Genomic DNA, 57,671 nt, shown 5'->3' on the forward strand with positions numbered 1-57,671 from the left:
AAATCATCTTCAATAACTTCAGAAAAGAGCGATTTCAAATCCCGGCGATCTGCATCAACCACCACTAGCCCTTCGTTTCCAAAGAGGTAATTGACATACGTTCTTCCGGCGTCTGCAAGCGTTTCTTTGGAGTATGCTTCTTTAAAAAATTCAGCACCCTTCGGAAGATTATCCGCAATGTCTTTTAATCCAGAGGGATCGAAATGACCTACGGCACCCGTCTGATCAGTTTCCCACTGATGTTTTTTTCCTTCAAAAAAGAAGTGATTGATTTCATCATAGTCATGGTCTTCGCTCGCCATCCAGTAGACGGGCACAAAATTGTAATCGGGATAGCTCTGCTTGAGCGTTTTGCAAGCATTGATTACGGTTACGATCTTGTAAATAAAATAGAGCGGACCAGTGAAAATATTTAGCTGATGACCCGTAGTGATGGTGAATGTCTTGGAATCGTCGAGGGAGTCTATATTGGTAGCAACCGCGGAATGAATCTCCAACCCCTCATACTGTTCTTTCAAGGACGCTACAAGAACGGCTCTTTTCGAATCTTTGAAATCCCTTTTTTCAATAACTTCCTTGAAATTGGCTACCGAAGGAAATGCATTATAATAAGAGCGTAGCTCCTTTTTTTGGTCGATGTAGTCTATGAAAAACTGCGAAAAACAGTCAGTCTCATCTAAAGGTAGGGTTTCAGGTCGCACGCTTTAGTAAAGTGGATTAAGGCTGAATTGGTTCACCGTACAGATCAAATGCTGTAGCGTCGGTAATTTTTACCTGGGCAAAATCGCCAATTCGCAAGTATGAGTGGTCAGCGGGAATAATTACCTCATTGTCTACTTCTGGGGAGTCATGCTCAGTCCTTCCAACAAATGTTCCGCTCTCCATTCGATCAATCAGCACTTTATATTCTTTGCCAATTTTTGCTTCATTTATGCTCATGGAAATTTCTTCCTGCAAATCCATTACGGCATTTGCGCGTTCTTGTTTTGTCTCATCCGGTACATCATCCTCAAAATTGTATGAGTGGGTATTTTCTTCATGTGAGTAGGTAAAGATGCCGAGGCGCTCAAACCTATTTTTCTCTACAAAGTCCAGCATTTCCTCAAAGTCTTCTTGTGTTTCACCCGGATGTCCTGCAATCAAGGTCGTTCTGATGGCGATATCCGGCACTTTTGAACGCATTTTATCGAGCAGTGCTTCAGTCTTCTCTCTGGTAGTGCCCCGGCGCATCATTTTGAGCATATTGGTGGAAGCGTGCTGCAATGGGATATCCAGGTAGTTACAAATGTTGGATCGATTGGCCATCACTTCTAGCACGTCTTCCGGAAAGCCTGTTGGGAATGCATAGTGAAGACGGATCCAGTCAAGCCCGTCGACATCAGCTAGGCGATCCATCAACTCTGCAAGATTTCTCTTCTTGTAAAGGTCCAATCCATAGTAGGTGGAATCCTGCGCGATCAATAAGATTTCCTTGGTTCCTTGACTGATCAGCGATTGGGCTTCTGCGACTACTTGTTCCATCGGCTTGGAAACGTGCTTTCCTCGCATCAGCGGAATGGCGCAAAAGCTGCATGGGCGATCACAGCCTTCAGCAATTTTCAAATACGCGTAGTGCTTGTTAGTGGTAATGATACGTTCGCCTAAGAGCTCTTTTTTATAATCAGCTTTGAATTTTTTGAGAAGTGCAGGCAAATCTCCTGTTCCAAACCAGGCATCAACATCAGGAATTTCATCTTTCAGCTCGTCCTTGTAGCGCTGAGAAAGACAGCCGGAAACGTAGACTTTCTCAACCAGACCTTCTTGTTTGGCATCTACATATCGCAAAATAGTGTCAATGGATTCTTGTTTTGCGTTGTCTATGAATCCGCATGTATTCACCACTACCACATTTGCGTCGTCTTTGGTGGATTCATGCGTGGCATCAATATTGTTTCCCCTCAACTGTGTCAGCATCACTTCCGAGTCCACCAAATTTTTGGAGCACCCGAGTGTGACGATATTGACTTTTGTTTTCTTTAAACCCTTCGTTTTCATGATATTAATAAAGCGTTATGATCTTTTTTTGTTCAATCCCGCTTGCTGGGGGCAAAGCTAATGGAAATATGAGGGTTGCATTAATCCTTGAGAAGGGTTTTGACATGAACAGAGGGATTACTTACTCACATACATTCAATCTTTTGATGCTTTTCGATGCAAACAAAGTGAGTAAAACCTTTAAAGCTTAATTTTGCCGCCTGTGAGAAAATTTGGAATCATACTTTTTGCACTTGCGATCCTTTCGTGTCAGGAAATTGAGAATTGTGGAACAGACAATAATCAGGATTTCATGATTGTTCGGTTCTATGACTTGGAGAGTGAGGCATCAAAAAAGATCGGCTTCACGATTACAGCAGAGAACTCGCCCTATTCTTTTACTCCGTTTACAGATTCTACTGGTGTGGGACTTCCGCTCAATCCCGATGACCCCACCACTACTTTTTTCTTCGATTCGGACACCTCTCACTTTGAAGTAGAGATCAGCTATACGGAAAAGCAGGTTTCCATATTTGATCCTGCGTGTGATCCTTCGTACATATTCGTGGGGCTTGATACAGTAAGGCAAACATTTGATTCTACCGTGGTGGTAGGAACCGTTACCAATAGACTCATTGATACCAATGTGGAAATCTACTTTTAGCATATTAACATTGGTTTTGGGGATGGCTGCTTTTGGACAACCAGCAGCTCCCAAGCAGCAAAAGGAACCCGTGGACTTTCGTCCATATGAGGTAAAAATCGGAGTAAATGCCATTCGAAGCATCCGTACTTTCGCTGGCTCGGATGACTTAACCACCCATGAGTTTCAGACTGCTTTAGCAATTCATAAATATAATTTGGTGGTTGACTTTGGTGTGGAAGAACACAAAAGGGGGGAGTCTTTTGCCTACCAAAACAAGGGCAGTTATTACCGAGTGGGATTTGATCGTAACTTTTCTAAAGATCGGTCTAGTGGCAATGTGCTATCTCTGGGGTTGAGGTATGCCAGAGCAAGTTTTGATGATCAGTTATTGTATACCGCGGATCAAGGCTTTGGACAGCAAGATTATCTCTTAGAAAATAATTCCCTTTCGGCTCGCTGGATGGAGGTAACTTTTAATCTAAGAGGGAAAATAGTTTCTAACCTATACATGGGGTTTACCATGCGCTGGCAGTTTCTTCATCAGATCAATGGTGAAGGTGAGCTAAAAACGTTTGACATCCCGGGCTTTGGAAAAACCAACCGGCAAAACTCCACCGCTTTTGATTATTATTTTATGTGGAGGATTCCGTTTAGGGAGTGATTATTTGGTGGGGTCGTACTTGTAAAATATATCAGAGGAAGTGTTTCCATCAAGGTAAAGGATGCCATTCATTTGAAACGGTATAAAAATTATCTGATCGCTTGGAATCGCAACTTCCGTGATGGTTAAGTCGATCGCATTAAGCTTGAAAAGCTGACTAACAAACTGATTTGATGACTGAAACGGAAATGACACCTTTGTGAAATAGATGTCACTGCCTACGGTCTGAATGGCTTCAATGTACCTCAACTCCGGGTCTGAATATAATAATGACCATGAATCTGACGCCACATCATAGGTCTGAAAAGCTCGACCGCCTCCCGATGGAACGTAACATGCCAAAGGGCTCCCATTTAAATCTGCTGTGTAAAATGAAAAACTAAAGAAGCTTTCAGGGATAGTGCTTCGTGTGTTCCATGAATCTGAACCGGTGTCATATTCATAAAAACCTTCCCTGGAAATAAGATAGGATCTTCCTTGTGAATGAAAACCCTTTATTTGATTGCCGCTTAGAGGACTGTCTCCTAGTTGAGTCCAGACATCAGTATTTGGATCATAAACCCAGAAATCATTTTGCTTAATGCCTGGACATATTAGGTTTGGATTTGTGCTACAACCGTCATTCGCGTTGAAACCCATTCCATAGTATATCTGACCATCTTTGATGAAACCAGTGCCTCGATGCCTTTTTCCATCTGTTCCCCTTATTCCAGGGAAGCGGGTCAATCGCATCCAGGTTTCGCTGTTGAAATCGAATTGATAAAGAGAAGCATTATCCAAAATAACGTAGCCCAGGTTGTCTAACATGAAGACCTCTTCAACCGCACCAAAATTTAGATTAGCACTTGCAGTAAATGGCCCAATAAAATCTAAAGTTAATTGCTGGCTAAAGTCTGATCCAATTGAGTTGTTTAAATTAATCGAGGCCTCAATTAACTCCGTTACAAGTTCATTTTCTAATACTCCTTTGTTAAGCTTAACCACAGCTTCTGATGAAGTGGATGAACTTATTTCTAATTCAACCCCATTATAAGTTATTGTATTTTTTTTAGTTATTGGATGAAAGTATTGACCGTTGATAGTAATTGAACTTTCAGGACTTGAAACATTTGTTGGAGTAATTGAATGGATTACTGGATCATTCAATGTAAAAAATGAAGTTGTCAGAGTGACACCATTAACTTCTATTTCAAAAGGAAAGCTTTTAGACGCTATGTTTTCCGGAATACTAAAGGTTAGTTCATGCTTCGAACTTGATAATACTATAACATTTACTCCGTCAATTACAACGAAATTCTCATCAGTAACTTCCGAGAAGTTATTCCCAGTAATTGTTATCACATCTCCCCAGGTTCCATTTAATGATGAAATCGACGTTAACTCAGGGCCTAAATAATAGAAATCAGATATACTTGTCTCAATTCCATTTATTATAACTTTGGTAACGATTGGATTATTCACACCTTCAGGCAAGGAGGTTGCAATCGACTCCTTTGAAAATTCATTAATGATTGCTTTTTGATTATTGAAATACACGTCAACAATTTCTTCGATGTAGCCAAAATTCTCACCAATAATTTCGATCTCATCTTCGTAGAACCCTTCGTCTGGTGTGATTTGGGTCAGGATGGGGTAGAGTGTCGTTAGCTCTTCACTGGTGCTTGTTTGGCCTACCGAGTTTGTGATGGAAATGGTGAAATTTTTGTTGGTTACTGGTAATGCAATTTTAATTCTAGTTGAATCGGTTTCTAACGCTTCAACGTCCTGCCCATTTATTTTAATGGAATTGAGCGCCTCGCGGTATCCAAAATGATGACCAAAAATCTCAATCGTATCACCATAGACGACATCCGTCTTTGATAAACCTGTGATTTGAGGAGCGATGAAATTAAACGAGTCCGAAGCTTCTGTGATATTACCTGCGACCGAGACACTAAAAGATGGACTAGACGAGTCAATATTCTCCGGAACAACGACGCGTAATAATGTATCGGAAGATGTTACAACGTGTCCCGGGAATTCATTAAACCGCGTACGATTGTTAGCCTTATCAAAGCTAAAGTTTTGACCTCTTACCGTAATGGTATCTAGATAGTAGATATTCAGGGGCGAAATGTTTTCAATAACTGGAGCAGCACTTCCAAGGCTTACAAATTCAGTAGATGTGCCGTATACAATGTAATCATTAGTAGTAACAAATGGCCGAACATTATAAGTAACACCCTCCTCCAATGCGGACTTTGCATCTAATGAGAAACCGGAATCTTTTAGGTTTTCATTTACTACAACCTTATCTGAACTTTCAATGACAGGGTTTTTAAAGCGAGACCAGGTAAATCCATAACTCGTGATTTCAAAATCTCCGCGAAAAGTGAATTCTGCGCTGAACGTAGCGCCAGCTTCCGTAATGTTAGAAACAGCTAACGTCTTAAGTCTCGGGTACTCTCTGCTACTTACTTCGTTTTCCTCGCAGTTTGACAATGCGAAGAATAGGAAGATCAATGTACTGATTTGCTTTACCTGTTTCATTTGCGAAATGCTTGAAGGTAACTAATTAAAACTCCGAAGGTCAATTGACTGTTTTCTGCTGACAGTCTATTTGAATTGCTCACTTCGGTATTGGAATAGTATCTAACAAAAACATCTCCCTTGAGAGATTGAAATTCTTTTGAAATACCCACTCCAAACCATGTACCAATGGTTTTATCTTTTACTTTGAAAGCTTCAGTTTCTGGTTCTGTCGTTACCACATTTCCATCTACAACTTCTGTTTGCACGATGGTATTGGATTTCAACTTCCTATAGTTGATGCCAATCTGAAAATATGGGTGAAGTCCGGAAACTTCGACTGGAGCGTATTTAACTGAGAAGGGCAGAGACAAGCTTTTCAAATCAATGTACGTATCATAAAAGTTGGTTTCATTTAGGTTTTCGACTACCACCAAATCAAAATAGGAGCTATTGGAAAATTGAATTTCCTGCTGAAAAGAAAGGCCTTCAACGGCTTTAGGCATTGAGACATTTATGCTTAGACCATAAAATGGATCCGCTGATTGATAATTTTGACTCAAGTATTCGAAACTGGAATTTTCTGAAAACTTTAGAGATGACTGAGAAATACCGGTAGTTATTCCATATTCCAGCTGAAGGTTAGCCTTTTTTTTAGCGAAGAGTGTATACTCTTCCTTTTTGCAATCATTAAAACTGATGACAAGTTCTTGAAGAGCAGGCTCCTTCATCTTAAGGCTTTTATCAACCTCAGATGACTCAAGGCATGACTCAAACACGTTTCGTGCACTTTCTACACCTTCTTTTCTCAGGTTATAAAGCTCATCAGCGTAGTGCAGATAAAAAGAGTTTTTGTATTTCCAAAGACTCAAAGAACCTTTGATGAGTACTTTGGCGAAAATACTATCCTCCTGTACCGAGTTATACAGATTGCCTCCGAGATATCCATATCCTTTGAGTTCTTGCGGAAAATATTCTCTGATTCTTCCATTCTTAGATTTTACCACGCAGGAGAAATGAGTTTTATCCTCAGTTCGATACGCCAAATCAGCAAAAACGACTTTGGAATCATTGGTGATGATATAGCCTTCAGTATAATTATCTTTTTGGGAGTAGGCTGTGAAACACGTAAGAATGGTTAGCAAGCCAACCAACAATCTTTTCATGCTACAAACATAGCGATCAACTACAAAAACCGAACATCGTCCACTTCTCCTTTACCAATCTCCTTTTCTATCAGATGTATAATCTGCGCTTTAGAATTTTGCATTTCGTTTTTTAGAGGTGCTGATGAAAGCTTTACGAAAAGTGTTTTCTTATTGAAAAAGACCTTGGTTGTTCTGGACGCAATGGTTTTGCCCATGATTTGCTCCCAATCTGCAATGACCTGCTTCTGCTTGAAGGTATGCTCCAGGTTCTCTTCTTTGAGGAACCCTTGAAAGGCATTGCGAAAACTTTTGATTGGATCTTCTTTCATCTTGAGGTTAAAGGTCTATAAAGTTTACGGCTTTCTCCTTCTTGAATAGCTCTTTACTTCGATCTTTCCGTGCATCGGTAATGAATATCTGCTGAAAACGATCACTGTCTAAGATCAATGACACCAGCAGTTGAATTCTGGAATCATCCAGCTTATCAAAAATATCGTCTAGTAGGAGCAATGGTTTTTTGCCAGTCTGTTCTTTTAGAAAATCATAAAGTGCTAGCTTCAATGCGATAATGAATGTTTTTTGCTGACCTTGTGAACCAAACTTCTTGATGAGCTCTCCATCAAGCACAAACTCAAAGTCATCTCTGTGGCTGCCGAGCAACGTGCGTTGCATTATTTGATCTTTCTGTACATTGGATTTGAATCGGGCTTCAAAAGAATCGTCCACATGCGTCTTGAAGTTTAAATCAGGAACCTCTCCACCTTCATGTAAATCGGAATAGTTCTTTTCCAAAAAGGGGAGAAAAACTTCCTTCATTTCCTTCCTTCTTTTGGAGATGGCAATGGCCAGTGGAATCAACTGCTCATCATAGGTTTCCAATAGCTGCGTATTGAGCTTTGTTCCATCAGCTTGTTTTAATAAACTGTTACGCTGTTTCAAAAGCTTGTTATACTTCAACAAGGCCTGAAGATATTCAGGGTCAAACTGGGACAAAGCGCCATCAAAAAACTTTCTACGTTCCTCACTCCCTTCCCTGATCATGGAAGTGTCGTCTGGCAATACTACGACGAGTGGCACTTTGCCGATGACGTCACTTATCTTGTCAGGTTCCTGCCCATCGATTTTCAGCGTTTTTACTTTTCCCTTTTCAAATTGAATCGCGATGGTCAAGTCCTGATACGTACCATGAAGGGTGAATGCGCGCTGGTCATGCGTTATCGTAAACCTGTCTTGCGACCCTAAAGCGCTTTTTGTAAAAGATAAATAATAGATCGCGTCAAGCAGATTAGTCTTACCTATTCCATTTTTTCCAAGCACGCAATTGACCCGATCCTCGAATTCAAAATGAGATTCTGAGTGGTTCTTGAAGTTTGTGAGCCGAAGACTTTTCAGGATCATGGTTTTTTGCTGTAATTTCGCTATCCGTTTTACAAAGTAAATCAAACAATTGGGTCCTATGGCGGCTAAAAAGACAACAAAAAAATCTAACGAGTTTTCAAAAGACCAGTACTTGGAGTGGTTTCGCTCCATGCAGCTGATGAGAAGGTTTGAAGAGAAAGCAGGTCAATTGTATGGCCAGCAGAAAATTCGAGGGTTTTGTCACTTATATATTGGTCAGGAAGCATGTGCCGCTGGTGCTGTTTCAGCATTAGATAAAGATGACAAGTGGATCACAGCTTATCGAGATCATGGACATCCATTGGCTTTGGGCACCGATCCAGGGAAAGTGATGGCAGAGCTTTTTGGAAAAGCGACAGGCGTTTCCAAGGGAAAAGGCGGCTCGATGCATATGTTTGATAAAGAAGTGAACTTCATGGGAGGTCACGGAATTGTGGGAGGTCAAATTCCGCTGGGTGCAGGAATCGGTTTTGCTGAGCAATACAAAGGCACTAAAAGCTTGTGTATTTGCTACATGGGAGATGGCGCGGTTCGTCAGGGTGCATTGCATGAGGCGTTCAACATGGCGATGACCATGAAGATGCCCGTGATTTTCGTTGTAGAAAACAATGGCTATGCCATGGGAACATCAGTGGAGCGAACTTCGAATGTTACGGAACTACATACGCTGGCAGAAGCCTACGATATGCCTTCAGCTCCTGTAGATGCCATGAAAGTGGAGGATGTTCATACTGCGGTAGCCGAGGCGGCAGACAGAGCAAGAAAGGGCAATGGACCGACATTTCTTGAGTTTAGAACCTACAGATACAAGGGGCATTCCATGTCTGATCCAGCAAAGTATAGAACCAAGGAAGAGCTGGAAGAGTACAAGTTGCAAGATCCAATCGAGCAGGTGAAGCAGACCATTCTTAAAAAGAAATGGGCTACAGAAGACGAGTTGAAAGAAATAGACAAAGGGATCAAAGATCGAGTTTTAGAGGCGGTTCAGTTTGCAGAAGACTCGCCATGGCCAGAGGCTTCAGAAGCTTATACGGACAATTATGTTGAAAGTGATTATCCGTTTGTCAACACATAATTAACTGATAACCTTACACATCTGGACAAAAAATATATCTTTGCGTCCGCAAACGCCAAACGGCGTAGAATTAATTGAAATAATCCGGCATTCTACCCTTAAAAAGAATGCCCAACATTCAAAGAAATGGCAAAAGGAAAAAACAAAGATGAAGGTGTAGAGATTCTGGAGGATCCGAATGCAATCGTTGAAAAAGCCAATGAGTTTTTTAGCAGTAAGAGAAACAAAGTAATGGTCTTTGGTATTGGAGGAATCCTTGCTTTGGCAATTGTTGGGTTTGCTGCTTACAATTACTACATAACGAACCAGAACCGTACGGCGCAAGAAGAGCTTTTTCAAGCTCAATTTTACTTTGATGCTGATAGCTTAGGCCTGGCGTTAAATGGAGATGGAAATAGCTACGGCTTTTTAGAGATCATGGATGAATTTCCAGGAACTAAGGCAGCTAATCTTTCCAGTTTCTACGCAGGTGCTTCTTATCTAAAGCTAGGTGATTTCGAAGGAGCGATAAGAAACCTGAAGAAATTCAGTAGTGATGATTACTTGCTTCAAGGCAGGGCATATTCTTTGATCGGAGATGCTTACATGGAGATGGATGATTTTACGAACGCAATTGATTTTTACAATCAAGCTGCGGACTATAAAGAGAACGAGTCGTTCACACCAATTTATTTGAAGAAGCTGGCAATAGCTCAGGAGCAGAACGCAAATCTTACTGGGGCTGTAGCGACATATGATAAAATTGTGAAAGAATATCCTGCTTCACCGCAAATTCACGATGCTAAAAAGCAGAAAGCAAGATTGGAAGCGCTGGCACAATAAAAAAATTAAATAATTAGGTATGATGTCATCCCATTTAGGGGTGACATTTTTTATTTGTAGAAACTTCATTCTATTTGTTTTATGGCATCATCAGAAAAAAACCTTAGCGACGTAAGCATCAACCAATCCCAGGACCTCAGTAGAAACAAATTTGGTATCGTGGTTGCCGAATGGAATGAGCAAGTAACAGAATCACTTTACTCGGGAGCTTATCAAACATTGACTAATGCCGGAGCTAGTCGTGATAATATTGAGCGAATGAATGTACCGGGTACGTTTGAGCTAAGCCTCGGGGGGCAATGGATGGCAGAGCGATCGGATATTGATGCGGTCATTTGTTTGGGGTGTGTTATCCAAGGTGAAACACGTCACTTCGACTTCATTTGTGAGGCGGTGGCAAATGGTATTACTAACGTAAGCTTGAAGTATAACAAGCCTGTAATCTTTGGTGTCCTTACAACGGACAATATGAAGCAAGCATTGGATCGGGCCGGAGGTAAGCATGGCAACAAAGGAGATGAGGCTGCGGCTACCGCGATAAAAATGTTGGAGGTAAAGTTCTAATTTACCGTAAGGGCAATCCTGAACTTTACCGTGTCCTTAAACATCATTTTCTGATAACCAGCGATGTGTAGTGAGTTTAGCACACCGTTTTCGAAGGCGAGTGCAATTTCACGATGATGGATGTACAGGTCTTTGTCTTCATGGAAAGTGGCATTGATTTGGAGAAAGTAGCTGGCGTCCTTTGAGAAGGTAGTTTTTTTCAATGCACCTTTTTCACCTTCTTTTAAGACGAGTGTTTGATTGAGCTGATCCTCTACTTTCTCAAAGGCACCTGCATACTCTGGTCGGTTTGGATTGATTTCTTTAAGAAAAGAAAGCTCTTTCATCCAGCTGGTAGAATCCATACTTAAGACCTGAATTTCACTTTTACCATCCAGCCACACTTCTTTTCGGATCTTTGTGTTTGCTAATAGCTCTACCTGATCTATCATCAATTCCTCGTAATCGGGATAATCGGAAATACTTACCGATTCAGGTTTCAGTTTCTGGCAGCTACTTGCCACTATCAGGATTATGAATATTTTTTTCACGAATTAACTATTAACTAAAATTTCTCCAGTCATTTCCGAAGGGATATCTACACCCATTAGTTTCAGAATAGTGGGGGCAAGATCTCCAAGCTTTCCACTTTCAAGCACTCCATTGAAGTCTTTATCAACCACAATAAAAGGCACAAGGTTCGTTGTGTGGGCAGTGTTTGGAGTGCCATCCGGATTGATCATCATATCGGAATTGCCATGATCTGCGATAATGATGGATAGGTAGTCGTTCTCAAGAGCAGTAGTTACTACCGCTTCAGTGCATTGATCTACTGTTTCGCATGCTTTCACTGCCGCTTCAAAAACCCCTGTGTGACCGACCATATCCGGGTTTGCAAAGTTGAGACAAATGAAGTCAGTCAATTTTTCTTTTAACTCGGGAATTATTTGATCTCTGATATCTTTTGCGCTCATTTCAGGCTGCAAGTCATACGTGGCTACTTTTGGCGATGGGCATAGAATTCGCTTCTCACCTTCAAAAGGCTCTTCTCTTCCTCCGGAGAAAAAGAACGTGACGTGAGGGTATTTTTCTGTTTCTGCAATGCGAATCTGTTTTTTTTGATTTTTTTCAAGCACTTCTCCAAGCGTCATTTCCAGATTGTCCTTGTCATACATCACATGTACTCCGGCAAACGAGTCGTCATACTTGGTCATGGTAACGTAGTGGAGATTCAGTTTTTTCATCTCCTGCTCAGCAAAGTCTTGCTGCGTCAGCGCTTGGGTGATTTGTCGACCCCTATCCGTTCTGAAATTGAAACAGAGAACCACATCTCCCTCTTGAATTTTAGCATCGGCACATACAATGGGTTTGATGAACTCATCAGTCACACCTTCCACGTATGACTCTTCCACTGCTCTTAAGGGGTTTTGCACCTTTTTGCCTGCACCGTGTACCATGGCATCATATGCCAGTTTTACTCGTTCCCACCGATTATCTCTGTCCATGGCATAGTACCTTCCAGTAATGGTGGCAAGTGTCCCGGTGGCATTTGCCATGTGATGTTGCAAGTCTCTCAGGTAATCCACGCCTCCTTTCGGATCTGTGTCTCTTCCGTCTGTAAAAGCATGCACAAATACATCTTGAAAATCTTCCTCAGAAAAAGTGGTAAGCAATCCTTTGATATGGTCGATGTGCGAGTGAACCCCTCCATCAGAAACAAGACCGATTAAGTGAATGGGTTTATGATTTTCTCGAGCATAGCCTATGGCTTTTTTCAAGGTTTCGTTTTTAGCAATTGAGCCGTCATTCACCGCATTGCTGATTTTTACCAAGTCTTGATACACCACCCTGCCGGCGCCAATATTCATGTGGCCAACTTCTGAGTTACCCATTTGACCATCCGGTAAACCAACGGCCAATCCTGATGCTTCCAATGTGCTATGAGGGTATTTTTCAAATAGACTGTCTACAAAGGGGGTTTTTGCTTTGTCTATTGCCGATACGTTTTTGTCTTTGGCAATGCCCCAACCATCAAGTATCAGAAGAATGACTTTCTTGTTCATGTAGCAAATATAGAGGGGTCTATTTTTTGAATGTACTTCCCTGATTGAATAAATTGGGCATGGTTTTTACTACATTGTGTACAAACATTTGAAATTGACATGAAAATGCTAATTCTTATTCTAACGCTTTTCTTCTCCCCTGTTCAGGAAGAGACGGTTAAGAATATTGGAACAGCGCTAAAAGCGGGGAGCTCAAAGGAGCTCATCAAGTTTTGCAACCAGACGGTAGAAATTAAAATAAACGGGGAGAGTTCAAATTATAGCAAAGCACAAGCAGAGGTTATTTTAAGGGATTTTTTTTCTAAGAATGCCCCGAAAAGCTTTGCCTACATTCATCAAGGGTCTTCTCAGGGTCTTAAATACACAATTGGCCGATATACACATGATAATGGAGTCTACCGCGTTGTTATGTTTATTAAAAAAATAGGAGACGAATACCGAATTGATACTTTGAATTTCAGTCAGGAGTAGCTTATTTCGCCTTTGCACGCCTGCACCACTAATTCCGCCACAAATGAACTTACCTTATTTAACTAGTAAAAACATCAATGCTTTCATCAAAGCAGCACTTGCAGAGGATATTGGCAGTGGCGATCATTCCTCATTGGGATCTATCCCGGAGAATGCCACCAGCGAGGCTCACTTGATCATAAAAGATGATGGGGTGATTGCGGGGTTGGAATTGGCTGAGAAAATCTTTCATCATATAGACTCGAACCTAGCAATTAAGTTTAACAAAAAAGATGGGGATCTCATTGAGCACGGTGAGATTGGATTTACAGTCAAAGGGAGCTCCAGATCTATCTTATCTGCAGAGCGCCTGGTTCTCAACTGCCTTCAGCGGATGAGCGCAGTGGCCACATATACCCATCACATGAACCAATTGATTAAAGGATCAAAAGCCAGATTGCTCGATACAAGAAAAACAACGCCGTTGTTTCGCTTAGCCGAAAAGTGGGCGGTAGTCATTGGTGGAGGTGTCAATCATCGATTTGGGTTGTATGATATGGTGATGCTCAAGGACAATCACATTGATTTTGCAGGAGGGGTCAAAAATGCCATTAATCAGACCGTGGCATATCTTGAAAAAAACAAGCTGAAATTAAATATAGAAATCGAGGTTCGAAGCTTGAAAGAGCTCGATGAAGTGCTAGAGGTTGGACAAGTACATAGAGTAATGCTGGACAACATGCTTCCCTCGGATATTCGTCAGGCGATCAAAATGATTGGTGGCCGTTTTGAAACTGAAGCGTCCGGAGGGATTACAGAAAAAACGATTGCTGAGATTGCCGAAACAGGTGTTGATTATATTTCAGTTGGTGCACTTACACACTCATACAGAAGCCTCGATATGAGTCTCAAAGCTATTTAAATTCTATATTCGCGGTATAATCATTGTAAGAAGTAGAAAAAGAGCGATTGAGCCATGATAGTAAGGACAAAAAAATATCAACTACCAACGAAAAAATATATCGGAATAGCCTTTAAAGCAGCGCTGAAGCAGCAATGGTGGGTATTCCTGATTTATGGAGCTATATGTTCGGGGTATTTTTTGATACCAAACCACTGGTGGATAACAGGAGCTTCGATTGCATTGTCATTGTATTTGCTTTTTTGGTTGATCCAATTTGCTGGTATTACCCAACTGGAGCAAGGCAAATTCATGTTTCAGAAGTTATCCTATGAGATTTCCTCACAGCAAATCTTAATCAAGATGAATGCCAAGCAGGGAATGCCAATGAAATGGGATCAAATCAAACGCGCAAAAAAAGGGAAAGACGCCTTTATCCTTTTTGCGAGCAAGGCCCAGTTGGTACATCTCCCTTTCAGGATATTCAACAATGAAAATGAAATTCGATTTCTCGAGACCGTGCTTAAGCGTAAGGGCTATATCGCTGAAAAATAATTTTTGATGGCTAATAAGCTGGGCATCAAAGAAGCAAAACAAAAAGCAGGGAGGTTCTGTGCTTTCAAAGAGCGTTCTCCAAGCGAATTGTTAGAGAAAATCCAGACCTGGGGGATCGCAGAGGAAGATGCATCTCAATTGGTTGCCGAGCTATTGAAAGAGGGATTCGTTGATGAGCAGCGGTTTGCAAATGCTTTTTGCAATGACAAGTTTGAGTTCAACTCCTGGGGCAAGCAAAAGATCAAAGCCCATATCTATTCACATAAGCTTTCTGAAACCGCAGTGCAAACCGCATTGGACAGAATAGATCCAGAAAAGTACTTCAGTCGGCTTTTGGAGTTGGCGAAAACCAAGTGGGATCGATTGGAAAAAGACGAGGACTTTAAGCGCAAGCAAAAAACCCTTGCGTACCTTGTATCCAAAGGGTTTGAATCAGATTTGATATGGAGCGCGATAAATTCTCTCTCCAAGGAAAGTCAATAGGAATACCTTTGATAAGATTTTCAAAATCTGAACCAGAGAAAATCCGTATGTTTATTTTTGCATTAATTGATACATATGCTACACACATCAGCAAAGGACCTTCTCTCACAGTTATCTCAAATCATCCACTCTTGCAGAGAAGATGATTTTTCCAGACCCTTGTCGGAATTGAGCGACTCTACGTTCGGTCAGCATATCAGGCACACACTGGAATTTTTTATCTGTCTTTTTGATGCAAAAAATGACGGAACTGTAAACTACGATCAACGGAAGCACGACACCTTAATAGAAACAGACAAGAAGCTAGCGCTGACGGTTATTGATAGCATCACAGATTTCTTGGATAAGCATCAGGAAGATTTTCAACTCACTTTTGAAGCAAATTATGCAATGAGCGATGATGCGAACGATAGCATGAAAAGCAGTTTCTACAGAGAACTGGCTTACAACATTGAGCACGCAATTCATCACATGGCTTTGTTGAAGGTGGCTGTGAAGCAATCTTTGACCTACATTTCACTGCCAGAATACTTCGGAGTGGCCAGCTCCACCGTCAGGTATCGTGCGGGCTTCAAAACGAACCAATAAGACCATTGAAAAAGCTGTTCATCAGACTGAGACACTGGGAATATTGGCCTTTCTCAGTGCTTTACTTTCCTGTATTCTTCTATTACGCTTGGTTGATACTAAAACATCGTTCCTTCTTTTTTTTCACAGCGTCCAATCCGAGTATCGAGTTTGGCGGAATGGTGGGTGAAAAAAAGTCGGATATTTTTGACCTGATCCCAGATCAGTATATGCCAAAAACCATACTGGTTGGAAAAGGAGGTTTGGAAAGGGCGGCATTAGAAGCTGAAAAGATAGGATTTCCGCTGATTGCGAAACCCGATGTAGGTGAGCGGGGCAATTGGGTAAGTAAGATTCAGACTCAAAACGCCCTTAAGGAATATGTAGAAACCTGCCCTGTAGACTTTCTTCTTCAAGAGATGGTCGATTTACCCATTGAGCTGGGTGTATTCTATGTGAAATATCCGGATAGACCAGGTGAAGTGACTTCCATCGTTCGAAAGGATTTTTTGACTGTAGTCGGTGACGGGGAGAGTACAATAAGAGATTTATTGAAAAAAAATACGCGCGCCCGGATGACTGCAGACTTGGCAAGTGACCACCTTCAGCTGATTGGGAATAATATTCCTAAAATTGGAGAGCAGCTAGTCATTGAACCAATCGGAAACCACTGTAGAGGAACAAAATTTTTGAGTGACAACCATGAGATTGATGAAGCATTGAATCAGGCATTCAATAAGCTTGCGGATCAGATTCCAGACTTCTATTTCGGGAGATTCGATATCAAATGCGAGTCTTATAACGATTTAAAATACCTCAAAAATTTTTCAATATTGGAGTTGAATGGAGCAGGGGCAGAACCCGCACATATTTACCAGCCGGGGTATCCACTTTGGAAAGCATACAAGGACATTCTTTGGCATTTATCGGTTTTGTCAGATATTAGTGCCCTAAATCGAAAAAAGGGGCATTCCTATTGGAGCTTTAAGCGAGGCTTCAAAAAGTGGAAAGCCCATCAACGGTATAATCGCCTACTTGCCATTTCATGATTTTACAGACACTAATCGTTGCTTTTGTGGTGAGCTATATTGGCTCAATTCCTCCTGGAACCATCAATGTATCCGTTATGCAGCTTGCCATTTTGCATAAAAGAAGGGCCGCAGTATTCTTTGCTTTTGCAGCTTCTGCCGTTGAGTTTATCTATGCAGGCGTAACGGTTCAGTTCCACATCTTTCTCAACAACAATGAAGTAATCGCTGACTATTTCAGGATCATTACCTCGATTGCGCTCATTGGACTTGGACTCTCCAATATTTTTTCAAAGTCTACCTCTTCATCGATCAAAGTGGATACGAAATTGACAGGAAGACATGGCTTCCTCAGAGGGTTACTACTGGGTTTTCTAAACCCCATGACTATTCCCTTTTGGCTGGCGATCACGACCTACCTCGAAAATGACCATTGGATCAATGTGGATGAATATGGATTTTGGATGTATTTAATAGGTCTCTCGACGGGGACATTTTGCCTGTTGCTGACAGTAAATGCTTTAGGTAAGCGCTTCACCAAGATTGCCGATAATCCTTTCCTTGTGCACAAGGTACCCGGATTTTTTCTATTTGGATTGGGCGTCTACTTCTTGATTAAGCTGGTGGTGTGAAAACAACGGTTATTATGAAAGGCCTAAACAGGAAAACCAACCCTGTATAGGTTGGTTAAAATCCACAGCTTGTCTATTAATAAACTGGAATTCTTAAGAAAATAGGTTTGTCGGGAATAACCCGTTCAATGATGCCTTGCTTGTCTTTTGTTCGATACTGTTTTATTTCTAATAGAAGCATGTTATTCTTTTCTTCTTCAGATCGCGATAAAAGATTCTTCACAATTACAGAGCCTTCAGTCTCCATAGTAGCAAGTCCCTGTCCTTCTGAAATAAGCGTGGTTTCCATCTTTGTGATTTGGAGCTCATCGGCTTCATTTCCATTGGGAACCAGTTTTACAAAAATGATTTTGGTAGAAAAAGGAATTCCCTTTTCCAAATCCACTTTACCATCCTTAGTAGTGACTATTACATTAGGTTCAGCACCCATTGATTCAGATGAAGTTGTGATTGTTCTGAACGATGAAATAGATACTGTTAGTGCCATTGCCACCAGAACTATTCCGGCCCGCATGTAGCTGTTTTTCAAATTAATTTTACTTTTTTCCATAATATTAAACCGTTGTTTTAAACTCAATTGATTACTTAAATAACTTACTGCCCTGTAGGAGACGCCAGTACGTTCCTTGAATAATAGGTCTTGATAGGCCAGTTTATCAAAACCCTTGTTGATTACAAATTCATCAGCGATGAATTCATGACTTGCTTTGATATCTTTTTTTAGAAGCCAAATAAATGGGTTACACCAGTAGAAAATGGATAGGGCTTCCATAAGAATCACATCAAGGGAATGGTATTGATCACGATGAACTTGCTCGTGAAGTACAATTGGCTCCAATCCTGATTTAGATGCATCCCCTTTGTGAATGAATAGGAAATTGAAAAATGAAAAGGGGGAAATTGGATCAGGCGTTTCAACAAGATTAAAACCCCAACTTTTCTTTTTAGTGGATTGGATGTATAGCTTGATAAGACCACTTACGCCTATCAAAAAGCGTAGACTAAAAAAGGCAACGCCTGTTAAGTAGATTACCATGAAAGTGCTGACGTGTTCTTCTGGCATGCTGATTGCCATTGTGGAATCAAGTGTGCTTGCTGTCTCAATCAACTTTTTTACACCGGGAGAGTAACTCGAAGAAGGACTCAACTGGAAAGATGGAATCATGAGAAAAAATGTGCAGAATAAGACGATCCCAATGCCCACCATTCTTTTAAATTGGTGACTGATCTTGTAGTAGACCACCAATTTGTAGAGTATATAAAAACTAGCGAGAGCCAAGTTTGACTTTAGTATATAGCTTTCCATTATTCAGGTTTTTTCTTTTCGATTTGCTCTTGGAAGTGCTCAATTAAATCTTCCATATCTTTCGTGCTCAACTCTTCATTCGTGCCAAAAGCGGAGACCATACTCTTAAATGAGTCTGAGAAATATCGCTTCACAAATGACTTCATATACTTCTTCGTATAATCTTCCTCCTCTATAAGAGGATAGTATTCAAACGTGTTGGCTATTGCTCTTCTTCCTATAAATCCTTTTTTTTCAAGTATTTTGAATATGGTAGCCACTGTAGTATATGCTGGTTTTGGTTCATTATATCTACTCACCACATCTCGGATCAACCCACCATCGATTGACCATAAAATCTTCATTGCTTTTTCTTCCGCTTTTGTCAATGTATCCATATGCTTTGTCTTGTACGACGCAATTCTACTAAAGGTTTAGTATATCTACTAATTTTTTAGTAGATATATTGAAATTCCCTTAAAAACTTATAGTAACAGCTTATTACCGCCTGTATACTTTCATTTGAACATTTAGTTTTTTTTTAGCTAGTATTAAATTCTCTTAAGAATGAATGAATATGAAAAAGCTTATCCTAATCCTAACCGTTATCCCTTTTTTCGGTATCGCTCAAAACAAAAAGGAACTTGACCACAGCGCTTACAACACCTGGCGTGATGTCGGTCGAGATCTCATTAGCAACGATGGATCTCATATTGCCTATACCGCAGAACCTAACGGATACGGAAACGAATCACTGATGCTGCATCAATTCAATGGTAACATGGTGATGGAGCATGACCGATCTTATAATCCTTCTTTCTCAAACAATTCACAATTTCTGATTTTCAAAGTATCACCTGACTATGATGAACTTAGGGATTTGAAAAGAAAAAAGACTAAAGCAAAGGACCTTCCCGGTGACACACTAGCCTTATATTCAATCGGGTCGAAAAGTATGACGAAGGTGGCTGGCTTAAAGTCATTTAAAGTGCCTGAGAAATGGGATGATTATGTTGTTTATCTCTATGAACCTGCCCCTGATACGGCCAAGAAGAAAGAGAAAAAAAGGAGCAAGAAAAATGGATATGATCTGGTTGTAAAGAATTTAAGTGACCAAACGGAATATACGTTTTCGTATGTGCTTGATTACGAAATTCCTGAGGAGGGTGCTGGCTTAGCATTAACAACTACTGGAAATGACAGCACCATCATGGAAGGAGTCTACACTTTTGATTTTGATAAAAAGAACTTCAAGCCAGTATTTAGATCGAAAGGAGAGTACCATCAACTTGAATGGGATAAAAAAGGGAATCAACTCTCTTTTATCTCAGATACGGACACCACCAAGGCGTTAAAAAGAGATTTTCACCTGCATTACTACAAAACAGCCTGGGATAGTAGCCAGACAATAGCTAAGAATGAGAGCCTTAATCAATTGATGGTAAATAAAGATTTTCGCTCGTACTTTTCTGAATCGGGCAAGCGACTGTTTTTTGAGGCGAAGGAGTTTCCTGTGCTGCAAGACACTGCGTTACTTGATGATGAAATAGTGAACGTTGAAGTATGGAACTACAAGGACCAAAGACTATTCACTCAACAGGAAAATCAGCGAAATAATGACTTAAAGTTTGGCTACTTGAGCTACTACGATACAGACAGGGATCAGGTGATTCAGCTGGGGGGTAATGATTATTCCAGAGTTTCAGTGAGCAATCAAGGAGATGGAAATACAGCGCTTGCGATGAGTGATTACAATTACAGAAAAATGGCTACTTGGGAAGGATATACCCTCAATGATGTATACACAGTAGATCTTAGCAATGGTAACAAAACCAAAATTATGGATGCTGAGCGGGGGTTCATCGCCCTTTCTCCCAATGGAAAGTATGCTTATTGGTATAATAACAGTGACTCTGCATGGTTTGCTTACTCATTTGCAGAGGAGGTTGCTGTTCAAATAACTAATAACATTCAAGTCCCATTTTACAATGAGATCCACGATACGCCTTCAGACCCATGGCCTTATGGAGTAATGAGTTGGACAGAGGATGATGAGCGTGTTTTGATTTATGATCGTTTTGATATCTGGGAAGTTGACCCTAAGGGAGAAAGCGCGGCTAAGCGAATTACCCCAAATGGGAGAAAAGATAAGCTTACTTACAGATACATCAGACTGGACAGAGAAGAGAGATTCATAAAAAAAGGGCAGAAACTTCTGCTTTCCGGATTTTATGAAACGGATAAAAGCGAAGCTCTTTTTTCATTCTCTTACGGTAAGAACAAGCCAGCAGAGCTCATTTCCGGGGACTACCAATATAACTCACTCAACAAGGCAAGAGATGCTGCGAATTTGATTTTTACAAAGGAAGACTTTAACACCTTCCCAGACATTCTTGCCACTAACCTTTCATTCAAATCAGTCAAAAAAATCAGTGATCTAAACCCTCAGCAAAAAAACTACACATGGGGTAGCATAGAGTTGGTTTATTGGAATTCGCTAGATGGACAAAAAATGGAAGGAATGCTGGTAAAACCAGAAGGGTTCGATCCAACAAAGAAGTATCCAATGATCGTCAACTTCTATGAAAAGAGTTCAAACAGACTGAATAGGTACAATGATCCAACTCCTGGTAGGTCGACGATAAACTATAGTTTTTATGCATCCAGAGGGTACCTTATTTTCAATCCGAATGTAAACTATAAGGAAGGATATCCAGGTGAAGATGCCTACAACTGTGTAATTCCCGGTGTTACTTCACTCATTGAAAAAGGGTTTGTAGATGAGGAAAATATAGGCGTGCAGGGACATAGTTGGGGAGGATATCAGATTGCTCATCTCATTAACGAGACCAATATTTTCAAATGTGCCGAATCAGGTGCACCAGTGGTGAATATGATCAGTGCATATGGTGGTATTCGCTGGGGATCAGGTCGTAGCAGAATGTTTCAATATGAGCATACACAAAGTAGAATCGGTGGTACTATTTGGGAATATCCGCTGAGATATATTGAAAACTCACCCATATTTTATGTAGACAAGGTTCAAACGCCCGTACTTATTCTGCACAACGATGAAGATGGAGCAGTGCCTTGGTATCAGGGCATCGAGTACTTTGGTGCTTTAAGAAGACTGAATAAACCAGCGTGGTTGTTAAACTACCGTGGAGAACCCCACTGGCCTGTGAAAGTTCAAAACCGTATTGATTTTAACATTCGAATGGCTCAGTTTTTTGATTATTATCTGAAAGGAGCACCAATGCCAAAGTGGATGCGAGATGGTGTGCCTGCTACTGAGCTAGGTATCAATCAAGGCTATGAATTGTTGAAAGATGAATAAAAATGCTAGTTGAGATAATCAGATTTTAGGATGGCATACCTGTGTTCATCTAAAATCTGATTGTTTTTAATGATCGCTTTTTTGCCGATTCCTTCTTTTTTATAACCACATTTCTCAAGCACGCGTTTTGAGGTGTCATTGGGGCTAAAGACGATGGCATATAAACGGATCACATCAAGCTGCGAAAAGGCGTATTCTGTTATTAAGCTCAGGGCTTGGGTCGCTATTCCATTGCCCCAATAGGGTTCACCAATCCAGTAGCCCACTTCTGCTGACATGCGATGGATGTCACTTTGAGGAATAATTGCGATCACCCCACAAATTTCATCATGTGAGAGAATCGCGAATGTAACGGTCGGATCTTGCTTAGTGCTAAATAGAATAAATTCTTCAGCGTCCTTTTTACTATATGGATATGGAATGTAATCCCTAAGATTATCGAGCACTTTTCTATTGTTGATGAGACTAGCGACCGTTTCAGCATCATCGCTTTGGAGTGCACGCAGCGATATTCCTTCGGAACGCAACATTGTGGATTAATTTTTTAATTCTCCACCACCAAACATGGTGAACCCTTTTATGTGGATAGTTGTGGAAGATCCATTGGTCACATTTTTGCGTGAGTCACTAAACCCGCCAAATATAGCTGTGGCGTCCATGTTTACTTTCCATTCTTCCGGAAGCATAAGTTCCACTCCACCAAACATGCAGAAAATCTCGATGACTGCTCCATCTTGAGCTTTAGATCCCCGAAGGTCAATTTCGGAACCTCCAAAAACACAGCTAATTTTTCCCCCTTGCAAATTATCGGAGATGAACTTGCGCTCCGTTCCGCCAAATATTGCCACTTCGTCAAAATAGTTTTCGCTGCTCTCGGAAATACTTCGAGGGCCTGATTTCTTTTTAAGAATAAAGGATAAACCAATGATGATCAGAATCAAAGGCCATATTTCTCCTATTCTTACCACATGATAGTAGTGGAGATAGAAGACCGTGGCTAGCCCGAAAAAAATCAATGCGGCTTTTCCATTTCCTGACAGCAGGTTTACAACTCCAAGAACCACAAAAACTGCTGGCCATGAAAATAGGTAGTATGGGATATCCATGTCGAATCCCAGATTATCCAAGAGGAAAATAGCGCCTATGAATACAAAGATAAATCCAATGATCGCGCGCTTGTGATTAGATGATGCCATGCGTTAAAATTTGAATATCAAAGGTACTGTCTTCTTAGCAAGACTGACAGCACCCTTGAAAATTAACGCATTTAGGTTCAATTAAACCAGCCAAACAGCAAGGAAATGCCAAATGTAGGCCCATCAAAGTCACCTGCGTCAAAGTAATCATTGTCAACACCAATGGTCTTTTGGTAGCCAACAGATGCATTGATTTTAAACCAATACGCAATATTCGTTTCGCCGAAGAATTGTGGGTTAAAAATGAAAACATCGTCTTCGTTAACCTGCGCATTCGTTGCTCTTGATTTGGTTGTAATGCTACCCCAACCCAACTTTGTATCCACGCCCATGTGCAGTAGATCATCTGGCTTGATCACATAGCCCAACCAAAAACCTCCATGTCCGAAGCTTGAGGTGAATTCTGTCCCATTTGAATTAAAGTCATGATTTCCGGTTAGTCCAAGTCCATAACCCCCGACGAAAAATGTATTATCGAATAGTACTGCGCCACCTCCGCCAGTTAAAGTGGATAAGTCACCGTCGATAGGCATGAATGAAAATAAGACACCACCAAATCCCGAAATATCTTCAGGGTCATTTCCAATGAGTGTTTTGGGACGCTCTTTTTGTGCAAAAGAAGCAAGCGATAGAACGGTTGCAAAAATGAATAAAGTCCTTTTCATGAGTTTTAGTCTTTTAATTTTTTAGAAAAATAGGAGATCAGATTACCTCAATGACAGAAAAAAAGATGGAATGTTTCCTTGGTAGGATGAATTGTTGAATGTCACAACCAGCCAGAATGGCCATTCCGAAATAAAAGAATCGGCCATACTGACACGTTTACTATTGAAGAAAGCCTTTTGGAATGGGTTTTGAAAGAGAGAGTGAGAATCAGCAGAAAGAAAATGAGAGTAGATAAAGAAATAAGCAAGCGGCTAGCTGAAACGGTCAATGTGGTGAACAATATCAATGGGGGTTCCATCTTTCCCACATTTATTAAGACAACAGAAAAAGATCACTACCGATTGGAGGTGAGTGTCCCTTCTGTAGCACCTGATGATATCAAAGTGGAAGTAAATGGTAGTGATCTTTTGATCTACCAAAACGTCCACGTCAATTCATACACCTTACCCAATGTGTTAGGGATGATCAAAATCTCAGCAGATGTTGAACTAGAGAGCATTTCTGCAGAGTTTGATGACGAACTTTTAGTGGTTATCCTGCCATTCAGTGAGCTTTCCGGAGGTTTTCGGAAAGAAATCGACATTTACAAGCACTAGCTCCTATTCATCATGTAAAGTATCTGCAGGATTCAACTTTGCAGTTTTAAACGTGTGAAACGCCACTGTTGAGATTGCGATTATTACTATTGCAATAGCGGGTATCAAGAAGATTCCCACGCCAAGCTCTATTCTGTTTTCAAAACCAGCCAGCCAGTTTTTCATAAGCCACCAGCTCAGTGGAGCCGCAATTATGATGGAGATGCCTACAAGTTTTACAAAATCCCAAGTGAGTAAGGTAAGTAGCTGCTTGATTGAGGCACCAAGTACTTTTCTAACCCCGACCTCTTTGGATCTAAGGCTTGTAATATAGGAGGCCAGTCCGAACAGTCCTAAACAGGCTACCAAAATAGCCAGGAGCGCAAATAGTCCAAAAATGGACCCAAATTTTACTTCTGCCTGATATTGCTCATTGTAGAAGTCGTCCAGGAAGAAAAAATCAAAGACTTTGTTTCCGAAAGCATCTTCCCAATTGGATTGCATATTACCTACAACCTCTTGCATGTTTGCTGAATTTACTTTTATCGAGTAAAAACCTGACGTATTTGGGAAGTAGCGAAAAATCATGGCGTCATACGCCTGCTTTGGGGATTCCTGTCGATAGTTTTTTACTACCCCCACGATATTGAAAGTATCTCCCCAGAAATTAATTTTTTGGTTAAGGGCTTCTTTTACATCTTGAAACCCAATCTGATGAATTGCCGCTTCGTTGAAAAGTACATTGGCTTCTTCTGTTCCAAATGACTCATCAAAATTTCGACCAGAGACGATTTCCAAATCGTAAAAGTCCAGGAAATTGGCATTGGCACCAATGACACGATATTGATTTGAAAGAGACTCGTCCTGAGTCAAAAGCCGTATTCCTCCGGCATTCCAATCAGGTGTCCTGCCGGGTACCGCGGAAGATGAGGTATAGCCAACAACCGATGGATCAGCATCAATTAGGTTTTTGAACACGGCATCTTTAATCGCCATTACTGAATCACTTCGATAGGATGGCGTTTTGATTACCATCGTCTGATCAATACTTACACCCAAATCCTGAGATTGAAGAAAATTCATTTGCTTATAAACCACGAAGGTTCCTGTGATGAGCACGACAGAGGCCAAGAACTGAAAGGTGACCAATCCCTTGCGCAGATTATTGCCACTGCTGCTGGAAGCAAATTTTCCTTTGAGGACAGCAATGGGTTTGAAACTAGAGAGAACAAAAGCGGGATAAAAACCAGATAGAATAAGCCCCAATACAAAGACTACTCCAAGCCCTAGCCAAAAGACAGGTGTATCAGGCCATGTATAGGATACACCCTTTCCTACAAAAGAATTGAACGATGGAAAAATGAGAAGGACCAATAGGGAAGCGATCAAGAAGGAAATAGCATTTAGAAAGAATGACTCGAACAAAAATTGGCCGATTAGTTGAGCCTTGTGGCTACCCATAACTTTTCTGATTCCTACCTCTCTGGCTCTGCTAAGCGCGCGTGCAGTTGTTAGATTGACATAGTTTATCCAAGCAATAAACAGTACGAAAAGCCCAATGATCAATAGGAAATAGGTGGTCTTCTCATCTCCAGTTGGCTTTATTTCCATTCGGTAGTTAGAAGTAAGATGAATTTTTGGAAGCGGCTGTAGTAAGAGCTCCATTCTGAAATTGCTTTGATCTTCCTCACCTCTCAGTTCCGTCATCCAAGGATCAAATTTTTCTGTAAGTTGGTTGGGGTCGGTACCGGGATATAGCTTCACATAATTCAAAAAACCATCCCAATTCCAGCTGGTTCTGGATTCTTCACTGGTGAAAGAAACATAGGATTCGAAGGAATATAACAAATCGAACTTCATGTGAGACCGCTCTGGAAAATCAGGAAAAACACCCGTTACTTTAAAATCCGTCGCATCATTCATTTTGATGATTTTGCCCATTGGGTCATCATCACCAAATATTTTCTTACTTAAAGTTTCACTTAAAACAACCGTCATTGGATCTTTTAAAGCTGTGCTGTCCTCTCCTCTTAGTAGAGGAATGGAGAAAAACTCAAAGAAATTTGCCCCCGCGTAGTAAGGATGAGTAAGTTCAAAGTACTTCTGATCGTATGATATCTGCGCTCTGCTGGATGTTAAATTGACATATTCTTCAACTTCCGGGAAATCCCGATTTACGAGGTTGCCAGCTCCTGCTGCTCCGGCCGCCCATTGAGTTGAAAGTTCTCCTTGATTGTACCGATTGGTCTGTACGCGATAGATATTCTCTTTGTTTTCAATGAAAGAATCATACGTGAGCTCATGATAGACGTATTGGAGGATCATAAACCCTGCGGCCATTCCAATGGCTAGACCGAAGATGTTTACGGTAGCGTAAAATTTGTTTTTACTTAAATTCCTTATGGTGGCAGTTAGATAATTACGTAGCATAGCTTCAATATTTGAGTGTTTTGATCTTTGTCTAAATCTGGGTCGTAAGAAGCCAATCACCTGAAAAAGATGAATAGCTTTAGCCCTAAATGACCCTTTTTGTTTCTTATTTTCAAAAAATGCTTCTTCCAGGTCGCCAATGATACCTTCCACAATGGAAGGCTTGCAAAAACGTTCAAGCAGATTGCTTGTGGAGGAAAGAAGTTTTGGTTTCTTATCCATTTGCAAGAGCTATGTCAGGAATTGCGTCCCACATACTTTGTCGCATATCGCGCATTTTCACAATGGTAGCCTGACCAGCGGTGGTTAATCGGAAGAGCCGCTTTCTTCTTCCACCTCTTTCTGGAGTAGCGCCATCGTATCGTGCACCTAGGTATCCCTTTTCTTCCAGGCGACTTGTTACGGAGTGGACGGTGCTAATGGTAATTGAACGCCTGCACCGTTCTTTTATCTCTTTTTGTATTGCCAATCCGTAGGCATCATCGTATAGAATGCCTACAGAGAGCAAAACCACTTCTTCTAATTCACCAATATTTGATCCTTTCACAACGCCGTTAGTTTATTAATTTACGATAGATATTTATTTCTTTCGATTTTGTCGAAAACGAAAAAATAGAAAACTAGTTTCGGTTTTGGTAACATTTCTTTCGATTTTGTCGGATTTGATCCAATGGCTATGAGCATTCAAGACTTTAATAACTACTTTGGTGATATGGACCTCTTCCTGATGGATTTGATTCTGAAGGGACACATAAAGCGTGATGCTGAAGTATTAGACATTGGCTGTGGCGAAGGTAGAAATGGAATTTATTTCATTCGGGAAGCATACACCTATCATGGCTGGGATACGGATGCTTCCAAACTGAAACTACTGGAGTACTTAGCAAAATCCATTGCTCATGCCAAGGCAACTTTTGAAACCCACGATATTCGCGAAGCTGCGGAAGAGAAAAAGTTTGATCTGGTGATTTGCAGTAGACTTCTTCATTTTGCTACAACAAAAGATGATTTTCTACTCATGTGGAATAAGATAGCTGATCGGTTAGATAAGGATGGTATTCTGTATGCAAGCATGGATTCTGCGGTTGATACAGGCATAGCTTCCAGGCGCAACAATGGAACGGTGGAGTTTCCCGATGGCAGAGTCAGTTTTGCCTTGACAAACGATCTCTATGATGAAATAAGAAAAGGGTTCGAAGAAGTCGAACCCTTGAGAACTTTGGTGCATCACAATGAGCGAGCACAGAGTTTTGTCTGTCTAAGGAAGCTTTAAACGACTCCTTGAGCTAACATGGCATCAGCCACCTTCACAAATCCGGCAATATTGGCTCCTTTTACATAATCGACATAGTCTTTGCTCTCCTGGCCATGATTCACACAGTTTTCGTGAATATCTTTCATGATGCCTCTGAGTCTCTCGTCTACCTCTTCTCTTGTCCAGGACAGTCGCAGTGAGTTTTGAGACATCTCCAGACCGGATGTAGCTACACCACCGGCATTCGATGCTTTTCCAGGGCTAAACATTAATTTTTTGGATTTAATAAGTTCTACAGCATCTGCTGTCGTAGGCATATTAGCTCCTTCGAAAACGCCAATACAACCATTGGAGATCAATGTTTTAGCGTCCTCCAAAGGGAGTTCATTTTGAGTGGCACAAGGGTAAGCCAGGTCACACTTTATCGTCCATGGAGTTTCGTCTGCTCTGAATTTGGCACTGCTGTATTTATCAGCGTATTCGCTGATTCTACCTCTTTTTACATTTTTTAGCTCTTTGATATAAGCCAGTTTCTCTTCATCTATACCGTCATGATCATAAATGGATCCTCCGGAATCCGAAACACTTACTACTTTGGCTCCATTTTGAAGGAGTTTTTCAATAGCAAATTGGGCAACATTGCCTGACCCAGATACTGTACACACTTTGCCATCGAGATCATTTCCAAGATGATTGAGCATCTCTTTGCTGAAATAGACGCAACCATACCCTGTAGCCTCGGGACGAATCAATGATCCTCCGTACTGGAGTCCCTTTCCGGTTAATACGCCAGTGAATTCGCCCTGCACTCTTTTATACTGACCGAATAAGTAGCCAATCTCACGCCCACCAACACCGATATCACCAGCTGGCACGTCAGTGAATTGTCCGATGTACTTGCTAAGCTCAGTCATGAAGCTTTGACAAAACTTCATCACCTCATTGTCGCTTTTCCCCTTAGGGTTGAAATCTGACCCGCCTTTACCACCACCCATGGGCAGAGTTGTGAGGCTGTTTTTAAAAACCTGCTCAAACGCTAAAAACTTGAGAATACTCAAGTTAACAGAAGGATGAAACCGCAAACCTCCTTTATAAGGTCCTATCGCTGAATTCATTTGAACGCGATATCCTCTATTGACTTGTATTTCACCTTTATCATTGAGCCAAGGTACGCGAAACATGAACACACGCTCTGGTTCGCACATAGTCTCTAAAATGTTTGAGTCTTTATACTGTGGTTTGTCCGCGATAAAGGGGATAATAGTTTCCGCTACCTCTTGTACCGCTTGGAGAAATTCAGACTCATGTTGATTTTTTTGCGCAATCTTCTCGAGGAATTGCGAGATTTCATTGGAGTGACTGGACATGGTATAGTTGTTTTGACGAATTGAATTTAGGTGTTTTTTATGTATTAGACTTCTGTAAAATCGTGGAATATTACCAAAGTTTAATATTTAGTCTGGATGTGTTCATCGAAATACAATATTAGCCTAAAACCTGACTAACACTTGGATCGTAAATTAGTTTAGATATAAACCACACGTATTATGAATTATTTAGGATTGGAAACGGAGATTATCTCATCTGTACAAAACTTGAATGGTCATCAAAAAAACGATGTTCTTGATTATATCAGAAACATCGAACCTACGAGTCACAATACGAGACTGTACAGAAGAAGAGCGATGAAAGAAATAAGGGCGGCGCTTAAGAATAGTTAATCTTCGGATAAAACGATTACCATATCGTTTTCTTCCAGCGTAAACTCGTCTGATTTCTTAGGATTCAATACAACTCCGTATTGTTCATCAGCAAACTTTGCTTTACTAATTACACGGTATCCTATCGCTACCTCATTCTTTCGAGCAGCAGATTCCAAGATTGTGTAGAAATTCATAGACATTCCAGTCTGCACATATTCCCTAGCCGGCTTGATGTAAATCTCCGAACCATCCGCATCGAATAGATCCTCAAATACACGCATCAAATCTTTATTCTCCGAAACCTGACTCATCAATAAACTGATCAGCTTATCACTTACAATGAAGTCATCTGCACTTGTGATATCAGCAAGCTGCCTGTTTCTTATATCAAGCATCTCACTTACGATTTTGTACTTGCTGCCTTTTATCTCGGTGAAATTTCTTAAGTGAAGGAGTGTAATGAGCGTTTGTGCATCTGCCTCCTGTATTGGAAAATAGTTTTGGTAGCAGAGCAAAATGATGTAATCGTATTGTTCAAGACCCATGGAATCCAAGGTTTCTCTACCGGTTGTATCCTGAACCTCGAACTCAATGCTAATGTTTTGAACGCTATTCTTAAGGTCATTCACCGTTTTTTCTGCATCATCAAACTTGGAAACAATGCGAACTTCCGAACCTTTCGGGACGTAATTGTCCAATTCTCTAATAATGTATCGAGCTCTATTGTTCCACCCGACAATTAGTAGTTTTTCACTATCCTGTGGCTCAGGCTCCGTATATACGATTTTGCTTTCGTGTGGATCTACTGGAGTAGAGTTGGGGATCAATGTGTCATCGTCCTCCGTAATACCAATTATTTTATCACCTTTACCAAACACCGTATCCATGGGAGGGTTAATAGCCACGTGCCCATCTGAAAATTGAATGCCCATAATGGCGGAATCTTCATAAGCAAAGAGAACATCTCGGAACGACTTTCCGACTAGCGATGGCGCACTTTCGAAATAAATCTCATCCCCATCAAAGTCCATCAAATCCTGATAAACCACACTCAAACCAGACTGTCGACTGGTTTGAACCATAATTTTTGAAATAATCTCATCTGACAGAATAAGCTCTACCTCATTCTTTCCAACCATCTTTGCTACATCAAAGTTCTTCTTATCCTCCATCTCAGCGGTAACGTGATATGGACGTTCATCAGCGGATCCTCTGAGCACCTCTCGCTTGGGATCGGTAACAATGGCTACAATGGTCTTAATAATCTGGCTATCGGAATTTTCATTTTCCTTATCAAGGATTATGATTGATTTGGTATCAAAGGGGTTGGCGATTTTTAAATCGTGAACATCAATGGGGTTTCCTGTTCTGCAAATCACCTGCGTATTTCCAGTATTCCCAACCTTGTCTTTTATCTCATCCTCCATCAGAACTTTGTCCATGTCGGCAAGTATGACAATTACTCCTCTTTTTTGATTTTCGTTTGCTTCAACGATCTCTGGAATAATGGTAAATATTTTTGATGACCAACCTAAAATCAGCACATGATCCTTTTCTATTACAAAGGATCTACCTTTTCTGAGTATTTCTAGCTTGGTAAGAATACCATTCGAAACGAGACCGATGAGTGTTGAAATAATCACCAGACCGATAACAGTTGTCATTAGCATGAAAAGCCTAAATGGCCAATTCTCATCGTGATTGCCCAATACTCCAGGATCCAACGCATGTGTTAGGTTCACCCAGAAAGATTCGAAGATATTGAAGTTGGATTCATGATCGGGGTGAAGACCAAGTAGTAGCAGTGAAGCTCCAAACAAAACAATAACTACGACAGTAATTACACCCAGCCCCTTAATCATTGAGATGGTTCCCTGAGAAACAAAGCTGTCGAAGCGGTATTTTACCCTATCCGAAAAGGAAATATTTTTCATGTGACTTTTCTGTTTTTAGCAGCCTTGGTCGTTTCCAAACTCCAGCGATTAAAATCAAATATAGAGCTACTTGAAAGACTTATTTTCATTCAAAAAATAACATCCTCAGCTACAGGCAGCAAAACTACTCCTAAAATAGTGCAAAATAATGACTGAATTGGATTTAGGTATAAAATGCGAAGTGTCTACAGTAAGACACAAAAAAATTAGCAGTATTTTTAAAGTACGCGTAATATGCTCCTTATGAAGAAAACAATCATTGCGGCAATAGCCATCATTTTCCTTGCTTCTTGCAACCCGACTACTCTTACATTTTCATTTATCTACAATGATGAAGGGCCAAATAAGGAAATTGCCTCAAAAATGAAGGAACTCCTGGAGAGTGAATTCAACGTAGAAATCATGCTTATTGATGGCTTAAACACCAACGCCAACCTTGACAGCCTGATTCATGACAAAGTGGATATCGCTCTCGTTGAAAATTATGTGAACTATCAGGAAGGTCTTAATTCTGCCTTTTCTGTTTATTCGGAAGTATTGCACATTCTCTATCAAGAGGGCATGGATGGCAGCACTTTCGCCTCATTGATGTATGATGGTCCTGTATATATCGGAAGGGAAGGTTCTCCTACCTACAACCTGATGATGGACTTGTGGGACTATTACGGACTTGATGCATCTCAAATTACAGTGACGCACAATATGCCCGATGCACGGGTAGTTGTTGAGCTTACCAACCTTTTTACCAAACAGCACCTTCAGGACTATCAAGGTTTTAAGCTGTTTTCATTTGACGATGCGAATAATCTGAGTGATGCTTCTACAGTGCAAGGGATTACGCTTAAATATCCTAGACTATCGCCATTCATAATTCCTCAAAATTCTTATTGGAGTTTTACAGATAAGCCTATCGTTACACTCTCGGTGGATTTGGTAATGATGGTAAGGTCGCGCATGGGAGAAGTAGCAGTTAATGATTTTACAAAGACCATGTTGAGAAATCGCCAAATTTTTACCTCAATAGATCCTCTGCTCTTTGAGGGGATGAAAGAGGATTTTGATCAGGCAAAGCTTAATATTCCTCTTCACGAAGGAGCTCGAATCTTTCTGGAAAGAGAAGAACCGAGTTTCATTGAGCGCTATGCAGAACTTGGAGGAGTAATACTTTCCATCATTATCGCGCTTTGGAGTGGAATTGCATCACTTACCAAATGGCAGGCTCAGAAAAAGAAAGATAAAATTGATGAATTCTATGAAGACCTCATGAACATCAAAAATGGCATTACCGGCATTTCGACCATCGCTGAAGGAATGAAGCGAGTAAAACGTGTTCAATTGGCTCAAAACAAAGCTTTTGAGATGCTGATTGAGGAGAAGTTGGTAGCAAATGACAGTTTCCGAATCTACATGGAATTGTCCAAAGAAACCATCAATGAGCTACGCGGAAAAATGCGCATTTTGAAAACAAAACAAGAGCGCGCAACTTCTTAAAAATGAAAGTTTTATCACTAATCGATGATGCTTTAGCTTTTATGCAAAATCGAACCTAAATTCGTGCTCAAATTCAGAGTGCATTCATGGGTCTTTTTGATTTTTTCCAGAGCGACATAGCTATCGATTTAGGTACCGCCAATACGCTGATCATCAGCAAAGATAAAGTTGTGGTTGACGAACCATCAATCATTGCAATTGACAAAAACACGAATAAAGTGCTGGCCATTGGCAGGGAAGCCATGCAGATGCACGAAAAAACCCACGAAAACATAAAGACCATTCGACCTTTAAAGGACGGTGTGATCGCTGACTTCCACGCAGCGGAGCATATGATTCGTGGGATGATCAAAATGATGGACAGAGGCAAGAAAAGTTTTTTGCCAGCATCTCACCGAATGATTATCTGTATTCCTTCTGGAATTACGGAGGTTGAGAAAAGAGCGGTACGGGATTCAGCAGAGCACGCTGGAGCAAAAGAAGTTTACATGATCCACGAGCCTATCGCTGCGGCCATTGGTATCGGTATAGATATTGATCAACCGGTGGGGAGTATGGTCGTGGATATAGGAGGAGGTACTACAGAGATTGCGGTGATAGCTTTAAGCGGTATCGTCTGTGACCAATCGATTCGTGTAGCCGGAGATTCGTTCAACAAAGATATTTTGGATTACATGCGCCGGCAGCATAACCTGCTTATCGGTGAGCGAACTGCGGAAAAAGTAAAAATTGAGGTTGGATCAGCATTAACGGAACTTGATGATGATGCACCGGAAGATTTCGAGATTCGAGGAAGAGACCTGATGACAGGAATACCTAAGGTAATTAAGATCTCCTATTCTGAGATTGCCTTTGCGATAGACAAGTCGGTATCTAAAATAGAGGAGGCTGTGCTGAAAGCATTGGAGATTTCTCCGCCAGAACTCTCTGCTGATATTTATGACAATGGTATTTATCTAACCGGAGGGGGTGCAATGCTTCGCGGTTTAGACAAACGCCTGGCCATGAAGACAAAGCTACCAATTCACATTGCCGAAGATCCATTGCGAGCGGTTGTAAGAGGTACGGGAGCAGCACTCAAAAGCTTGAATCAATATAAAGCGGTATTGATGACCTAAGAAGTGAATGCAAAGGCTTTTAGATTTCCTTTATCAGCAGCGAGAAATAGCCGTTTTTATTGGCTTGGAAATCCTGAGTGCATGGCTTCTCATCAATTTCAACAACCGATATAACGCATCGTTTCTTAATTCCAGTAATGAAGCGGCAGCATCACTGACGCAAACATCCAACAACATTAGCAATTACTTCCAGCTAACGGAAACGAATGAACAGTTAATGAAAGAAAATGCGAAACTTCAGCAGGAGCTACGCATGTTTCAGACGGAAAAATATTCCTACTTAGATACCGTAGATCAGTATCGAGTAATTGGAGCTACAGTAATCAATAACACATTTGATCGAAGTACAAACTTTGTGACTATTTCGGCGGGTAGAAAGGACAGTGTTGAAGTAGGAATGGGGGTAATTTCTTCTTTCGGAGTGGTTGGTCAGGTAAAGTCAGTAACTAATGGATTTGCTACGATCTACTCATTGCTGCATCCTAAGCTGCTGGTATCTTCCAAAATAAAAAGAACTGAAACAAAATGCACAGTCCAATGGGATCAGGAGGCTTATGATATCGCCGGACTGAAGTACATACCGAGGCATATCAACTTACAAAAGGGTGATTCCATTGTAACTTCCGGATTCAACTCGGTCTTTCCCGAGAACATACTGATTGGGATTGTAGAGGAGCTCTCTTTAGAAGAGCATATGACTTTTTATGAAGCGAAAGTAAAATTGGCCACCGACTTCACGAGCTTGCATCAAGTGTTCGTAATAAAGGATTTGTTTAAACCTGAAAAGGATTCACTCCTGATACAATGACCAGAATTAGCATAAAAGAACAAATTCTGAATTTGATCCTGCTATTGTTGGTTCAATTGCCCTTGGTTCATCGCATCACGCTATTCGATAAAGCTTTTGGTTTTTTTTATGTTGGTTTTTTGCTGCTTTTACCAAGAACACTTAGCCGATCAAACCTTATGGTCATCGGTTTTCTCTCAGGCCTTCTTGTTGATGTATTCACCAATACACCTGGAATACATGCTTCAGCATCGGTTTTTGTGCTGTTCATAAGAAACTTTTGGTTGAATGTTGTAAACGATGATGCCCAGGAGATCACCAATCTGAATGTGGCGACATTGAAAAAATCAGGCTTTCTGTATTTTATTTTCCCTTTAGTTTTTGCACATCATTTTTTAATTTTTGTGATTGAAAATGGAGGCTTTCATTTGTTTGGTATGGTGTTTAGCAAGGCTTTCTTTAGTACTGTCTTTAGCACGGTCGTAATTTTCGTGATAAATTTTATCATTACACCAAATAGACAGCGACAATGAGAGAACGGAGTTTGCTGATTCGAGGACTTATTCTTTTTACGGTAATCATATTTTCCGTCCGTCTTTTCTACATTCAAATTATTGACGAAGACTACAAAGTAGCTGCTGAGAATAATGTGGTTCAAAAGATTGTGGAGTATCCTTTTAGAGGTCTGGTATATGACAGCAATGACAGTCTCGTCATTTATAATTCTCCAGTTTATGATCTAATGATAGTTCCCCGAGAGGCGGAAATTGCAGATACTACTAAATTTTGCGAGTTGCTAGAGATTGATAGCGTTGAATTTATAGAAAAACTAAAGAAAGCGAAGGGTTACTCGTCCATTCTTGCTTCCAAGTTCATCGAGCAAATATCAGATGATCTTTTTGCGAAGCTTCAGGATCAGTTGATAAACTATCCAGGATTTTATGTACTTCCTCGAACCATTCGATCTTATAATACCAAATCATTGGCCAATGTAGTCGGATATGTTGGCGAGGTAAGTGGAAGCTTCTTAAATCGTGATACAACGCGCTATTATAAATCGGGTGATTACATAGGAATCGGAGGCATAGAAAAATCCTATGAAGACCACCTTCGTGGTAAGCGGGGCGCTACGTTTAAAGTTGTCAACGTGCAAGGAGTTATAAAGGATGATTATAGAGATGGTGAATACGATACCTTGCCAAAATCTGGGGAAGACATTCACCTAACCATTGATTTGGGACTTCAACAATATGCTGAGAAATTAATGGCAGGCAAAGTAGGAAGTGTTGTAGCCATAGAGCCCAGTACTGGAAGAATATTGGCTTTTGTGTCGGCACCATCCTACGATCCGCAGCTACTGAGTGGAAAAAGCCTCAGCAAAAATTTTCCAATTCTCAATAAAGATGAGAATAAACCTTTTTTGAATAGACCACTACAAGCCCGTTATCCTCCGGGCTCGATGTTTAAAACTATTCAAGGGGTTATCGCGATGCATGAGGGTGTGGTGCAAGCAGATGAGATAATAAGAACAGATGGGAGCAATATTGGAGACCTGGCTCCTCCAGGTCCATACGATATGATTAAGGCGATCACCAAGTCGTCTAACAATTATTTTTATCTGATTATGCGGCGAATGGTACAGCAAGGTATTGAAGAGAGCCCTTACATCGATTCGCGCATTGGTCTTGAAAAGTGGAAAGAATATGTGATGCACTTTGGCTTAGGGAGAAAGCTGGGAGTAGATCTGCCCAATGAAATTACAGGTAGTGTACCGAGTATTGAAATGTATGATCGATTGTATGGTGCTAAACGCTGGAAGTATTCCAATGTAGCTTCTTTGAGTATTGGGCAAGGAGAGCTAACCGTCACTCCACTTCAGATGGCTAATTTGGGAGCCATCTTAGCTAACAGAGGTTATTTCATTACACCACATGTGGTGGATAAAATCGAGGGTTGGCCCAACCCAAACATTAAGAAAGAAATATTGCCCTATGACCCGAGGCATTATGAGCCCATTGTCAAAGGAATGGAGCAAGTGGTGATGGCGGGCTCGGGTATTCGAGGTTATCTGGACTCTCTGAAACTTGCCGGTAAGACCAGCACGGTGCAAAATCCTCACGGCGAGGATCATTCAGGGTTTATGGGATTTGCACCCTTGGATAACCCAAAAATTTCGATTGCAGCATATGTTGAAAATGCTGGACAAGGAGGTAGAGCTGCAGTTTCCGTGGCGAGTTTGCTAGCGGAAAAATATGTGCTCGGAAAAATCTCCAGACCATGGCTGGAAGATTACGTTTTAGAAGAAAGATACATACCTAAAAATGCGCTCAGACCAACTATCGCAGAAAATTGATTGGACATCAGTCCTACTTTTTGGAGCGCTTGTGATTGCAGGCTGGCTGAATATCTATGCCGCAGAGTATGATCCTGAGGTAGAGCAAAGTCTTTTTGATTTTGGAACCAGTGCGGGAAAACAGCTCATATGGATTTTTACGTCCACAGCAATTGCATTTACGATCTTTTTCTTCGACTATAAATTTTTTGACTCATTCGCCTATATCATTTATGGGATAGTAATGGCAATGTTACTTTTCATTTTGATCGGCGGGAAAGAGGTTGCTGGCTCTAAATCATGGATTGGTATTGGTGGTTTTGGTTTACAGCCTTCAGAGTTTGCCAAGTTTGCAACGGCTTTTGCACTGGCAAAGTATCTGGATAATGCCAATCGGAAATTAAGCGACCTGAATACGCTGGGAATTGCATTTGCAATAATTCTTCTCCCCATGGCACTTACTGTTCTTCAAGGTGATACAGGAACAGCACTGGTCTTCGCAGCGCTCGTTGTACCAATGTTTAGAGAGGGAATGCCACCCTTACTTATCATTGTCGCACTATCCATTTTTGTGGTCTTTATCCTTACACTACTTGTTAGCCAAACTGTTTTGCTTGCAGGAATCGCTATCGTCACCCTTCTCGCCCTTGGTCTCAATGCCCGAACGCCTAAGCGGCTGGTTTATATTATAGCGGGAGCCATAGTGGTGACCTCTGTGGTGCGAAGTGTAGACTTCATCCTTACAGACGTTCTTAAGCCTCATCAGCAAAAACGAGTACTGTCTTTGGTCAATCCAAACATTGATCCGCTAGGAGTTGGGTGGAACGTTACGCAATCTAAAATTGCAATAGGTTCTGGAGGATTTGCCGGAAAGGGATTTCTGGAGGGGACACAGACCAAGTTTGATTTTGTGCCTGAGCAAACGACGGATTTCATTTTTTGCACAATAGGCGAAGAGCATGGTTGGATTGGCAGTATTCTTATGCTGGCGTTGTTCACCACGCTATTGCTGAGGCTGGTTTACTTGGCGGAAAGACAAAAATCGACATTCTCTCGCGTGTTTGGGTATGGTGTTGTCGGAATCATATTCTTTCACTTTACCGTGAACATTGCGATGACCATTGGTTTATTCCCAGTGATAGGTATTCCATTGCCTTTCTTCAGCTATGGGGGATCATCTCTTTGGGCATTTACCATCTTGCTTTTTAGCTTTTTAAAGCTGGATGCCTTTCGCATGCAAGTGCTGCAAAGGAGATGAAGGGCACGACCGCCGCTTGTCATCTCACATCACGGTAAGTCTATATTTTGGCTGCCCGAGCTTTAGCTTCAGTTACTAGATTATCCGCCTTTTTGTTGGCTTCCGACTCTATACCTGCTGCTTTTTTGTCTGTTTCATCCCTCAGTTTTTGCGCTGCTTGCTGCGCCAGTCTCTTTTTAATTGGATTAGACCCTGCATCTGCGATCAATTTATCAGCCGCCGCATACCCTTCTTTCTTGACTTTTTCAGCGCTGGCTTTTCCTTGACTTCTAATTTCAGCTGCCTGAGCTTCTGCTTCCGAAATAATTTTTTGCCGCTGTTCTGCTTTTTTCTCCTCTAATTCTGCCTCTGCTTCTGCTTTTTTCTCGGCGAGCTCCGCTTCTGCCTTTTCTTTTTGCTCATCCACTTTGTCGGTAAGTTGCTTTTTAAACTCGGCAGTGGCTCCACCTGAGCTTCCTCCTGAAGCACCACTGGTACCTAATAAATTCACACTCGGGTCATCGTAGGTGCCGCCTATTCCAAGGTTGAGATTTATTTTATCAGCAACTAATTTCTTACCTCCAGTAAATGAACTGAGCGCACTGTTTAATGCATTTCCAATTTGCCCTGTAGGAACGTCTTTTAACAGCATGGAATAATCCAGGCTCCCATCTAGTCCGCTGTTTCCACCAAGAACGGCGCTTTGTCCACCTACTTCAAGATCAAAAGGTTCTACGAACATTCGTCCATCTTTGATTGATGTTTTAACCAATACATCTTTTAAATTTATTTTTTGACTGCCTTCAGAACCTGCGCCAGTTTTCAGAGCTGCTACTGAAGATAACTTTTGCATAAACGCTCCTTTTTCCAGAGCACCTTCTGCAATGTTGACCAGGCCTGTTAAATCAATGGCGTCCATGATCGGCATCATATCCTCACCAAGCAACCCATTTACTTTGAAATCACTTGAAAACTTTCCGGTAACCTGCTTGGCAATAGGTACATAGCTTTGGATAGTTTCGAAGGCTTCAAAAGCACTCCCTATCGATAGATCCTTAACCTTAAACCCTAAATCATATTTCGGTTTTTCAAGATCCTTTGTTACATATGATCCGGTTAGCTCAAACGTGCCATCAAGCATTTTGAATTTGTTGTCATCCAGAATGATCGCTCCGTCTTTTATCAGAATTTGACCATTGAAATCGTTGATGGAGAGATTGGAGTAAGCAATTTTGTCGATTGAGGATGCCAGTGTAAAATCAATATTTTCAGGAATTTTCACTACCTCCAATGCTTCTTCTTCTCCTTCCGTGCTTTCACTAACCTCTTCATTGGATGCTGTTGTTGCCTCTTCTTCCATGCTTTCCTCAGGCATCAATTCATTGATATCTATAAGGGAGGAGTTGAAATTCAGTCGTCCGGTCAACAGCTCATTTTCAGATAAGGCAAAAGCCAAATAGTTGGTGATCTTACCATCCATACTGAAATCTGAATTTCCTGATGTCGCAGAAAACTCGGATAAGTTTATTTCAGACGGATTGAAGGAAAGATTAGCTTGGCTAATCCCAAAACCTTGCGGCAAGTCCGCGCTTTGGAAGAGAAAATCATCGATGGTAAGACTGCCTGTTGTTGGTAGCTTATCATATTGTTCTGCGTCTACATCAGACATCATTCCAGCCGTGTTGAGCTTTGCGTTGATCTTACCAACGAGCGTCATGCCCTCCATAGGGACAATCTTGGTAATTTTCTCAAGATCGGCATTGCCGTCGAATCCAAGATCCCACTGGTAGTTCTCTAAATTTTTAAACTTCAGATATGCCTCTACGGACTCCCCATCTACCAACATTGAAAATTTATCTACATTGAAACTGGTCTCACGAAGATCGGCTGAGGGGTAGTTGAAACTGGTTTTAATGTTGATGTCTTCCATAGGGATATTGAAATCTTCGTAAGATATTCTGCCATTATCTACCGCTAGATTGGCTGCTACTTTTGGCATAGAACTCTCATTGAATGTTCCTTTTACGTATCCATCGAAGCTTATTTGACCCCCTGCAGTCACACCATCGAGATACTCCTGATACACACCAGGGATTAAGGATAAAATACTTTTAAGGCTAATGTCTTTTCCGCCGAACGTAATATCCATGTCAATATCATCGCCTGGCATGCTTACATAACCATCTGCTTGCATTGCAAAATTGTTGACAGCAAATCGATTCTCTTTAAAAGTGAACTTCATTTCTGTCAGGTTCATGTTTAGAATAATGTCTAAAGCCAGACTTTTATTGGACACATATTCCACTCCTTCAAACCCCATCGCTACATCATCTACTGTAGTTCTTGTTGTCAAGTCGAAAACATCCAAACTAAAATCTCCTGATCCTTCATGATTCAAGCCCGTAATTGAAGTGAAGAAGTTCATGGATTGATCTCTGTAAACAACCTTTCCGTTTCTAATACTCCATTTTTCAATACCAACACTCAAGTCTGCGTCTTCATTGGAACTTGTCTGATCTAGAACCTCTTCTGTTGCTTCGGGTTGGGGACTTTCGTCTGCACTGCCTTCTTTCGCAATGTCATAGTTGGCCTGACCGTCCGGTAAAACCAGAACCAATATATTCGGATTGTCCAGCAAAATTTCTTCTACGATAATTTGATCTCCGCTGATGGCCGACATTAAGTCTACTGTCACTAAAAATGTGCCGACCGAAGCAAGCGTATCCTTCTCAAATGCACCTACACCCACAACACCAAAATCACGCATGCTCACAGTAATGTCAGGAAAGTTTTTAATGAGGGATAGACTGAATCCATCTATGTCATAGTAAACAGAAGCATTCAGGCTTTCGGCCATTGTATCATCAATGGCCTTTCGAATATCATCTTTGAAAATGATGGGCAGGACGATGATTGCCGTGATAAGAATTGCGAATACAACTCCGAGTATGATCAAAAACTTCTTCATATCATGATTATTTTATGCAAATTAAAGAGAAAGCATTCCATCCTATAAAACACAACGCATTTTAAATCAAAGATTTCAACTACTTACTGAGAGTAACGAAAATGTCATCCATTAATTGAAGCTTGATTTGATCTTCGGATTTAGATGCTATGCGATAAGTCATTCCTTGTGACCCGGGCTCATTCATAAGAAATAATGTGTCGCCTGAGACATACCATGTTTGTGCATGCGAGAGCGTATCGACAGCAAAAATGCATCCAGGGTAGCCGTTTACAGTTTTTGTAAGGCTATCTTCAGTGAAGGCAAAAACACCCGTCATGTAGAACTCCATATCCTGAACTTCAGGGTATGATTCTGGAGGTGTTTCCCACTCAGCGCGCCAATTCCCGTACCATTCTGATGGACGTTTTATAGCATTTTCGGATGATGGAGAAGTGCAAGCTATAAAAGCTAGCAAAGGAACAATTAATAACTTTTTCACAGGTCAAAAATACTTAACCATAAAGTCAATCATAAATTTTTTGAAACCAGAATACGGCGGGTAGACTGTTTTAGCCATTGTTAAGCCTCTGCGCTGATTGACGATGGCTTTTTCATTGGAAAATGCAATGAAGCCTGCATGACCATGCGCTTTGCCAATACCACTATTGTTAACTCCACCAATGGGAAGGTTTGGATGCGCGAATTGCAGAACCACATCATTGATCGTCATCATACCTGCACTTGTTTCCTTTTTGATGCGCGTTATTATTGATTTCGTTTTAGCAAAAACATAAAGTGCCAGTGGTTTTGGCTTCTGATTAATGAATTTGATTACTTCATCTATGTTATGGTAAACCATTATTGGGAGAATAGGTCCGAAGATTTCTTCTTCCATGATTCTGCTATTTTTGGCGACATTGGAAAGTAGCGTGGGAGTAAATCGCAGGTTATCCCTATCAGATTTTCCGCCGAATTCAATATCGGCTCCTTTGTCTATTGCATCAGCCATCAAATCATTGATGCGATTGTGGTGCTCTCGGCTGATAATGCCTCCGTAGGTTTCTTTTGACCCATAGATCTTTTCGGATTGAACCACCAACTCTTCCACAAGCTTATCTTTGACATCTTCATGAACAAACAGGTAGTCTGGAGCAATGCACACTTGCCCGGCGTTGAGCCATTTACCCCAGGCGATTTTTTGTGCGGCATCTTTAATACTTGCACTTGCATCCACGATGGTTGGAGATTTTCCACCGAGTTCTAGGGTAACGGAGGCCAAATGCTTCGCGGCGGCTGCCATTACGATTTTTCCTACTTGAGGGCTACCTGTAAAGAAGATATGGTCGAATGGCAGAGCAAGCAACTCTTGAGACTCTTTGATCCCTCCCAATACTACTGACACGTCTTCCGGCTCGAATATTTCTAAGCACATCTTTTGAATGAGTTCAGAAGTGTTTTCTGAAAATTCAGAGGGCTTTATAATGGCGGAGTTTCCTGCAGCAATTGCTGAAACCAGTGGACCAATGGCTAATTGAAATGGGTAGTTCCATGGCGCAATAATCAAACATGTCCCCTTTGGCTCGTAAAATGTTTCAGCCCTGGTTCCGAGATAAGTTATGCTTGTGGCGGCTGACTTGGGCATCATCCAACTTCTCAGGTTTTTACGCGCTTTTCTACTTTCGGAAAGTACCACAAATACTTCCGTCAGATCCGTTTCTTCAGCGGGTTTTTGAAGGTCTTTGTGCACAGCTTCATGAATCTCTCCGCGATGATCCATAATCCAGTCTTCAAGCTTCTTCAGTTGGCTCTTTCTCTCCTTGAGGGTTGAGGTTCTCAAAGTTATTGAGCGTTCTTTCACGCGTTCAAAAAGATCTCTAATATTCGACTGAGTAGCTGTGTCCATTAGATAAAAATAAAAAAAGTCAGCTCGAAAGCTGACTTCTTAGGTAATTCATTTTATGTCAAATTATTCAATGACAAATTCAACGCGTCGATTTTTCTGCCGATTTTCTGGAGTATCGTTGGATACTTTTGGCTGACTTTCTCCATACGCTTTGTATGAAAGTCGATCTCTGCTAATTCCATTTTTTATGAAATAATCCATGACGGCCTTGGCTCGCCTTCCCGAAAGCGCCATGTTATAATTAGGATCGCCCACGCTATCCGTATGGCCAGCAACGGAAATTTTTTCTATGGTACCGTCTTTTAGGTAGTCCAAAACTCGATTGAGTTCCGGATATGAAGCCGTTTTTATGTTGGACTTGTTGAAGTCAAAGAAAATATTTTTCAATTCGATAGTTTCTCCTTTTTGAATTGGGAAAATTCGGATGAATTTCTCTACCGTATCTGATTTCTTTAATTCAATAAAGTCAAGGCGCTCCGTTTCAGAAATATATCCCTCGGCTTCACCAACCAGACCATATTGCCATCCGCCCTGTACCGTGAAATTGAACGTACCCGTCTCATCGGTAGCAGCATGACCAATGTCAAGTCCATCAGGAAGTCGTTCGATCAAGACTGTTGCACCACTGACAGGTTCTTCTGTTTTCGCATCTAGGACCGTTCCAGAAACAGTCGCAATAATGTCTTTTGGTACCAGGTGCTCTACTGAAGATGTAAGAGGCGATTCTACTTTGTCGGAGAACAAATCTTCTACTTTGAAAGTAAAAATGTCCGTATCCTCACCTTTTTCACCTCGTGTGAAATACAGATTTTGACCAGTTGAAGGGATACTGAAGTATTCATCATCTCCTTCTTTATTTATTCCTGGGCCTAGATTTTCTGGCTCAGACCAGCGTGTCCATGTATCATCAAGCTTAAAAGAAACATAGATATCGGACCCACCATACCCAGTGTATCCGTCTGAGGAGAAGTAGAGTGTTCGTCCATCTTCTGCCATGAAAGGCGATTCGTCTTCTCCAAGAGAGTTGATATCACTACCGAGATTCTTCGGTTCACTCCATGTTCCGTCCTTCTTCTTAAATGATACATAAAGATCTCTAGAGCCATATGTGTCGTCTCTTTCCGCTGACATTATCATGGCGTTTCCACCAGGGACTAAGAAAAAATCAGCATTGGGAGAGTAATTATATTCATTCTCAATTTCTATGTCTGATGGGTCAGCGAAAGTCTCACCTTCCCTGGTAGACATGGATACTCCCGTATACATTCTTCCTTTTTTGCCATACCTATTTCCAAGGATCAAAACTTCCTTATCTCCAATAGCACTGATGGAGCTTATGAAGTTTGGTCCTTTTGTGTTTAATGGAGCACCGATATTTTTTGCCGGCAACCACTCTCCTGTTTCTTCATCCATCTCGGAAACCCATATGTCTTCCGCGTCATTAACTCCACCTACATTGTCTGGATGAAACTGACGAGAAAAATAGAGTTTTTTGCCATCTGGTGAAATTATCGGACTATGTTCTACATAATCACTATTCACATTGGTGCTCAATTTTTCAGCATCTACTTCACTATTTACTCCTGCAGCCAGGTTTAGCAAAACATTGATTGGGATATTGGAAGCTGAAATACCAATGGCATCAATCGCATTGTAACCATCTGAAACGCTACAATCTAAAACAACGCGAATTGCGTGTATTTCGTAAGGAGTGACTTCAAAAAATAAATTAAGAAGCCTTGATTCAATCGGTAAGTCACGAGGTGTGAGTTCAAAAAGGGTGTACTCATTATAGTCGGCATCATACCCGTATACAGCCTTGACGGCACCCGGATTTTCCGATTCTGCAATAGCCACTTGCTTCGCTTTTATGGGTGTACTGAAGGAGACCATGACAAATTCTTCTTTGTCTTTGCTTTTTGGTCTCCAGGAATTTGGATTCTCTCCCCCATTTGGTAGCACGTTTGGTCTATGCAATGTTTGTATTGCCGAAAACTCATAAGGGGAGAATTCGGAGGAAACATCAACAACCTGAGTTCCCCAAGCTACTGTTTCTTGCCCTTTGGCAGTAATTATGGCCAGCAAGCCAATTGTAATAAGGTGGATTTTTTTCATGGGTCTTTTATTAACGACGGATAACTCTTACTTCCACTCTTCTGTTGAGCGCTTTAGCCTCATCAGTTCGTTCCTGCGTTACTGGTTGACTACCTCCAAAAGCTTTTGTGAAAATTCTGCTTTTTTTCACTTTTTGATCAATGAGGTATTCTTGAACAGCAATTACACGAGCTTCAGAGAGCCGCATATTGGCATCTGGATTTCCTGCAAAATCTGTGTGTCCTTCCAGCTGAATGATTATGGAAGAGTTTTGGTTTAACCAAATAGCTAGTTCGTTGAGCTCCGAGTAAGAGCTTGGTGAGATTTGATCACTGCCTCTTGCAAAAATGAGATTTTCAAGCTTTCTAAGCTCAATTATATCTTCTTCAATGTAAATATTGAATTCTTGATTTCCTGTAACTTTTTGCTCTTGCGTATACTTATGGAACCCGCCCTTAGTAACCGAAAAGTTGTAAGTTTCCCCCTGAACTAACTGAATTTCGAATGAACCATCTTCTTTAGCAGAGGCCATTCCCATATCATCATAATACGGAAGCTTTTCGTAGAGGATATTTCCTACAACGGGGGTAGAATCCTGAGCTTTCAGAATTTTACCATAAACCCTTACTAAGGCATCATTTGAGACCTGAGCTTGGGTGGCGGTAACGAAGGCGAGCGAAAAAATGGTAATCAAATAAGTTTTTCGCATTTGATTTTTGGATGATTTAGGCCAAAATAACTCAAATAAATGCAAAAACTAAAGAATACTTTGTCGTTTCGGTCCAAGAATAGGATAAAGTGCCCCTATTTATGGATTAGGAGTATCTTCTTTTTTCGACGGTATCTTGGCCAACAGTGGCTCTTTTTCTATCATTTCGATACTATCTAAGACGTTTTTAACAGAATCACTAAAGATCTTGAATTCGGCGATTTCTGTTGCATCTATTCCACTCGAAGAAGGAAGGTCTATTTTTAGTGCATCTACCTGTCGTCCATTTTTCCAAAAACGAAAGCAAAGGTGCGGTCCATTGGCAAGCCCGGTACTGCCCACAAAACCTATGGTCTGTCTTTGTTTTACTTTCACGCCAGGACGGATTCCTTTGGCAATCTTAGACATGTGTAGGTACTGGGTGGTGTAATTACTGTTGTGCTTGATTTTTACATAGTTTCCGTTGCCTCCGTGGTAACGAGCCTCCAACACGACTCCATCTCCGACGGTACGAATAGGAGTGCCCGTGGGAGCTGCATAGTCCGTGCCCAGATGTGCTTTGTATCTTTTTTGGACTGGATGAAATCTTCTAAGTGAAAACCTGGAGCTTATTCTGGAATAATCGAGTGGAGCTCTCAGAAGCGTTTTTCTCAAACTATTGCCCTGTTCATCAAAGAAGTCTAGTTTCTCTCCGGTTGGATATGCTATGGCATAATAGGGTTTTCCCCAATGTTCGAAGTAGGCGCCTTTGATACTTTTGATTCCTACGGTTTCCCCATCTACTGTTTCTTCTTCGAAAATGAGTTTAAACTTATCTCCTTTGGCAATTCTAAAAAAGTCAACTTGCCAGGCAAAAACATCTACCAACTGGTGGACTAATAAGGGGGAGGCTCCTTGATCTAGAATCGCATTGTAGACAGAAGAGTTGATTTCAGCGGCAAGTCTTGTTTCAGATACTTTCACTTCTTTCTTTTGAAGTTCAGCATAAATCGTATCAGCAAGGTTGTAGACTACATATTCGGTAGGAGACGGCTCAAAAATGAACTGGCGTGCCGTTTTTAAGGAATCAGTATCGTGAATGATTGAATAGGTGGAACCCGCTTTTAATTTCCGCACATCGTAAACGTCTCTGGCATTTTCCGCAAGCGTATGAATTTCTTGAAAGGAAATGTTGAATTTTGAAAGAATCTCTGAGAGATTTTGATTCCATCTTACCTTTCCTTCAGAAACTTCGAAAGAATCTATTGGGTATCCGTAGTAAAGCGTGGGAATGTGGAAGAGTGTTGAGTCTATTTCGATTTCGGCAATAGTGTCTTCCTCTTCAGCGAACGGGGCTTGAAAATATAAGAACGAAATAAGCGCGATGGTTAGCCCGGTTATTACCAGCCAAATCCTCGTTTTTCCCATGTAGTTAGCTTGATGACGCTACAAAACTGCGTCATTTCGATGGTTTTCCAAGGCCTTATCCAGAAAATTAACGAAAGCAGATACGTCAAGATCATAGGCTTTTGGCGCTATAAGCTTCTCTCCGTCTTCATTGATGATTACGTAATATGGCTGTGCATTATTATTGAATTGGGTGATCTGAAAGTCGGCATTTTGTTGGCCAATGGTCTTTTTGGTTTTACCATCATACGATGATTTATACCAATCGCTTTCTGGTAATTTGGTACGATCATCTACGTAGAGGGCAACTAGAACGAAATCTTGACTCAATCTTTTCAGTACTTCCGGATCAGACCATACACGTTGTTCCATTTCTCTACAGTTGACACAGCCATGTCCAGTGAAATCAATGAAAACCGGTTTGCCTTGTTCTTTCGCGCATTCCAATGCTTGCTCGTACTTAAAATATCCGCTGAGTCCATGTGGCCAATGGAGGATGTCATCGTAGATGGGTTCTTCACAGGTATTGCCCCCTGCTTCTTCTTTCAAGAGGTTAAAGTTATGAGTGGCCATGGGAGGAAGAAATCCGGAAAGGGATTTAAGAGGAGCACCCCAAAGGCCGGGGATTAGTGATACGACGAAAGAAAATGTAGCAACCGCAAGTACTAACCTTGCAACAGATATTTTATCAGAATCCGGATCACTTTTAAGTTTAAGCTTACCAATCAGGTACAGCCCTAGCAGCCCAAAAATTGCAATCCAAAGCGCAATAAAAACTTCTCTATCTAAAAGTCCCCAGTGGTAGGCAAGGTCTGCAACACTTAGGAACTTCAGTGCTAGTGCCAGCTCTAAAAACCCAAGCACTACTTTTACTGAATTGAGCCACCCGCCAGATTCCGGTATGGATTTGAGCCAAGATGGAAATATGGCGAAACCAGTAAACGGGATTGCGAATGCTAGTGAGAATCCAAACATGGCCATTGTTCCTTCTAAAATGCTTCCGCCGCTAAGCGTATTTATCAGTGCGGTGCCAACGATGGGAAATGTGCACGAAAAGCTAACGAGCACAAGTGTTATGGCCATGAAGAAGATGCCAATTAAGCCACCTCTGTCCGCTTGACGATCGATTTTGTTGACTAACCCTGAAGGAAGGGTAATTTCAAAGAGGCCAAAGAATGAAAGCGCAAAAAGAATGAACACCGAGAAGATGATCATATTGAATAGCCAATGAGTGCTGAGTTCATTCAGGGCAGTAAATCCCCAAATAAACGAAATAAGGAAGCCAAGAAGGCTGAAGAACACAATGATGGAGAGTCCATAGATTAAGGCTTTCGAAATTCCCTCTCCTTTGCTCTTACTTTGTTTTAAAAAAATAGATACCGTAATAGGTATCATCGGATAGACGCATGGAGTAAGTAGGGCAACCAACCCAGCAAGGAATGCAGTAATGAGGATAGACCAGAGACTAGAATCCTGACTTAGTTCTTGCTTTTTTTTTTGATCAGATGAGGCCTTGGCCGTATTTCCAAGTAAAAATTCATCATCAAAGGGGATGCACTTGCCATCTACATCTGTACAAACTTGGTACATGTAGTTCCCTTCAATGCGAAGGTCTTCTTTAAGTATTCGAATTTTTTGTTTGAATAATCCTTCTTTTTTAAAATAGGTGTATTCACCAAGCCAGACTATGGAATCATATTTCCGTTTTGGGCCTACAGCTACTATGCTGTCCAATAATTCGTAGGAATCATTTTCAACAAAGAAAAACTGAGTCACCTGGGGCCCCAGGTCAGGATCAAAATCAGATGAATAGAGGTACCAATCTTCTTCAATGGAGGCCTTGAATAGGATCTCAATTTCATCGCCCACATTGGGAGAAGTATTCGAAAGTTTCACATCCCAACTGATGGGCTTAAGAATCTGACCAAAAGTGGCGAGCCCTATTAAAGCAAAATATGAAAGAAGAAACGCTTTTTTCATTGATTATGATTTGGACATATCAGTGAAAAACTGATAGAAATGAGAAATCGTTTCAATACCTCTGTAATAATTGAATAGCCCATAGCTTTCATTTGGAGAGTGAATGGCATCTTCATTGAGGCCAAATCCCATCAAAATGGAGTCTAAATTGAGTACATCCTGAAATAAGGCTACTATCGGGATACTTCCACCTTCCCGTGTTGGAATAGGTTCTTTCCCCCATGTCTTTTCCATAGCTCTTGAAGCTGCCCTGTATCCAATTGAATCTGTTGGAATAACAGATGGCTCTCCTCCGTGATGAGGTGTAACTTTCACTTTTACATGCTCCGGAGCAATGCTTTCGAAATGCTTGGTGAAAAGGTCTGTAATCTCTTGACTGTTTTGATTTGGAACCAACCTTGTTGAAATCTTAGCATAAGCTTTTGATGGAAGTACTGTTTTGGCACCTTCACCAATATAGCCACCCCAGATACCATTCACATCCAGTGTTGGTCGGATGCCTGTGCGCTCTATCGTCGTATATCCTTCCTCTCCCTTTACGGCATTTATGTCCAAATGCTTTTTGTATTCGTCTAAGTCGAAAGGAGCCTCATTCATTTTCTTTCGGTACTCTTCCGAAAGAACTTCCACTTTATCATAGAAGCCAGGAATGGTGATCTCGCCTTTTTCATTTTGAAGGGAAGCGATCATTTGGCACAAAGTATTGATTGGGTTGCCAACTGCTCCACCATACGTACCTGAGTGCAGGTCTCGGTTTGGCCCAGTTACTTCTACTTCCATATAGCTCAACCCCCGAAGACCAACGGTGATGGAAGGCGTATCATTGCTGAGGATTGACGTATCGGAAATGAGGATTACATCAGCAGCTAGCTTTTCCTTGTTTGCACGAACAAATAGTTCAAGATTTTCAGACCCAACTTCCTCTTCTCCTTCAATCATGAATTTTACATTGCAGGGAAGGCTGTCTGTTTTGATGAGTGCCTCGTAAGCCTTTACGTGCATGTATACCTGACCTTTGTCATCTGCTGAGCCGCGCGCGTAGATTTTTTCATTCTTTACTACAGGCTCAAATGGGGGCGAATCCCAAAGCTCGTATGGATCGGCAGGCTGAACATCGTAATGACCATAGACCAATACGGTAGGTAGGCTTGGGTCTTTGATATGTTCTGCATATACAATTGGATATCCTGCGGTCTCGCATATTTCCACATGCGTTCCGAGATCATCGAAGCGTTCTTTAAGAAATTGAGCGGCTTGCCTTACATCACCGGCAAATTTTGAATCGGCACTTACTGATGGGATGCGAAGTAAGTCCAATAATTCAGAAAGGAATTGTTCTTTGTGTTCTTCGATATAGGATATAGCGCTCATAGGTATATTTTTTGGCAAACTTAACTAAGGATGTATTGCTCTGCACACTCGTTGGCAACTAAAGGTTGCTACTCGAACCCAAAACCATCATCTTCATCATCTTCCTGAATGGTATCGAAGTTTTCGTCTTCTACGTTTACATCGTCTGGAGAGATGAGATTGTAAGGCTCTTTAATGCCGAAGTAATTGAGCCTGAAAGCATTTATGTATGTTAAGGTCTCTGTTTCTGTACCCATTGCAATAATCATTTCTCCAGGCTTAGAGCTTTCTACATTCGATTTAGATTTTATCAGCTCATTAAATTCAGTATTGGAGGAATAGAGTACTAGCTGATTGAACGTATAGCCGATATAATACCAGATCCCAGGAGCTGCCTGAATGAAAAGGTTAACAACCTCTGCTCCGGATTCATCTTTTTTGACTTCCAGAAATCCATCCAACTTCGCATTGAGGTCATTCTGATAGATATTAGAGATGCCTAGCTTGGTGGTGTTATGCCATGCTTTCTGATCTTGATCCCATTTCATTTTTACGCCTGTAATCAAAAGCTGTCTCTCTAGGTCTCTTGATACGGAAGCCAGAGAGGTGTAGTCTTTTAAGCTGGACTGTTCGTACTGCTTTGCGGTAGCATCGCTAGTCAGGTTGGCCAGTTTATAGAGCATTTCAAGAGAAATATCATTGGCAGGTGCCGGACCGATGCGTTCGATTATCTCAATAAGATCTGATGCCATTATGTCGAATGAGCCAGAAGGAGCGTCAGGAAAATCCAGAGCTATCATAGCATCAGCTGTGTATTCGTTTGATTCTCTGTTACCCACACCAAGAATGGAGGCATCCATTTTGATCTGCGTGTTTATCGGATTGATAAATTGAGCTTTTCCTTCAAAAACCACAGATTTTGTGCTGTCAATGTAAAGCATGGTATGGCCTTGGTACGATATGCCACTTGTTTTATCAAGATTTTCTATCCGATACATTTGCGTAGAATCTGTATAGGTCAGGTTTCCCTTGGCAAGGAAGAAATCAAGATCTGAGCTGTTTGCTTTGGACTCCACAAATGTCGTATAGAGCTCATCCCTTACATTCATGTGAATGCCTGAACGCACAACTTCTCCGCTTTCCAGAAGCGCATTATCGAATGGGAGTGAAACGTCTCTTTCCCCTTCTTTTCGGTTGAATTGTACCCAATAATCATATGCAGGATCAGACATGTCCAGCTTGACGTATCCTCCAAGCTCTAGTGCTGGCTTAGACGCATACATCGTGACCGAGCCTTTGTAAAAGAAACCAGGGGAAATAACAACATTCTGACTTTCCATTACCTCTCCACCAGAGACAGTCATGAGTCTCTGCTCGTAATTGCCTTTACGATCTGGTTCTCCGACGGGAACCTCTTGCAACTCGAAACTATCGAAACGAATATCGAATGTATCGGTGCCTACAATCTGCTGGTAGAAGGCATTACCTTCGAATTTTAATCTTGAAATCACTCGAATATTCGCGCGATCCAGGTAATGATATCCATTTAGCGTGTCAATAATGATTTCTGCATTTTTGAACTCTTGGAGAACGGCATTTGCCAAAATGGTTGTCTCGTTGCCTTCTGGAATTATCTTGGAGTCAGCTACGGTAATGAATGGAATTCCCTGCACATTGAGTTCTTGTGTATTTATATCATAGATGGCTTTTTCTGCATTAAAAGCGAGGGAATCCAGGTCTTCCCGTGTAGTGAAAAAGTAGGAATCTTCAATTGGTATATGCTCCGGCTTTGTCATGGTCACCACGGAGTCTTCCAAATCCCAAACGGCTTCTGTGATCGATGTTTTCATTTGTGCGTATGGAAATGAAATAGCAGCAACACCTATTCTTTCCGGTCTAATTTTAGCGGTATTGTTGGTGAGGTCAAAGTCAAGACGTATATCATCTCCAGCCATGGCGGGCTTTTCTGGATCATCCGTCAACACTTCAAACTGTGCATGCCTTGCACCATACTCAAGCTCCTTAAAGCTCAGCTCTGAAGAAACGGACTTGGATCCACGTGTAAGCATGGTGCCACCACCATATACACCCTTCGTTGTGATGTTGACTTCTCCAGTGAGTTCCGCTGTGGCGTTGTAGAATTTAAACGGCACTCCTACTGTTCTTAGATACATACTATCTTTCCTTGGTAGCCAATACATATCGTAGGTGCCAATCACAGCTTCGGGATAGCTGGCTCCTTTATAGTTTCCTGGAGAAATCACACCACCTGTTCCATCTGTTGTTACTGAGTCGGGGTAATAGATGAAGTCGTTAGAGTAGATGGTTGTCGTTAGAAAATCTATTTGACCATAGCCTCTCATGCCTTTGCTACTCAGGCGGATTTCTTCATAGGTTTTTGCCTCAGTTCCATAGAGGTTATATCCCTCTGTCGGAATTTGATGCTTAAAACCTAGCGAACGGTCTTCTTGTACATGAAGCGTTTCAGGGAAGGTGGGGAATATCCCTCCGGAGTTAAAGGTTCCTTCAAAGCTGATGCTTTCTCCATCTTCTCTTTCGATGCTATCCACTTCAAAAGGAGGGATGATGAACCTGACAGACTTATCGTATGCTCCATTAAGTATTTCCTTCCCATCAAAGTAGACCACCGCTTCACTATCTGAATTGAAGTATGGGTATCTTCTGTTTTCGACAACTCCAGATTTATTGTTGCTTTGATTGATATGCAGTGTGCCTGAGGTCTCAGTAAGTTCGTTTTGCAAAGTCGCCGTTTCAAAGCCTGCGTCTGCATTGGTAGAATCTCTTAACGGAACCGTTAATCTCATGGAGTCAATTTGTGGCATGTTCACAATGAACTCTTCGTAATCAAATTGATGACCCACTCCCTTGTATTGAAAATCTCCCGCGTGCATCATGCCATCGAACTCAATATTCCGGCCTTTTAGCAAGGTCAAGGTGCTGTCTTGAGGTTCTCCATAAATTTTAAAATCGGTAGTCAGGTAAAACCGACTTACTCCTCTGACTTTCAATTTTCCACTGTCTAGTTGGATATATGCATTGGCTCCATCTTTGATTTTGGAAGGAACCATTAGGTTATCAAAATCCACAGCTTCTGCTGAAGCGTCGTAATATAGAAACGCTTTTGGGTGAAGTTTCAAAAATCCGGTAGACGCATCATAATCTGCAAATCCGTATTGTGAGAGTACTTTTCCTGCACCTTGAGCAAACCGTTCATCAATTCCATATGCTTGAGCCAGCTCTCCTACATAAAATTCTTCCAGGTTAAATTTACGTGCATAGAAAACAGCGGCATTGATTGGATGGAAATCCAGGAACCTTCCAATTTTCTTGTATCGAATAAGGTCAAAAAAATCTTCTGATTCAAAAGTGGCTGGAAGCAAATCTTTACCATTCATTATTTCCATGGAAATAGAATCGACTTCCATGTTCCAAGCAATCAAGTCAACATTCATAGAAAGGTCGAAGTAGGAAGACTTGTATGGTGTAAGGGTAGAGTTACGAAGCGCTAATAGTTCTCGTGTATTGATATCAAACTTTGCTCTTACTGACCTATGTACAATCGAATCGCTTCCATGAAGAATGGTAATCGAGCCGCTGTTCATCGAAACCAGTGAGTCACCTAAGAAAAACTCTTTTGATTTTAGAATAACGGTGTTGCCACGGCCATCCAAGATTTTCAATGTGCCGAGTTCTCTGGAGATCGACTTTCCGTACAGCTTATTTCCTTTGAGCTGTATCCCTCCGGTATAGCTGAGTTTATCGTCACTTAGTTTTATTGTATGATCCGCCTTGTTTGAGGTAAAGATGGGGAAGCTATTTAGTACACGTGGAGGCCTAGCTGTGCTTCTAAATTCAAAAACACCTTCTACCTGACCAGTGCCAGCAAGTTTATCAAACTGTAATGTGGCATTTGGTGTCCAAAAATCAGATCTATCCTTCTTTATGTGAAAGTCTTTAAGTTGTATTACTGCTCCACGGAATTTTGCATTCAAGGCAGGCCAGTCGATTGATCCTTGTGTTCCTACGAGCGTCCGGTTTTTGAGCATGAAAGAACCGTTCAAGTTCTTAATTCTTAATGAGTCGTAGGACGTGGAAAGAACAGTCCTTGCTCCTATGAGCTCTATAACCGGGCCTTCCAACTCAGGGTGGACATATTGGTATTGTTTTAAGGTAAGATAATCTGTGATGGAGGGTGCATAGCTTGGCCGTACTGGCTTTGGTTCTTCTTCTTTTGCTTCAGGTTCTGATCCCCAACTATCGTTCCCCCACGAATCATCGGAATCTCCCCAGCTATCATCACTGCTCCATGAATCATCAGAGTCCCCCCAACTGTCATCGGTGCTCCAGGAGTCGTCCGTATCCCCCCAACTACTGTTTCCCCACGAATCATCTGTAGATTCATCCACAATCTCTGGCATTTCATCTTCTGTTATTAAGATTACTGAATCATCAGTGACTGGCTCCTCTTCAATTACTTCTTGAGGGTCTAGGTCGATGTATTCATCCAGAAGTTTGAATTCGTAAGCTCCTCCCGACGCTTGCACAGCCAGGTTTTTGTCAAGGCTTAGGTAACGTCTAGCAAAGTAGATGTTGAGTCCAAAGAGAAATTCTTTGTATTCTGATTTGCTGAGCGTCCGAACGACTTGTTCATTGATCTCCAAAACATTATCTAGCTGATCTCTCTGAAGGTTTTCTTGAGCAACAGAATAGGCTAGATAGGTGAAAAAGTGGTAGAAATAGGGATAAAAAGTATATCCCTTTTTTTGCATTGTGAGTGCGATTTGATGAGCTCTGTCTTGCTGTGCTGAGGTGAATTTCCCATCCCAGGCATTTTGAAAATCGTACGCAATTTTGTTGGCTGACTCTGTGCCAATGCCTTTCAGTCTAGCAATAGCTTGCCCCCGAAATTCCGTTTTGTCATCGGAAAATCGCTGAGCGTGCGTTGTACTTATTGCTAGTACAAGCATTAAAACTGAAATTAAAAGCGAGCGCATATAGCGTTAAAGATATTTATAAGTCCTCACTGTATTGTCAATTAGACGTTTGTTTTAGACGGAGAGTTTATTCAGAACGAGCATTGCCCATTTATCTCTGGTGGTTGTTTTCAGTTTTTCCAACCCATGTTTCCCGGTTTCAACTTCCAGATCTTTTACATCCTGTTCATAAAATCCGCTCAAAATGAGCTGACCTCCCTCGACAAGTCTGCCGGCATAGTCCTTGATTTGATCCAATAGCACGTTCTTATTGATGTTGGCTATGATGATATCAAAACCTGAAGCATTTACTTCGGAAATCTGACCTTGTATTAAACTCACGTCTTCTACGTCATTCAACGAAAAATTTTCCTTACTATTTTCTATGCACCATTCATCTATGTCGGTGGCGGTGATGGATGAAGCACCACGCTTTTGTGCCATGATTGCTAAAATTCCCGTCCCAGTGCCAACATCCAGTACTTTCTTTCCTTGATGATCCAAGGTCATTTGGTAATCCAATACCTGATAAGTGGTGGCATGGTGGCCCGTTCCAAAAGACATTTTGGGAGTGACTACAATCTGGTATTGGAACTGAGGCTGTGCTTCATGGAATGAAGCCCTAACAATGCAGCTTGAGCCCACGATGATAGGATCGTAGTTTTTTTCCCATTCTTCATTCCAGTTTACTTTCTCTTGTTCTTTGATTACAAACGAGACATTGGGATATGAATTAAATATCACCGTCACCTTTTCCTCATCAAATTGAGCGTGCTCGCAACTGCCCTCGAAACCGGACTCAAACTCCTGAAACGAATCGAACCCAACTTCGAATAGTTCAGCAATCAAAACATCAATAAGCTCTGAAGGGCAGGTCACCTTGATGGTAATGAATTCCATCAATCGAATGCTTTTACGATGTTGGTAAAGTCACGTGATTTGAGGCTTGCTCCACCGATCAATCCGCCATCTACATCAGGTTGAGAGAAGATTTCCTTGGCATTGTCTGGCTTCACGCTTCCTCCGTATAGGATAGAGATTTCCTCCGCGAGTGATTGATCGTATTTGAAGGCAATTTGATTTCGTATGAAAGCGTGCATCTCTTGTGCCTGTCCGGCAGAGGCAGTTACACCTGTTCCAATGGCCCAGACAGGTTCGTAAGCGATGACTACTTTTTTAATTTCGTCAGGTGAAAGATTGAATAATGCTTTTGCTACCTGATCCCCCACTAGCTTTTCATGTGCTCCAGATTCTCGAACCTCTAGTTTTTCACCACAACAAAATATGGGAGTGAGGTCGTTGTCCAAAACAAATTTCACTTTTTGAGCAAGTAGTTCATCACTTTCGCCAAAATATTCTCGACGTTCGCTATGACCCAAAATAACATGAGTGACACCAACTGATGCAAGCATATCCGCGGAGATTTCACCGGTAAATGCGCCACTTTTACTTTGGTGGCAGTTTTG

50 protein-coding genes (2 of these 50 running past the window's edge) are annotated in these 57,671 nt (G+C 41.3%); 22 read left to right on the plus strand and 28 right to left on the minus strand.

The genetic code is table 11. From position 1 onward, the window contains the following. Nucleotides 1-701, minus strand: the start of a protein-coding gene (gene bshC, locus ABJF57_RS04775) for a bacillithiol biosynthesis cysteine-adding enzyme BshC (protein WP_462230684.1). The gene continues 853 nt to the left of window position 1, outside the view; the window shows 701 of its 1,554 coding nt (coding positions 1-701); the start codon lies at nt 699-701; its stop codon lies beyond the left edge, outside the window. A 16-nt stretch (nt 702-717) separates the two neighbouring features. Further along, nucleotides 718-2,034 (minus strand): 30S ribosomal protein S12 methylthiotransferase RimO, encoded by a 1,317-nt coding sequence (rimO, locus tag ABJF57_RS04780; RefSeq protein ID WP_462230682.1) that lies wholly within the window; start codon nt 2,032-2,034, stop codon nt 718-720. A 202-nt stretch (nt 2,035-2,236) separates the two neighbouring features. Between rimO and ABJF57_RS04785 the strand changes: the two genes are divergently transcribed. Together ABJF57_RS04785 and ABJF57_RS04790 are read left to right on the plus strand one after the other, a co-directional pair. Next, on the plus strand, nt 2,237-2,677 hold the full coding sequence (locus ABJF57_RS04785) for a hypothetical protein (RefSeq protein ID WP_462230680.1): 441 nt from the start codon (nt 2,237-2,239) through the stop codon (nt 2,675-2,677). Further along, a complete protein-coding gene (locus ABJF57_RS04790) occupies nt 2,658-3,320 on the plus strand; it encodes a DUF6048 family protein (RefSeq protein ID WP_462230678.1) in 663 nt (220 codons plus the stop codon). Before ABJF57_RS04785 ends, ABJF57_RS04790 begins: the two co-directional genes overlap by 20 nt. Here ABJF57_RS04790 and ABJF57_RS04795 read toward each other — a convergent pair whose 3' ends face one another. Genes ABJF57_RS04795 through recF form a run of 4 tightly spaced genes read right to left on the minus strand, consistent with a single transcriptional unit; the run spans nt 3,321 to nt 8,374 of the window. Next, on the minus strand, nt 3,321-5,849 hold the full coding sequence (locus tag ABJF57_RS04795; RefSeq protein ID WP_462230676.1) for an IPT/TIG domain-containing protein: 2,529 nt from the start codon (nt 5,847-5,849) through the stop codon (nt 3,321-3,323). Then, nucleotides 5,846-6,994: a porin family protein gene (locus tag ABJF57_RS04800; RefSeq protein ID WP_462230674.1), complete on the minus strand. Its 1,149-nt coding sequence runs from the start codon at nt 6,992-6,994 to the stop codon at nt 5,846-5,848. Before ABJF57_RS04800 ends, ABJF57_RS04795 begins: the two co-directional genes overlap by 4 nt. A 20-nt stretch (nt 6,995-7,014) precedes the next feature. After that, complete coding sequence (locus tag ABJF57_RS04805) at nt 7,015-7,305, minus strand: DciA family protein (RefSeq protein WP_462230672.1); 291 nt, start codon at nt 7,303-7,305, stop codon at nt 7,015-7,017. A gap of 7 nt (nt 7,306-7,312) precedes the next feature. Then, nucleotides 7,313-8,374, minus strand: a complete 1,062-nt coding sequence (recF, locus tag ABJF57_RS04810) for a DNA replication/repair protein RecF (protein ID WP_462230670.1) — start codon at nt 8,372-8,374, stop codon at nt 7,313-7,315. Between the two features lie 58 nt (nt 8,375-8,432). Between recF and pdhA the strand changes: the two genes are divergently transcribed. From pdhA to ribH, 3 genes are all read left to right on the plus strand, one after another. Then, nucleotides 8,433-9,449, plus strand: a complete 1,017-nt coding sequence (gene pdhA / locus ABJF57_RS04815) for a pyruvate dehydrogenase (acetyl-transferring) E1 component subunit alpha (protein ID WP_462230668.1) — start codon at nt 8,433-8,435, stop codon at nt 9,447-9,449. Nucleotides 9,450-9,575: 126 nt separating this feature from the next. Then, nucleotides 9,576-10,271, plus strand: a complete 696-nt coding sequence (locus ABJF57_RS04820; RefSeq protein ID WP_462230666.1) for a tetratricopeptide repeat protein — start codon at nt 9,576-9,578, stop codon at nt 10,269-10,271. 81 nt (nt 10,272-10,352) lie between these two features. Then, complete coding sequence (gene ribH, locus ABJF57_RS04825) at nt 10,353-10,835, plus strand: 6,7-dimethyl-8-ribityllumazine synthase (protein ID WP_462230664.1); 483 nt, start codon at nt 10,353-10,355, stop codon at nt 10,833-10,835. On the opposite strand, the gene ABJF57_RS04830 is transcribed toward ribH, so the two are convergent. Together ABJF57_RS04830 and gpmI are read right to left on the minus strand one after the other, a co-directional pair. Further along, nucleotides 10,832-11,365, minus strand: coding sequence for a hypothetical protein (locus tag ABJF57_RS04830; protein ID WP_462230662.1), 534 nt, complete (start codon nt 11,363-11,365; stop codon nt 10,832-10,834). The genes ribH and ABJF57_RS04830 overlap by 4 nt on opposite strands. Before the next feature lie 3 nt (nt 11,366-11,368). Further along, nucleotides 11,369-12,877, minus strand: a complete 1,509-nt coding sequence (gpmI, locus tag ABJF57_RS04835; protein ID WP_462230660.1) for a 2,3-bisphosphoglycerate-independent phosphoglycerate mutase — start codon at nt 12,875-12,877, stop codon at nt 11,369-11,371. Between the two features lie 99 nt (nt 12,878-12,976). Here gpmI and ABJF57_RS04840 point away from each other — a divergent pair, with 99 nt between their 5' ends. The 7 genes from ABJF57_RS04840 (at nt 12,977) to ABJF57_RS04870 (ending at nt 17,493) form a co-directional block, all read left to right on the plus strand. Next, nucleotides 12,977-13,348, plus strand: coding sequence for a DUF4783 domain-containing protein (locus tag ABJF57_RS04840; protein ID WP_462236026.1), 372 nt, complete (start codon nt 12,977-12,979; stop codon nt 13,346-13,348). Nucleotides 13,349-13,391: 43 nt separating this feature from the next. Next, nucleotides 13,392-14,249, plus strand: coding sequence for a carboxylating nicotinate-nucleotide diphosphorylase (gene nadC / locus ABJF57_RS04845; RefSeq protein ID WP_462230656.1), 858 nt, complete (start codon nt 13,392-13,394; stop codon nt 14,247-14,249). Between the two features lie 54 nt (nt 14,250-14,303). Further along, nucleotides 14,304-14,783 (plus strand): YcxB family protein, encoded by a 480-nt coding sequence (locus tag ABJF57_RS04850; protein ID WP_462230654.1) that lies wholly within the window; start codon nt 14,304-14,306, stop codon nt 14,781-14,783. A 6-nt stretch (nt 14,784-14,789) separates the two neighbouring features. After that, nucleotides 14,790-15,266 carry a regulatory protein RecX gene (locus tag ABJF57_RS04855; RefSeq protein ID WP_462230652.1) on the plus strand — a complete coding sequence of 159 codons (477 nt, stop codon included), beginning with the start codon at nt 14,790-14,792 and terminating at the stop codon, nt 15,264-15,266. A gap of 75 nt (nt 15,267-15,341) precedes the next feature. Next, entirely contained in the window at nt 15,342-15,854 is a 513-nt protein-coding gene (locus ABJF57_RS04860; protein ID WP_462230650.1) for a hypothetical protein, read from the plus strand. Nucleotides 15,855-15,859: 5 nt separating this feature from the next. Continuing rightward, nucleotides 15,860-16,882 carry an ATP-grasp domain-containing protein gene (locus ABJF57_RS04865; RefSeq protein ID WP_462230648.1) on the plus strand — a complete coding sequence of 341 codons (1,023 nt, stop codon included), beginning with the start codon at nt 15,860-15,862 and terminating at the stop codon, nt 16,880-16,882. Then, nucleotides 16,879-17,493 (plus strand): LysE family transporter, encoded by a 615-nt coding sequence (locus tag ABJF57_RS04870; protein ID WP_462230646.1) that lies wholly within the window; start codon nt 16,879-16,881, stop codon nt 17,491-17,493. The genes ABJF57_RS04865 and ABJF57_RS04870 overlap by 4 nt, the downstream gene beginning before the upstream one ends. 76 nt (nt 17,494-17,569) lie before the next feature. Here ABJF57_RS04870 and ABJF57_RS04875 read toward each other — a convergent pair whose 3' ends face one another. Together ABJF57_RS04875 and ABJF57_RS04880 are read right to left on the minus strand one after the other, a co-directional pair. Next, nucleotides 17,570-18,799 carry a M56 family metallopeptidase gene (locus ABJF57_RS04875; protein ID WP_462230644.1) on the minus strand — a complete coding sequence of 410 codons (1,230 nt, stop codon included), beginning with the start codon at nt 18,797-18,799 and terminating at the stop codon, nt 17,570-17,572. After that, nucleotides 18,799-19,176 carry a BlaI/MecI/CopY family transcriptional regulator gene (locus ABJF57_RS04880; protein ID WP_462230642.1) on the minus strand — a complete coding sequence of 126 codons (378 nt, stop codon included), beginning with the start codon at nt 19,174-19,176 and terminating at the stop codon, nt 18,799-18,801. The genes ABJF57_RS04875 and ABJF57_RS04880 overlap by 1 nt, the downstream gene beginning before the upstream one ends. Nucleotides 19,177-19,355: 179 nt before the next feature. Here ABJF57_RS04880 and ABJF57_RS04885 point away from each other — a divergent pair, with 179 nt between their 5' ends. Further along, a complete protein-coding gene (locus ABJF57_RS04885) occupies nt 19,356-22,115 on the plus strand; it encodes an alpha/beta hydrolase family protein (RefSeq protein WP_462230640.1) in 2,760 nt (919 codons plus the stop codon). A 5-nt stretch (nt 22,116-22,120) separates the two neighbouring features. Here ABJF57_RS04885 and ABJF57_RS04890 read toward each other — a convergent pair whose 3' ends face one another. The 3 genes from ABJF57_RS04890 to ABJF57_RS04900 all read right to left on the minus strand — a co-directional run bounded on the left by ABJF57_RS04890 (nt 22,121) and on the right by ABJF57_RS04900 (nt 23,976). Further along, nucleotides 22,121-22,645 carry a GNAT family N-acetyltransferase gene (locus ABJF57_RS04890; RefSeq protein ID WP_462230638.1) on the minus strand — a complete coding sequence of 175 codons (525 nt, stop codon included), beginning with the start codon at nt 22,643-22,645 and terminating at the stop codon, nt 22,121-22,123. A 6-nt stretch (nt 22,646-22,651) separates the two neighbouring features. Next, complete coding sequence (locus ABJF57_RS04895) at nt 22,652-23,311, minus strand: LiaF transmembrane domain-containing protein (RefSeq protein WP_462230636.1); 660 nt, start codon at nt 23,309-23,311, stop codon at nt 22,652-22,654. A 77-nt stretch (nt 23,312-23,388) separates the two neighbouring features. Beyond that, nucleotides 23,389-23,976 carry a hypothetical protein gene (locus ABJF57_RS04900; protein ID WP_462230634.1) on the minus strand — a complete coding sequence of 196 codons (588 nt, stop codon included), beginning with the start codon at nt 23,974-23,976 and terminating at the stop codon, nt 23,389-23,391. A 222-nt stretch (nt 23,977-24,198) separates the two neighbouring features. Between ABJF57_RS04900 and ABJF57_RS04905 the strand changes: the two genes are divergently transcribed. Further along, a complete protein-coding gene (locus ABJF57_RS04905; RefSeq protein ID WP_462230632.1) occupies nt 24,199-24,573 on the plus strand; it encodes an Hsp20/alpha crystallin family protein in 375 nt (124 codons plus the stop codon). Nucleotides 24,574-24,576: 3 nt separating this feature from the next. Here the strand turns inward: ABJF57_RS04905 and ABJF57_RS04910 are convergent, their stop codons facing one another. After that, nucleotides 24,577-27,204 (minus strand): ABC transporter permease, encoded by a 2,628-nt coding sequence (locus tag ABJF57_RS04910; RefSeq protein ID WP_462230630.1) that lies wholly within the window; start codon nt 27,202-27,204, stop codon nt 24,577-24,579. Beyond that, the gene (locus ABJF57_RS04915) at nt 27,197-27,529 is read right to left on the minus strand and encodes a PadR family transcriptional regulator (RefSeq protein WP_462230628.1); all 333 of its coding nucleotides are present in this window, start codon (nt 27,527-27,529) and stop codon (nt 27,197-27,199) included. The genes ABJF57_RS04910 and ABJF57_RS04915 overlap by 8 nt, the downstream gene beginning before the upstream one ends. A 129-nt stretch (nt 27,530-27,658) precedes the next feature. Here ABJF57_RS04915 and ABJF57_RS04920 point away from each other — a divergent pair, with 129 nt between their 5' ends. Then, a complete protein-coding gene (locus tag ABJF57_RS04920; protein ID WP_462230626.1) occupies nt 27,659-28,255 on the plus strand; it encodes a class I SAM-dependent methyltransferase in 597 nt (198 codons plus the stop codon). On the opposite strand, the gene gdhA is transcribed toward ABJF57_RS04920, so the two are convergent. Further along, a complete protein-coding gene (gene gdhA, locus ABJF57_RS04925; protein WP_462230624.1) occupies nt 28,252-29,604 on the minus strand; it encodes an NADP-specific glutamate dehydrogenase in 1,353 nt (450 codons plus the stop codon). The two genes, ABJF57_RS04920 and gdhA, sit on opposite strands and share 4 nt — an antisense overlap. Nucleotides 29,605-29,784: 180 nt before the next feature. Here gdhA and ABJF57_RS04930 point away from each other — a divergent pair, with 180 nt between their 5' ends. Beyond that, nucleotides 29,785-29,958, plus strand: coding sequence for a hypothetical protein (locus ABJF57_RS04930; RefSeq protein ID WP_462230622.1), 174 nt, complete (start codon nt 29,785-29,787; stop codon nt 29,956-29,958). Here the strand turns inward: ABJF57_RS04930 and ABJF57_RS04935 are convergent. Further along, nucleotides 29,955-31,874 (minus strand): CASTOR/POLLUX-related putative ion channel, encoded by a 1,920-nt coding sequence (locus ABJF57_RS04935; protein ID WP_462230620.1) that lies wholly within the window; start codon nt 31,872-31,874, stop codon nt 29,955-29,957. The two genes, ABJF57_RS04930 and ABJF57_RS04935, sit on opposite strands and share 4 nt — an antisense overlap. 243 nt (nt 31,875-32,117) lie before the next feature. Between ABJF57_RS04935 and ABJF57_RS04940 the strand changes: the two genes are divergently transcribed. The 6 genes from ABJF57_RS04940 to rodA all read left to right on the plus strand — a co-directional run bounded on the left by ABJF57_RS04940 (nt 32,118) and on the right by rodA (nt 38,860). Then, the gene (locus tag ABJF57_RS04940) at nt 32,118-33,365 is read left to right on the plus strand and encodes a TAXI family TRAP transporter solute-binding subunit (RefSeq protein ID WP_462230618.1); all 1,248 of its coding nucleotides are present in this window, start codon (nt 32,118-32,120) and stop codon (nt 33,363-33,365) included. Nucleotides 33,366-33,451: 86 nt separating this feature from the next. Then, nucleotides 33,452-34,483, plus strand: coding sequence for a rod shape-determining protein (locus ABJF57_RS04945; protein ID WP_462230617.1), 1,032 nt, complete (start codon nt 33,452-33,454; stop codon nt 34,481-34,483). Between the two features lie 7 nt (nt 34,484-34,490). Then, nucleotides 34,491-35,291 (plus strand): rod shape-determining protein MreC, encoded by an 801-nt coding sequence (gene mreC / locus ABJF57_RS04950; RefSeq protein ID WP_462230615.1) that lies wholly within the window; start codon nt 34,491-34,493, stop codon nt 35,289-35,291. Next, entirely contained in the window at nt 35,288-35,803 is a 516-nt protein-coding gene (locus tag ABJF57_RS04955) for a hypothetical protein (protein WP_462230613.1), read from the plus strand. The genes mreC and ABJF57_RS04955 overlap by 4 nt, the downstream gene beginning before the upstream one ends. After that, nucleotides 35,800-37,623, plus strand: coding sequence for a peptidoglycan D,D-transpeptidase FtsI family protein (locus ABJF57_RS04960; protein ID WP_462230611.1), 1,824 nt, complete (start codon nt 35,800-35,802; stop codon nt 37,621-37,623). The genes ABJF57_RS04955 and ABJF57_RS04960 overlap by 4 nt, the downstream gene beginning before the upstream one ends. Further along, entirely contained in the window at nt 37,592-38,860 is a 1,269-nt protein-coding gene (rodA, locus tag ABJF57_RS04965) for a rod shape-determining protein RodA (RefSeq protein ID WP_462230609.1), read from the plus strand. Before ABJF57_RS04960 ends, rodA begins: the two co-directional genes overlap by 32 nt. Nucleotides 38,861-38,900: 40 nt before the next feature. Here rodA and ABJF57_RS04970 read toward each other — a convergent pair whose 3' ends face one another. The 11 genes from ABJF57_RS04970 to tpiA form a co-directional block, all read right to left on the minus strand. Beyond that, complete coding sequence (locus ABJF57_RS04970; protein WP_462230607.1) at nt 38,901-41,807, minus strand: hypothetical protein; 2,907 nt, start codon at nt 41,805-41,807, stop codon at nt 38,901-38,903. 79 nt (nt 41,808-41,886) lie between these two features. Beyond that, entirely contained in the window at nt 41,887-42,288 is a 402-nt protein-coding gene (locus tag ABJF57_RS04975) for a hypothetical protein (protein ID WP_462230606.1), read from the minus strand. Nucleotides 42,289-42,291: 3 nt separating this feature from the next. Further along, nucleotides 42,292-43,692 carry an aldehyde dehydrogenase family protein gene (locus tag ABJF57_RS04980; protein WP_462230604.1) on the minus strand — a complete coding sequence of 467 codons (1,401 nt, stop codon included), beginning with the start codon at nt 43,690-43,692 and terminating at the stop codon, nt 42,292-42,294. A 63-nt stretch (nt 43,693-43,755) separates the two neighbouring features. Next, entirely contained in the window at nt 43,756-45,807 is a 2,052-nt protein-coding gene (locus ABJF57_RS04985; RefSeq protein ID WP_462230602.1) for an OmpA family protein, read from the minus strand. 10 nt (nt 45,808-45,817) lie between these two features. Further along, nucleotides 45,818-46,495, minus strand: a complete 678-nt coding sequence (locus ABJF57_RS04990) for an OmpA family protein (protein ID WP_462230600.1) — start codon at nt 46,493-46,495, stop codon at nt 45,818-45,820. 99 nt (nt 46,496-46,594) lie between these two features. Further along, the gene (locus tag ABJF57_RS04995; RefSeq protein WP_462230598.1) at nt 46,595-47,902 is read right to left on the minus strand and encodes a peptidoglycan DD-metalloendopeptidase family protein; all 1,308 of its coding nucleotides are present in this window, start codon (nt 47,900-47,902) and stop codon (nt 46,595-46,597) included. Between the two features lie 18 nt (nt 47,903-47,920). Next, nucleotides 47,921-49,861: a protein-disulfide reductase DsbD family protein gene (locus tag ABJF57_RS05000; RefSeq protein ID WP_462230596.1), complete on the minus strand. Its 1,941-nt coding sequence runs from the start codon at nt 49,859-49,861 to the stop codon at nt 47,921-47,923. A gap of 3 nt (nt 49,862-49,864) precedes the next feature. Beyond that, entirely contained in the window at nt 49,865-51,232 is a 1,368-nt protein-coding gene (locus ABJF57_RS05005) for a dipeptidase (protein WP_462230594.1), read from the minus strand. A 68-nt stretch (nt 51,233-51,300) separates the two neighbouring features. Next, nucleotides 51,301-56,199, minus strand: a complete 4,899-nt coding sequence (locus ABJF57_RS05010) for a hypothetical protein (RefSeq protein WP_462230592.1) — start codon at nt 56,197-56,199, stop codon at nt 51,301-51,303. Nucleotides 56,200-56,280: 81 nt separating this feature from the next. Next, nucleotides 56,281-57,105 carry a 50S ribosomal protein L11 methyltransferase gene (gene prmA, locus ABJF57_RS05015; RefSeq protein ID WP_462230590.1) on the minus strand — a complete coding sequence of 275 codons (825 nt, stop codon included), beginning with the start codon at nt 57,103-57,105 and terminating at the stop codon, nt 56,281-56,283. Beyond that, nucleotides 57,105-57,671, minus strand: the 3' portion of a protein-coding gene (gene tpiA / locus ABJF57_RS05020; protein ID WP_462230588.1) for a triose-phosphate isomerase. 198 nt of this gene lie beyond the right edge of the window; the window shows 567 of its 765 coding nt (coding positions 199-765); its start codon lies off the right edge, out of view; its stop codon occupies nt 57,105-57,107. Before tpiA ends, prmA begins: the two co-directional genes overlap by 1 nt.

Origin of the sequence: Ekhidna sp. (assembly GCF_039940915.1) — a bacterium.
Classification (GTDB): domain Bacteria; phylum Bacteroidota; class Bacteroidia; order Cytophagales; family Cyclobacteriaceae; genus Ekhidna.

Bases quoted from the DNA above. Each gene is read 5' to 3' on its own strand.
- ABJF57_RS04890 (WP_462230638.1), bottom strand. From the start codon at position 22,645: ATGTTGCGTTCCGAAGGAATATCGCTGCGTGCACTCCAAAGCGATGAT.
- ABJF57_RS04870 (WP_462230646.1), top strand. From the start codon at position 16,879: ATGATTTTACAGACACTAATCGTTGCTTTTGTGGTGAGCTATATTGGC.
- ABJF57_RS04920 (WP_462230626.1), top strand. From the start codon at position 27,659: ATGAGCATTCAAGACTTTAATAACTACTTTGGTGATATGGACCTCTTC.
- ABJF57_RS04895 (WP_462230636.1), bottom strand. From the start codon at position 23,311: ATGGCATCATCTAATCACAAGCGCGCGATCATTGGATTTATCTTTGTA.
- recF (WP_462230670.1), bottom strand. From the start codon at position 8,374: ATGATCCTGAAAAGTCTTCGGCTCACAAACTTCAAGAACCACTCAGAA.
- rodA (WP_462230609.1), top strand. From the start codon at position 37,592: ATGCGCTCAGACCAACTATCGCAGAAAATTGATTGGACATCAGTCCTA.
- ABJF57_RS04795 (WP_462230676.1), bottom strand. From the start codon at position 5,849: ATGAAACAGGTAAAGCAAATCAGTACATTGATCTTCCTATTCTTCGCA.
- ABJF57_RS05005 (WP_462230594.1), bottom strand. From the start codon at position 51,232: ATGAGCGCTATATCCTATATCGAAGAACACAAAGAACAATTCCTTTCT.
- ABJF57_RS04990 (WP_462230600.1), bottom strand. From the start codon at position 46,495: ATGCGAAAAACTTATTTGATTACCATTTTTTCGCTCGCCTTCGTTACC.
- ABJF57_RS04885 (WP_462230640.1), top strand. From the start codon at position 19,356: ATGAAAAAGCTTATCCTAATCCTAACCGTTATCCCTTTTTTCGGTATC.
- prmA (WP_462230590.1), bottom strand. From the start codon at position 57,105: ATGGAATTCATTACCATCAAGGTGACCTGCCCTTCAGAGCTTATTGAT.
- ABJF57_RS04790 (WP_462230678.1), top strand. From the start codon at position 2,658: ATGTGGAAATCTACTTTTAGCATATTAACATTGGTTTTGGGGATGGCT.
- pdhA (WP_462230668.1), top strand. From the start codon at position 8,433: ATGGCGGCTAAAAAGACAACAAAAAAATCTAACGAGTTTTCAAAAGAC.
- ABJF57_RS04875 (WP_462230644.1), bottom strand. From the start codon at position 18,799: ATGGAAAGCTATATACTAAAGTCAAACTTGGCTCTCGCTAGTTTTTAT.
- mreC (WP_462230615.1), top strand. From the start codon at position 34,491: ATGCAAAGGCTTTTAGATTTCCTTTATCAGCAGCGAGAAATAGCCGTT.
- rimO (WP_462230682.1), bottom strand. From the start codon at position 2,034: ATGAAAACGAAGGGTTTAAAGAAAACAAAAGTCAATATCGTCACACTC.
- gdhA (WP_462230624.1), bottom strand. From the start codon at position 29,604: ATGTCCAGTCACTCCAATGAAATCTCGCAATTCCTCGAGAAGATTGCG.
- ABJF57_RS04940 (WP_462230618.1), top strand. From the start codon at position 32,118: ATGAAGAAAACAATCATTGCGGCAATAGCCATCATTTTCCTTGCTTCT.
- gpmI (WP_462230660.1), bottom strand. From the start codon at position 12,877: ATGAACAAGAAAGTCATTCTTCTGATACTTGATGGTTGGGGCATTGCC.
- ABJF57_RS04820 (WP_462230666.1), top strand. From the start codon at position 9,576: ATGGCAAAAGGAAAAAACAAAGATGAAGGTGTAGAGATTCTGGAGGAT.
- ABJF57_RS05000 (WP_462230596.1), bottom strand. From the start codon at position 49,861: ATGAAAAAAGCGTTTCTTCTTTCATATTTTGCTTTAATAGGGCTCGCC.
- ABJF57_RS04955 (WP_462230613.1), top strand. From the start codon at position 35,288: ATGACCAGAATTAGCATAAAAGAACAAATTCTGAATTTGATCCTGCTA.
- ABJF57_RS04930 (WP_462230622.1), top strand. From the start codon at position 29,785: ATGAATTATTTAGGATTGGAAACGGAGATTATCTCATCTGTACAAAAC.
- ABJF57_RS04900 (WP_462230634.1), bottom strand. From the start codon at position 23,976: ATGAAAAGGACTTTATTCATTTTTGCAACCGTTCTATCGCTTGCTTCT.
- ABJF57_RS04880 (WP_462230642.1), bottom strand. From the start codon at position 19,176: ATGGATACATTGACAAAAGCGGAAGAAAAAGCAATGAAGATTTTATGG.
- ABJF57_RS04860 (WP_462230650.1), top strand. From the start codon at position 15,342: ATGCTACACACATCAGCAAAGGACCTTCTCTCACAGTTATCTCAAATC.
- ABJF57_RS04905 (WP_462230632.1), top strand. From the start codon at position 24,199: ATGAGAGTAGATAAAGAAATAAGCAAGCGGCTAGCTGAAACGGTCAAT.
- ABJF57_RS04945 (WP_462230617.1), top strand. From the start codon at position 33,452: ATGGGTCTTTTTGATTTTTTCCAGAGCGACATAGCTATCGATTTAGGT.
- ABJF57_RS04805 (WP_462230672.1), bottom strand. From the start codon at position 7,305: ATGAAAGAAGATCCAATCAAAAGTTTTCGCAATGCCTTTCAAGGGTTC.
- ABJF57_RS05010 (WP_462230592.1), bottom strand. From the start codon at position 56,199: ATGCTTGTACTAGCAATAAGTACAACGCACGCTCAGCGATTTTCCGAT.
- ABJF57_RS04840 (WP_462236026.1), top strand. From the start codon at position 12,977: ATGAAAATGCTAATTCTTATTCTAACGCTTTTCTTCTCCCCTGTTCAG.
- ABJF57_RS04850 (WP_462230654.1), top strand. From the start codon at position 14,304: ATGATAGTAAGGACAAAAAAATATCAACTACCAACGAAAAAATATATC.
- ABJF57_RS04935 (WP_462230620.1), bottom strand. From the start codon at position 31,874: ATGAAAAATATTTCCTTTTCGGATAGGGTAAAATACCGCTTCGACAGC.
- ABJF57_RS04910 (WP_462230630.1), bottom strand. From the start codon at position 27,204: ATGGATAAGAAACCAAAACTTCTTTCCTCCACAAGCAATCTGCTTGAA.
- ABJF57_RS04970 (WP_462230607.1), bottom strand. From the start codon at position 41,807: ATGAAGAAGTTTTTGATCATACTCGGAGTTGTATTCGCAATTCTTATC.
- ABJF57_RS04855 (WP_462230652.1), top strand. From the start codon at position 14,790: ATGGCTAATAAGCTGGGCATCAAAGAAGCAAAACAAAAAGCAGGGAGG.
- ribH (WP_462230664.1), top strand. From the start codon at position 10,353: ATGGCATCATCAGAAAAAAACCTTAGCGACGTAAGCATCAACCAATCC.
- ABJF57_RS04995 (WP_462230598.1), bottom strand. From the start codon at position 47,902: ATGGGAAAAACGAGGATTTGGCTGGTAATAACCGGGCTAACCATCGCG.
- ABJF57_RS04960 (WP_462230611.1), top strand. From the start codon at position 35,800: ATGAGAGAACGGAGTTTGCTGATTCGAGGACTTATTCTTTTTACGGTA.
- ABJF57_RS04800 (WP_462230674.1), bottom strand. From the start codon at position 6,994: ATGAAAAGATTGTTGGTTGGCTTGCTAACCATTCTTACGTGTTTCACA.
- ABJF57_RS04980 (WP_462230604.1), bottom strand. From the start codon at position 43,692: ATGGACACAGCTACTCAGTCGAATATTAGAGATCTTTTTGAACGCGTG.
- nadC (WP_462230656.1), top strand. From the start codon at position 13,392: ATGAACTTACCTTATTTAACTAGTAAAAACATCAATGCTTTCATCAAA.
- ABJF57_RS04985 (WP_462230602.1), bottom strand. From the start codon at position 45,807: ATGAAAAAAATCCACCTTATTACAATTGGCTTGCTGGCCATAATTACT.